The sequence below is a fragment of the Xanthomonas sp. 3498 genome, assembly GCF_014199795.1.
Lineage (GTDB): Bacteria > Pseudomonadota > Gammaproteobacteria > Xanthomonadales > Xanthomonadaceae > Xanthomonas_A > Xanthomonas_A rydalmerensis.
Genome location: NZ_JACHOH010000004.1, coordinates 171,483 through 226,637 on the forward strand (window position 1 = coordinate 171,483; position 55,155 = coordinate 226,637).

Here is a 55,155-nt window from a genome sequence, read left to right on the forward strand (position 1 = left end):
CATTGTAGGACCTGCCCCGGTGCGGCGGCGCTGGACACCGACCCCGCCGGCGCATTACCCTTGGTTCCATTGCACGCGGCCGGATGCAGCGGCCCGTCGGTGATCGGCGACCCCAAGCCCCTTCCGACGACCGATTCGCTGCCTGACACCGCCCGCGCAGACGTCCTCCTCTGTAGTTCCCGCCGCCACGACACGCGTGGCGTGCGTCGTGTGTCTTGTTGAAGTACCGAGCGCGTTGCGGGGACGACGCGCCATTGAACCGCAGCACTGCCGGCAAGGAGCCGCGCCGGGTCGCGCCTGCCCGGCCCTTCGCTACCGCAACACCAATGTCCAACCGATGACCTCCGAACTCGCGCTCGACGCGAACCCGCCAATCCAGACGACCCCGCCACAGCAGCAGGAAATGCCGCTGGCGGTCGTGCATGGGCAACCGGTACTGCAGATCCCGCAGGATCTGTATATTCCGCCGGATGCGCTGGAAGTCATCCTGGACGCGTTCGAAGGCCCGCTGGACCTGCTGCTGTACCTGATCCGCCGGCAGAACCTGGACATCCTGGACATCCCCGTCGCCGAGATCACCCGGCAGTACGTGGACTACATCAACGTGATGCAGGAGCTGCGCTTCGAGCTGGCGGCCGAATACCTGGTGATGGCCGCGATCCTGGCCGAGATCAAGTCGCGGATGCTGCTGCCGCGGCCGCCGGCCGAAGACGGCGAGGAAACGGACCCGCGCGCCGAACTGGTCCGCCGCTTGCAGGAGTACGAACGTTTCAAGCAGGCTGCCGAGGACATCGACGCGCTGCCGCGGCAGGACCGCGACACCACCCCGGCACACGCCCACGTGCCGGACCGGGCCGCGGTCAAGCTGCCGCCGCCGGTGGAGCTGAAGGAAATGCTGCTGGCGCTGTACGACGTGCTCAAGCGCGCCGAACTGTTCAGCGGCCACGCCATCAAGCGCGAGGCGCTGAGCGTGCGCCAGCGCATGGGCGATGTGCTGGGCCGTCTGGACGACGGCAAGTTCCACCGTTTCGAATCGCTGTTCAGTGCCGAGGAAGGCAAGCTGGGCGTGCTGGTCACCTTCCTGGCGCTGCTGGAACTGGCCAAGGAGCAGTTGCTGGACATCGTCCAGGAGCCGCTGGCGCACGTCCCCGCTGATGCCGCCGAGCGACCGCCGCTGCCGCCGATCTACGTCAAGTCGCTGGCGCTGGGCAACACCAACGCACCGCTGCAGTTCAACAGCGAGTTCGACGACAGCGACGCCGCCGACGCCACCACCTGAGTCCACCGAGAACCCGTCCACGCATGGATCAAGCGCTGATCAACCGCATCGTCGAGGCCGCCCTGCTCGCCGCCAACCAGCCGTTGCCGCTGGCGCAGTTGCACGGCCTGTTCCCGGAGGAGGAACCCGCGCCGCCGGGCAGCATCGAGCGCGCGCTGGAACTGCTGCGCGAGGCCTGCGAGGGCCGCGGCGTGGAACTGGTCGAAGTGGCCTCCGGGTTCCGCTACCAGGTGCGCAGCGACGTGCACGCCTGGGTGGCGCGGCTGTGGACCGAGCGCAAGACCCGCTACACCCGCGCCACGCTGGAGACCCTGGCGCTGATCGCCTACCGGCAGCCGATCACCCGCGGCGAGATCGAGCAGGTGCGCGGCGTGGCGGTCAGCAGCAACATCATCCAGGCGCTGGAAGAGCGCGAATGGATCCGCGTGGTCGGGCACCGCGACGTGCCGGGCAAGCCGGCGCTGTTCGGCACCACCAAGACCTTCCTGGACTATTTCGGGCTCAAGCGCCTGGACGAACTGCCGCCGCTGTCCGAACTCAAGGACATCGGCGAACTGGAACCGCAGCTGCCGCTGGACCGCGACGCGCTGCCGGTCGGCGACATGGCCCAGGCCGATGCCGCCCCGGGCGAGGCCGCCGACCAGGGCGACCAGGGCGACACCACGCCGCAGGCCGCGGCCGCCGGCGAATCCGCCGCGCCCAGCGCGACGGCGCAGGCAGACGCGGCCGCAGACGCCGATGACGATGCCGACGTAGCAGCAGACGCAAGCGACACCGCAACACCGCACACCCCCGCGACCGACGACGCCGACGCGCCGCCGGCCACGGATCCCACGACCGCCCCGACGGGCGAACCCGAAGCCGCGCCGGGAGAGCGCGCGGCGGATGCGAACGAAGCCGAAGACAACGCCGTCGCGACGACGACCGTGGCTGTTGACGATGCCGATTCCGAACCACAGGCCGACGCGCAACGCGCCGGCCGGAGCCAAGTAAATGAGTGACACCTCCCGCAAGCTGTCGTTGAACAAGCTCTCGCTCAAGCGCGATGCCGCTGCCGGCGAGCAGCCGAAACTGGAAGAACGCCTGCACAAGGTCCTGGCCCAGGCCGGGCTGGGGTCGCGCCGGGCGCTGGAACAGCGCATCGCCGACGGCCTGGTCAAGGTCAACGGCGAGGTCGCGCAGACCGGCATGTCGATCCGCAGCGGCGACAAGATCGAGCTGGACGGCCGCAGCTTCGTCGCCAGCGCGCTGACCGAGCCTTCGCGCGTGCTGATCTACAACAAGCCCGAAGGCGAAGTGACCACGCGCGAAGATCCCGAAGGCCGCCCGACCATCTTCGAGGCGCTGCCGGCGCTGAAGGGCGCGCGCTGGATCGCGATCGGCCGCCTGGACATCAACACCACCGGCCTGCTGCTGCTTACCACCGACGGCGAGCTGGCCAACGCGATGATGCACCCCTCCTACGAGATCGAGCGCGAGTACGTGGTGCGCGTGCGCGCCCCGGAAGGCGAAGAGACGGTGCCCGACAGCATGATCGAGAGGCTCTCGCGCGGCGTGCTGCTGGAGGACGGCGGCGCCAAGTTCGACGAGATCGAACGCATCGGCGGCACCGACTCGCACGACTGGTTCCGGGTGGTGGTCAAGGAAGGCCGCAACCGCGAAGTGCGGCGCCTGTGGGAATCGCAGGGCTGCCAGGTCAGCCGGCTCAAGCGCACCCGCTACGGCAAGATCGCGCTGCCGCGCGAGCTGCTGCGCGGGCACTCGATGGAACTGGCGCAGGACAAGGTCGAGGCGCTGCGCGCCGAGCTGAAGCTGGAGGAAGGCACCCCGTCGGCGCTGACCCTGCAGCCGGTGATCGGCCAGCGCAAGGCGGCCAAGGCCACCGTGCAGGTCGGTCGCGGCGGCAACGCCTACGTCAACGGCCACAACACCGCCGACGAAGGCCGCGAGCTGCGCCGCTTCGACAATTTCCGCGAGGACCGCGGCCGCGGCCGCGGCGGCAAGAAGCCGCACGGCGGCCTGACCGTGAGCGGCGAAATGGCCGCCAAGCAGGCGCAGAAGCCGTTCAAGCAGCGCACGCCGAAGGGCCCCAAGCCGCTGCCGGACGGCAACCCGGCCGCGTTCCGCACCTGGTACGTGCCCGATGGCGTGAGCACCGGCCCGACCGGCCACCGCAACGCCGGTCCCGGCGCTCGCGGCCAGGGCCAGGGTCAGGGCCAGGGGCGTCCTTACGCCAAGCCGCGTCCGGCCGGTGCCGGTGCGGGCGCCGGGGCCGGCCAGGGCCGCGGTCAGGGCCAAGGCCAGGGGCAGCGCAAGGCGCACCCGTACGGGCATCCGGCCAATGCGCCGAGCTTCCCGTCCGATCACGCCAACCCCGGCTTCAGTCCCTACGGCGCCGCGCCGCGCGCAGCGCGCCCGGCCGGCGGCCAGAAGCGCGGCCCGGGTCCGGGCGGACGCCCCGGCGGCGGCAACCGCCCGGCTGGCGGTCGTCCGCCGGGCGGCGGCGGCCGTCCCGGCGGCGGCGGCAACCGCGGCGGTTCGCGCGGCGGCTGAGTGACGGTGCCGGCGCGGCGCGCGTCGGCCTGCCCCGCTCCCGACAAGGGCGTCTGCGCAAGCGGCGCCCTTTTTCGTTGGGCGCTAGCGCCAGCGGAAATGGAGCAGGCCGCTGGACGCCGGCGTCCGCGTCACCTACGTGAGACGGTCCGTATCGCGGCCGCCCGCTCGCTCAAGCATCGGCAGGATCGTTCCTGCAGTCCGCAAACCCGTCGGGCACCTGCCTGGCAATCCAGTTGCCATGAGCAGACTTCGCGACGAGCAGCGCCGAGGTTGCGTTGTAGCTCGGGGCGCTTGTGTCGCCGGGCCTGGCCAGCCCGTTGTCATGGAAACACAGGCGTACGGACGTGGGGTCGGCAGATAGCACCTCGAAGCGCATCATCCAGCCTTTGTCGGCCTGGAGCAGGCGGGCGCCATTGGCGGTTTTTGTGACGTCCACGAAGCCATAGTCCGCGAACGTCGTCTTCCCCGGCATGCGACGGGGACCGACCGAGTTGGGAAAAGAGGTCAGGTCCAGGTGCTGGATGACCGCATCCCTGACGCCTGCCTCCTGCGAGGCGGCCAGGGACGGAGCACCGACCCCAAGCGCGACCAGGCCAACCAGCATTCCGGCATTCATGGGACGATCTCGCGCACAGAGGGAGGACCGCGATGATAGGCAGCGCGAAGCCCCACGCTCAATGGCGATGGCCGTGGCGGCTACCGCCCACGCGGCGCTCGATGGCGTCCTCGCTGGTGAGCGACATGCATGTGGCGACACCAGCGCGCGCAGTAGTGTGCCGTTCGCCCTGCGCGGACGAAGCCGATATCCTGGCGCATCCGGCGGCCACCGCTGTTGGCCGCTCTTACCAACCAGGAATCCCGATGACACGGAAGATGAAGATCGCCCTGCCGCTGCTGATCGCCGGCGTGCTGAGCCTCGCCGCCTGCCAGAAGGCGCAGCAGAAGGCCCAGGAAGAAATCGCCGCGGCGCAGAACCCCTACCCTGCCAGTTCGCCGCTGCACGCGCCGTTCGATCGCATGCTGCGCAAGCTGGCCAACGATCCGCGCTACGTGGCGCTGCTCAAGCAGAGCGGCCCGCAGGCGCAGCAGGCCGGCTTCCAGCTGGCGCAGAACGGCATCGCGCGGCTGGACCACGCGACGCTGGAACAGCGCCTGCAGATCCTCTCCCAGGTCAGCGAAAAGGTCGATGTGTCGCAATGCGCCGTGTTGGCCCGCGGCGGCAATCCCAACGACGCGCAGGCGCTGAGCGCGGCGATGCTGTCGGGACTGGAAAAGCTGCCGCAGGCGCAGATCGACCGCTGGTTCGACGTCTCGTTGAAGGCCACCGACGCGGAGTTGAACAAGACCCCGGCGCAGCCGGTAACCCAGCAGCAGATCCAGGCGGCGATGGGCACGCTGGTCAAGTCGCTGCCCGCCGACCAGCAGCAGCGCCTGATGCGGGTGTTGCCGGAGATCGCCAAGGCCAGCGACGAGGACGCCTGTTGGACCGCGCGCACCCTGTACCGCCAGGCATTGGCGACCCCGGAGCCGGTGCGCGGCCAGTTGGCCTGGGTGTTCGCGCAGCAGTAAGCACAGAGCAGACACCAAGCGCGTCCTGGCGCAGGGCGCGCTTGGTCGGGTCGCCTTGCATCTCCAGCGCGTGGCCGACTTGCGGTGGATGGCCGCGAAAAACCAGTGACGCAAAAAAGAATCCAGGCGCACTGCGCCTGGATTCGATTCGTTGCGTCGTAACCGCCCCGCCTGCGCCGCAGCGCAGGCAGGAGGCGGTGCCTTACTTGCGGCGCTCGATCACGAAGTTGCCGACGTTGACGCCCAGATCGACGCCTTCGCCCGTGCCAGCCAGGGCCAGCGAGATATCGCCCTTGGTGACGACCTGCGCGGTGCTGGACTTCACCAGGCCCGCGTGTGCTTCGGCGGCGGCATAGGTTCCGAACAGGTCGTTGAGGCTGTAAGCGCCGCTGAAGGTGCCGCGGCCGCCGACGATCTTGGACTTGCCGACCGTCAGGCCACCGCCCTTGCTGCTGATCTTGACCGGAATCACCGCGCCGTCGTTGCAGGTGATGGTACCGGTGCCCTTGGCGGTCTTGTAGAGCACCGACCAGCCCGACAGGTTGAAGGAGAGTTTGCAATCGATGTTGCCGGCGGCCTGGGCCTGCGGCGCGAGGGCGGCCGCGCCCAGCAGTGCGAGCAGAGAAAGCGACTTGATCATGTGAGCATTACCGGTGGGTGGACTGGCCGCGAGAGTAGCAACGGGGTTGTCGTGGCCGCGACAAGGTAACGGGGGCCCCGCGCGTGCGTTCAGCAGGCATTTCCACTTGCGGCGGGCAAGGCCAGCCGCGGATGCGAGGGCAACTCCCATGACGGAGTCGACCGTGGCTCGGTAGCAGACGTCGCTCCCTCGACCCAGACTTCATGGCGCCTCGCAGCGCCGGCTTTCGTCGCGATCAAGCCGGAGGCCGCTTGTCGCGTAGGAGCGGCTTCAGCCGCGACGGGCTTTCCCGAGAACGCCTCGGTCGCGGCTGAAGCCGCTCCTACGAGGACACTTTCATCGCTATCGGAGGTGTCGTCCAACCACGACCGGGGTGTTTCCGGCGAACCGAGTCGCGGCCCAAGCCACTCCTCTCCCGCTAATCGTCCAGGCTGAAGGCGTCCGCATCGAGCATGGCCGGGAAGCGCGCGCGGTGCGCGGCCAGCGCGGCGGCGGAGATGGTGGTGGTGGCCACCTGCTCGCGCTCGCGGATCTCCAGCTGCGGCTGGCCGAGGAAATCGATCACCGCGCTGTCGCCGGCATAGTGCAACTCGTTGCCGTCCACGCCGACGCGGTTGACCGCGGCCACGAAGCACAGGTTCTCGATCGCGCGCGCGCGCAGCAGCGTGCGCCAGGCGTAGGCGCGCGCCGACGGCCAGTTGGCGACGAACAGCTGCAGGTCGAAATCCAGCTGGCCGGGGCGCTCGACATCGTAGCGGTTGCGGCAGAACACCGGAAAGCGCAGGTCGTAGCAGACCTGCGGATTGATCCGCCAGCCTTTCCACTCCACGCACAGGCGTTCGCGCCCGGCGGCATAGCGCAGATGTTCGTTGCCGTAGCGGAACAGGTGGCGCTTGTCGTAGTGCTGCAGCGCGCCGTCCGGCGTGGCCCACAGCAGCCGGTTGAACACCTTGGCCTCGCCGTCGGCGCCGGGCACGCGCAACTGCACGCTGCCGGTCACCGCCGCGCCCAGTCGCGCCGCCTGCTCGCGGATCCAGGCCACGGTCGGCCCGTTCATGTCCTCGGCCTGCGCCAGCGCATCGTTGGAGAAGCCGCTGGTGAAGGTCTCTGGCAGGATCACCAGGTCGGTGACGCCGGCCAGCGGCGCCAGCAATTCGGCGTAATGCACGCGGTTGCCGGCCGGATCGTGCCAGCGGGTGTCGCCCTGGACCAATGAAATCCTCAGATCCTGTGCCACCTGTGTCATCCCCAACGTACTCCGATGCAGATCGTGCCGACCAGGCACAGCAGCCCAAGTGTAGGCGTTACCCATGGCAGGTGGCGGACCAGGCGGTTGGCGAGCGTGCCCCGCTCCTGCGGCGTCAGGAGGCCGAGATAGCGGTCCACGTAGGCCTGCCGCCGGAACGGCACCACCCCGAAATCCATCCCGACACGCTGACCACGATCAGCCAATCCAGTCAGCACATGCCCGTAGAACAGCGCGCCGTCGACCACCGCGCAGACCGCCGCCAACCCGAACGTGACCCCGAAATAGATCCCAGCGACCGACATACCCTACCCCGCCCAGTAACCGGCTTCCACGAATCCCGATTCCCCATTCCCGAATCCCGGTGCTTACGCGCGCTACAGCGCGCGAAGCCGCTCGATCGCCGCATCCAGCGTCGCCTCGTTCTTGGCGAAGCACAGCCGCGCCAGGCGCTGCCCTTGCGGCGGGTCCTGGTAGAACGGCGACAGCGGGATCGCCGCCACGCCCTTCTCGATGGTCAGCCACTTCACGAACTCGGTATCGGGCAGGTCGCTGACTGCCGAATAGTCCACCAGCTGGAAATAGCCGCCCGGGACCGGCAGCGGCGTCAGCCGGGTGCCTAGCAACTGCGCACGGAAGCGGTCGCGCTTGGCCTGGTAGAACGCGCCGAGCTGTTCGTCGTGCTCGGGCTCCTCGCGGATCATCGCGGCGAAGGCGTGCTGGGCCGGGCCGAAGCTGGTGAAGGTGTTGTACTGGTGGACCTTGCGGAACTCGGCGCTGAGCGCCGGCGGCGCGATCGCGTAGCCGATCTTCCAGCCGGTGCAGTGATAGGTCTTGCCGAAGCTGGAGACGACGAAAGCGCGCTCGCGCAGCTCCGGCCAGCGCAGCACCGATTCGTGGCGGCGGCCGTCGAACACGATGTGCTCGTAGACCTCGTCGGAGATCAGGAAGATGTCGCTGCCACGCAGCAGCTCGGCCACCGCCTGCAGGTCGTCGGCGCCGAACATCGCGCCGGACGGGTTGTGCGGGCTGTTGAGCATCAGCAGGCGGGTGCGCGGGGTGATCGCCGCGCGCACGCGCTCCCAGTCCACCGCGAACGTGTGCGGATCCAGCGGCACGTGCACCGCACGCGCGCCGGCCAGGTCGATCGCCGGTTCGTAGCTGTCGTAGGCCGGATCCAGCACGATCACTTCCTCGCCCGGGCGCACCACGGCGTGGATGGCGTTGAACAGCGCCTCGGTGGCACCGCTGGTGACGGTGACCTCGGTGTCGGCATCGACCTGGGCGCCGTAGCAGCGCAGCGCCTTCTCGGCGATCGCCTGGCGCAGCGCCGGCACGCCGGTCATCGGCGGGTACTGATTGTGGCCGTCGCGCATGGCGCGGGCCAGTGCCTCGATCAGCCGCGGCGGCACCGGGAAATCGGGAAAGCCCTGGCCCAGGTTGACCGCGCCGTGCTCGGCGGCCAGTTGCGACATCACGGTGAAGATGGTGGTGCCCACCTTGGGCAGCTTGGTCTGCGGATGCATGCGGGGGATCTGCGGGCAGCGGGAAAACGCCGAGTGTACGCAAAGCCGCTTGCCGGCGATGCGCCATCGCCTGGCCGCCGCCACGGGGCAATGTGCGCATCGCCGCGTGTGCCGCCGCCGGCATCCGCCGGACGCCCGCATGCCGATACAATGCGCGCCTTCCCTTGCCGCCCGCCGCCGCGCCATCCGCCGCGGCCTTCGCCGATGACCGATCCGCTGTACACCCCGCCGCCGCTGCTGGCCGCGCACGGGCTCACGTTTGCCCGCGACGACGCAGCGGTGTTCGGTCCGCTGGACTTCCACCTGGATGCCGGCGAGGCGCTGCTGGTGCAGGGCGACAACGGCGCCGGCAAGACCACCCTGCTGCGGGTGCTGGTCGGCCTGCTGCGTGCCGAGGCCGGGCGCATCGAGATCGACGGCCACCCGGTGCGGCGCGGCGACCGCGCCCGCTTCATGGCCTACCTGGGCCACCTGGGCGCGCTGAAGGCCGACCTGAGCACCCTAGAGAACCTGCACTACCTGTGCGGCCTGCAGGGGCGCCGCGCCAAGCAGATGCCCGGCAGCGCGCTGGCCATCGTCGGCCTGGCCGGCTACGAGGACACCCTGGTGCGGCAGTTGTCCGCCGGGCAGAAGAAGCGCCTGGCGCTGGCGCGGATGTGGCTGTCGCCGGCGCCGCTGTGGCTGCTCGACGAGCCCTACGCCAACCTCGACCTGGACGGCATCACCCTGGTCAACCGCATGATCGCCGCGCACCTGCGCAGCGGCGGCGCGGCCCTGGTCACCACCCATGGCGCCTATGCCGCGCCACCGGTGCGTACCCGCATGCTGAGCTTGAGCGGAGTCGCCGCATGAGCCTGGCCACGCCCGTTCCCTCCCTTTGGCAGGCCACCCGCGCACTGCTGGTGCGCGACCTGCGCCTGCTGTGGCGCCGCCGCGGCGACGCGCTGCAGCCGGCGCTGTTCGCCCTGCTGATCGTGGCCCTGTTCGCGCTGGCGCTGGGCAACCAGCCGCGCCTGCTCGGCGAGGTGGCCGGCGCCGCGCTGTGGCTGGCGGTGCTGCTGGCCGGTCTGCTGGCACTGGACAGCCTGTTCCGCAGCGATGCCGAGGACGGCTCGCTGGAGCAGTGGCTGCTGGCGCCGGTGCCGCTGGCCTGGCTGGTACTGGTGCGGGTGCTGCTGCACTGGGTCACCACCGCGTTGCCGCTGATCGTGGCCGCGCCGCTGCTCGGCGAATTGCTGCACCTGCCGCATGACCGCATGCCGGTGCTGCTGGCATCGTTGGCGCTGGGGACCCCGCTGCTGAGCCTGCTCGGCGCGGTGGTCGCGGCGCTGACGGTGGGCATGAAGCGCGCCGGCATCCTGGTCGCGCTGCTGGCGTTGCCGCTGTACGTGCCGGTGCTGGTGTTCGGCGCCGGCAGCGTGGCGGCGGCGGCGCAGGGCCTGGACCCGGCCGGCGGCCTGCTGTTGCTGGCCGCGGGTCTGGTGGCGGGCCTGGTGCTGGCGCCGCTGGCGGCGGCCGCGGCGATCCGCATCTCGCTGAGCTGAGCCGTTGGCGCAGCGCCGGCGCGGCGGCGGCCGTACCATGCAAGCGCAGTGCTCCATCGCCGTTCCGTCGTTGTCGCATCGAAGCCCGCCTCCCGCCAGCTAGAATCGTCCGCATGGTCTCTCTCGTCCGCTGGTTCCACCAACTCGGTTCGCCGCCGACCTTCGATCGCTTCGCTGCGCGCTGGACCCCGTGGTGTTACCTGGCGGCGCTGCTGCTGGCCGGCGTGGGCATCTGGCAGGCGCTGTTCGTGGTGCCGGCCGACCGCCTGCAGAGCGACGCCTTCCGCATCCTCTACATCCATGTGCCCAGCGCCTGGATGAGCCTGTTCGTGTTCGGCCTGATGGCCGTCTACGCGGCCATCGCCCAGGTGTGGCGGATCAAGCTGTGCGAGATCCTGGCGATGGCCTGCGCGCCGATCGGCGCCGTCTTCACCCTGATCACCCTGCTGACCGGCAGCATCTGGGGCAAGCCGATGTGGGGCGCCTGGTGGGACTGGGACCCGCGCCTGACCACCGAGCTGATCCTGCTGTTCCTGTACATCGGCGTGATGGGCCTGTACCTGGCGATCGAGGACCGGCGCACCGCCGCGCGTGCGGCCGGGCTGCTGGCCATCGTCGGTGTGGTGCTGCTGCCGGTGATCCGCTATTCGGTGGTGTGGTGGAACTCGCTGCACCAGGGCCAGACCATCCGCCTGTTCGGCCAGTCCAGCATGGACCCGAGCATGCTGCCGCCGCTGTGGTTGATGGTGGCCGCGACCAAGTTCTGGTTCGCCGGCTCGCTGCTGGCGCGCGCGCGCGCCGACAACCTGCGCCGCGAGGCCGGCAAGGACTGGGTGACGCAACTGGCGGAGGCGCGCGGATGAACTACCTGCCGTATGTGGTCGGTGCCTATGCGGTGTTCGCCGGCGTGCTGCTCGCGGATTTCGTGCTGGCGCGGCTGCAGGTGCGCGCTGCGCTGCGGGCGGCGCGGCTGCGCGCGCAACGCAAGCGCCAGGCCAAGGCCGAACCGGCGCCGCCGCTGGAGCTGAGCCGATGAACCCGCAGCGCAAGCGCCGCCTGCTGTGGCTGATGCTGCTGGTGCTGGCCGCCGGCCTGACCACCACGCTGGTGGCGATGGCCCTGCAGCGCAATACCGCCTACCTGTACACCCCGGCCGAAGTGCTGGCCGGCAAGACCGGCGCGCACGCGCGCTTCCGCCTCGGCGGCATGGTCGAGAAAGGCTCGTTCCAGCGCGCCCCGGGTTCGCTGCAGTCGCACTTCCGCGTGACCGACGGCGATGCGCAACTGACCGTGCGTTACGACCGGATCCTGCCCGACCTGTTCCGCGAGGGCCAGGCGGTGGTGGCCACCGGCAGCATGCGCGACGGCGTGTTCGTCGCCGAGGACGTGCTGGCCAAGCACGACGAGACCTACATGCCGAAGGAGCTGGCGGACAAGATGGGGGATGCGCATCGGAAGCATGACGTGGGGACGATGCAGTGATGGCGCGGAGAGGTCGGGACTCGGGACCCGGGACCCGGGACCGGGAAAAGCGGTTGCACAACGTCTGCAGCTTGGCTGCGCATTTCCGCATCGAAACTGGTTTTCTCTGCTTTGCCCGGCTCCCGGCTTCTCCCGCGACCACACCACAGCAGTCGCATATGCGCTCTTCCGGGCCCCGGGTCCCGGGTCACGGGTCCCGGCCGCGCCATGCTGCCTGAGGTCGGCCAACTCCTGCTGATCCTCGCCCTGCTCACTGCCGTGCTGCAGGCGGCGCTGCCGCTGGCCGGCGCGCAGCGCGGGGATGCGCGCTGGATGGGTGTGGCGCGGCCGGCGGCGTTCGCGCAGCTGGCGCTGGTCGCCGGCGCCTTCGCGATCCTCACCCACGCCTTCGTGACCCAGGATTTCTCGGTGGCCTATGTCGCCGAAAACTCCAACTCGCTGCTGCCGCTGGTGTACCGCTACTCCGCGGTGTGGGGCGCGCACGAGGGTTCGTTGCTGCTGTGGACGCTGATCCTGGCGCTGTGGACCGGCGCGGTGGCGCTGTATTCGCGGCGCCTGCCGGCGCAGGTGGTGGCGCGGGTGATCGGCACCCTCGCGCTGGTGAGCGTGGGCTTCCTGGCGTTCCTGCTGTTCACCTCCAACCCGTTCGCGCGGCTGCTGCCCGCGCCGCTGGAAGGGCGCGATCTCAATCCGCTGCTGCAGGACCCCGGCCTGGTAATCCATCCGCCGCTGCTGTACGCCGGCTACGTCGGCTTCGCGGTGCCGTTTGCGTTCGCCATTGCCGCGCTGCTGGACGGCCAGGTGGACGCGCGCTGGCTGCGCTGGACGCGGCCGTGGACCAACGTGGCCTGGGGCTTTCTGACCATCGGCATCGCGCTCGGCAGCTGGTGGGCGTACTACGAACTGGGCTGGGGCGGCTGGTGGTTCTGGGACCCGGTGGAGAACGCCAGCTTCATGCCGTGGCTGGCCGGTGCGGCGTTGCTGCATTCGCAGGCGGTCACCGAGAAGCGCGGCAGCTTCGGCGCCTGGACCCTGCTGCTGGCGATCGCCGCATTCTCGCTGTCGCTGCTGGGCACCTTCCTGGTCCGCTCCGGCGTGCTGACCAGCGTGCACTCCTTCGCCGCCGATCCCACCCGCGGCCTGTTCATTCTGGTGTTCCTGAGCCTGCTGTGCGGCAGCGCGCTGCTGCTGTACGCACTGCGCGGCGGCCGCGTGGCGGCGTCGGCCGACGAGGCGCGGCAACGCTTCGCGCCGGCCTCGCGCGAGACCCTGCTGCTGGCCAACAACCTGCTGCTGACCTGCGCCTGCGCGATGGTGCTGCTGGGCACGCTGTATCCGCTGCTGGCCGATGCGCTGGACCTGGGCAAGCTGTCGGTGGGACCGCCCTACTTCGGCACCTTGTTCATCGTGCTGATGGCGCCGCTGGTGGCGCTGCTGCCGTTCGGCCCGCTGACCCGCTGGCAGCGCGAACAGGCGTCGCGGCCGCTGGCACTGCTGGCACCGTGGGCGGGCCTGGCCCTGCTGGCCGGCGCGATCGGCTTTTTCCTGGCACCGCAGGGCGCGTGGAAGACCGCCGCCGGCGTCGCCGCCGCGACCTGGGTGCTGCTGGGCACCGCGCGCTTCGTATGGAGCCGTCGACAGCTCAAGGGCAGCCGCTTCACCGCCGAGATGCTGGGCATGACCCTGGCCCACACCGGCATCGCCGTGTTCCTGGCCGGCGCGCTGCTGGTCGAGGCGCTGGAACAGCAGCGCGAAGTGGCGCTGGCGCCCGGACAGCACCTGGACCTGGGCCGCTACCGCTTCGAGCTGCAGGGCCTGGACGAGCGCAAGGGCCCCAACTACGTGGCCGAACGCGCGCACGTGCAGGTGCTGCGCGACGATCGCCCGCTGGCGCTGCTGCACCCGGAAAAGCGCCTGTACGCCAGCGGCGGCCAGAACATGACCGAGGCCGGGATCCACCCCGGCCTGTTCGGCGACGTCTACGTCGCCCTGGGCGAGCCGCTGGGCGGCAATGCCTGGGCGATGCGCGTGCACGTCAAACCCTTCGTGCGCTGGATCTGGCTTGGCGCGGCGCTGATGGCGCTGGGCGGTTTCGTCACCGCCGCCGACCGGCGCTTCCGTCGTTCTCCGGAGACCCCCTGATGTCCGCTCCCGCTCCACGTCGCCTGCCATTGCCCGCCATCCTGCTGGGCGCCCTGTTCTTCCTCGGCCTGCTGGCGTTGATGGTGTATGCGGTGCAGCGCTCCGGCAGCGCCGATCGCGACGCGCTGCCGTCGGCCCTGATCGGCAAGCCGGCACCGGCGTTCGAACTGCCGCTGCTGCACGACGCCTCGATCCGCGTGCGCAGCAGCGAGTTGCGCGGCGCGCCGTACGTGCTCAACGTGTGGGGCAGCTGGTGCCCGGCCTGCCGCGAGGAACACCCGGTGCTGACCCGCTTCGCGCTGAGCAAGCGCGTGCGGGTGATCGGCTACGACTGGAAGGACAGCCGCGAGGACGCGCTGCGCTGGCTGGAACAGCTCGGCAATCCGTTCCTGGCGGTGCTGTTCGATCCCGAGGGACGCACGGCGATCGACTGGGGCGTGGCCGCGGCACCGGAGACCTTCCTGGTCGATGCGCGCGGCGTGGTGCGTTGGAAGCACGCCGGCCCGCTGACCGACCAGATCATCCGCGACGAACTGCTGCCGGCCTTGCAGCAGGCCGAGCGCGACGCGCCGCCGACGCGGGCGCAGGGCAAGGCCACGCCATGAGCCACGGCCGGCGTGCGCTGCGGCTGGGCCTGCTGGCGCTGCTGGCGTGGTCCACGCTGGCCGGCGCCGAACCGGTGTCCGATCCGACCCCGCTGGCCTACCGCTCCGCCGCCGAGGAAGCGCGCTTCCATGCGCTGACCGCCGAACTGCGCTGCGTGCAATGCCAGAACCAGTCGCTGGCCGATTCGCATGCGCAGATCGCCATGGACCTGCGCCGCGAAGTGCTGGAGCTCATGCACCAGGGCAAGTCGGATGCGCAGATCAAGCAGTTCCTGGTCGATCGCTACGGCGAGTTCGTGCTGTACCGGCCGCAGCTGGAAGCGCGGACCTGGCTGCTGTGGTTCGGCCCCTTGCTGCTGTTGGCCGGCGGCGCGGTGGTGCTGATCCGGATGGTGCGCCGGCGCGCGCCGGCGGCGACCGCGCTGCCGCTGCAGGACGAACAGGAGTGGTGAGGCGATGCTGAGTTGGGGCATGTCGGCCGCGGCGGTGGCGCTGGCGGCGCTGGTGTTCGCGGTGGTGCTGTGGCCGCTGCGCAGCGGCGGGCGCAAGGGCGCGGTGCTGGCCGTGGCGGTACTGGCGCTGGGCGTGGCGACCGCAGCGCTGTACGCCCTGGTCGGCACTCCGCGTGCCTTGCAGGCACAGAACCGCGAGGCGCCGCGCACGCTGGAGGACGGCGTCAAGCAACTGCAGGCGGCGCTGGCCAAGGATCCGAACCGGGCCGACGGCTGGGCCCTGCTCGGCCGCAGCCAGCTGTCGCTGGGGCACGCCAGCGAGGCCGCGGCCGCCTTCGCACGCGCCGTGCAATTGGCGCCGGAGCAGGCGCCCTTGCTGATCGAAGCGGCCGAGGCGCGTGCGCTGGCCAACCCGCAACGGCAGTTCGACGACCAGGCGCTGGCCTGGCTGCAGCATGCCCTGCAACTGGCACCAGGCAGCGAACGCGGCGCCTGGTTCCTGGGCATCGCCCAGCGCCAGCGCGGCCAGGACGCCGCCGCAGCCGCCACCTGGGAAGCGCTGTTGCCGCGCGTAAACGCGGCCACCGCCGCGGCGCTGCGGCCGCAGATCGATGCGGCCCGCACCGCGGCCGGTCTGCCGGCCTTGCCCGCCGCCGGCAGCGCGGCCGCCCCGGCGCAGGATGCGAAGGCCCCGGCCAGCAGCGGCCTGACCGTGGCGGTGTCGCTGGATCCGGCGTTCGCCGCCCGCGTACGCCTGCGCGGCGACGCCAGCGTCTTCGTGATCGCGCGCGTGCCGGGCGGCCCACCAATGCCGGTGGCGGTGCAGAAGCATCCGCTGCAGGCACTGCCGTTGCGGTTAACGCTGAGCGATGCGGACAGCCCGATGCCGACGCAGAAACTCTCGCAGCTGCAGCAGGTGCAGGTGGTGGCGCGGCTGTCGGCCAGCGGCAATGCGATGCGCCAGGAGGGCGATCTGGAATCGGCGCCGGTGACGGTGACCCTGCCGGCGACCACGCCGGTGGAGCTGGTGATCGGCAAGCCGTAGCGCAAGCATTCGTGCAGGCGCGACCATGCCTGATCGGGAACGTCCGGTCGCGACCAGGGCGAGACGCCAACAAGGATGCGAAACGTCGTTGTAGGAGCGGCTTCAGCCGCGACAGGCATCCCGGTAAAGCGCGTCGCGGCAGCAGCGTGTCGGACCGGATCGCTGTGGGAGCGCATGATCAGACGCGCAGCAGATCCGGCCCTGCGTCACTAACGGACGCCATGGCGGCCCGATACGCTGCATCTCGCACCGCGCACACGCCGGATGCGCGATGGCGCAGCTAGAATCGGCGCATGACCGAATTCATCCCGCCTGGCAGCCGCTTCCTCGCCCTGCCCTCGCCGTTCCCGATGAAACGTGGCGGCCAGTTGCGTGGCGCGCGGGTCGCCTACGAGACCTGGGGCACGCTGTCGGCCGCGCGCGACAACGCGCTCCTGATCGTCACCGGGCTGTCGCCCGACGCGCATGCCGCGGCGAATGCCGACGATCCCACGCCGGGCTGGTGGGAAGGCATGCTCGGCCCGGGCAAGCCGATCGACACCCAGCGCTGGTTCGTGATCTGCGTGAACTCGCTGGGCAGTTGCAAGGGGTCGACCGGCCCTGCGTCGCCGCATCCTGACGACGGCCAGCCGTATCGCCTGCGCTTCCCGGAGCTGTCGATCGAGGACGGCGCCGATGCCGCCGCGCAGGTGGTGCGGGCGCTGGGCATCGCGCAACTGGCCTGCGTGATCGGCAACTCCATGGGCGGCATGACCGCCCTGGCGCTGCTGCACCGGCATCCTGGCCTGGCGCGCAGCCACGTCAACATTTCCGGCAGCGCGCAGGCGCTGCCGTTCTCGATCGCGATCCGCTCGCTGCAGCGCGAAGCGATCCGCCTGGATCCGAACTGGAACGGCGGCGACTACGACGAGTCAACCTATCCCGAGTCCGGCATGCGCATGGCGCGCAAGCTGGGCGTGATCACCTACCGTTCGGCGCTGGAATGGGACGGCCGCTTCGGCCGCGTGCGGCTGGATTCGGACCAGACCGACGACGATCCGTTCGGCCTGGAATTCCAGGTGGAAAGCTACCTGGAAGGCCACGCACGCCGCTTCGTGCGCCGCTTCGACCCGAACTGCTATCTGTACCTGAGCCGCTCGATGGACTGGTTCGACCTGGCCGAGCCTGCCGGCGGCGACGTGCTCGCCGGTCTCGCCACGATCCGCGTCGAGCGCGCGCTGGCGATCGGCGCCAACACCGATATCCTGTTCCCGGTGCAGCAGCAGCAACAGATCGCCGACGGCCTGCGCGCCGGCGGCGCTCAGGCGCAGTTCCTGGGGCTGGATTCGCCGCAGGGGCACGACGCGTTCCTGGTGGATTTCGCGCGGTTCGGGCCGGCAGTGCGGGAGTTTCTGGACGCGCTGTAGCGATTGAGGGCCCTGTTTTGGCCATGGGCAGGAGGATACCGTTCCGCTCGCCGATGGTTACGCACCAGGTCGATCTGGGCTGGACCGACGGCATGTATCCAGAAGGTTTTGCCCCCCCACTCGTCGCGACTGAAGTCGCTCCCACAATGGCCTCCTGCGACATGGAGGCAGGCACCTGCCCGTTGTGCGAGGGACTTCAGTCCCGACTGCACGAACCATCAGCCTGCTAAGACCGGATCGCTCCCATACAAACGCGTGATTCCGCATCGCGCGTCGCGATTGAAGCCGCTCCTACAGAGCGCTGCGCAGCAGCGCTATGGCTCGACCTGCAGCCGTCCGTCCTGCAACCGATAGCGCAGATGCACCACGCCCTCGGGCAGCGCATCGTGGCTGATCAGCAGCAGGCTGCGCTGACCCAGCGCGTGTGCCAGGTCGCGCAGGAGCGCCTGCGCAGTGTCGACGTCCAGGCCTTCGGTGGGTTCGTCCAGCACCAGCAGTGGCGCTTCGCGCAGCAGTGCACGGGCCAGGGCCAGGCGCCGCGCCTGACCCGCGGACATGGTCGCGCCGTTCTCGCCGAGCCAGGCGTTGAGGCCGCCGACTTCGTGCAGCCAGGGATCGAGGCGCACGTCGGCGAGCACGCGCTGCAGCCGCGCATCGTCGGCCGTGGGATCGCCCAGGCGCAAGTTGTCGCGCACGCTGCCGGCAAACACCGGCGCGCCCTGCGGCAGCCAGGCGATACGGCGGTGCCACTGCGCCTCGGCCACCTCGTGCAGGTCGACGCCGGCATAGCGGATGCTGCCCTGCTGCGGGTCCCACAAGCGCAGCAGCAACGCCGACAGGGTGGTCTTGCCGCTGCCGCTGTCGCCGGAGATGGCGATGCGCTCGCCCGGCGCGATGCGCAGGGAAACACCGTCGAGCACGCGCCGGGTCTCGCCCGGCCAGGCGAACACCAAGTCGTCGAACTGCACCTCACCCGTGGCCGGCAACGCCTGCGGATGCGCCGGGTCGACCACCGGCGGCGCCTGCCCGGCGATCGCCTGCAGGCGCCGCGCGGCGACACGACCGGACTGCAGCGCCTGCCAGGCCAGACCGGCGCCGGCCCAGACCTCGAGCAGGGCCACGCTGAGGAACACCAGGCCGGCGGCCTGTTCGGCGCTGATCGCATCGGCGCGGGCTGCACCCAGCGCCACCCACAGCATCGCCAGCAGGCCCAGCGCCGCGCACAGCGCGTGCAAGGCATTGCCGCCGATCAGCCGTTGCCGCTGGCGCCGGTCCTCGGCACGCACCGCCTGCGCGCTGGCATCCACGCGCGCGATCCAGGCGGCCTGCGCCTCGAGCGCGGCCAGGTCGGCGGCACCCTCCAGGCCTTCATAGGCCAGCGTGCGCAAGGCTTCGCGCTGCTGCGCGCGCGCGCGTTCGCGGGCTTCGCCGCCGCGCGCCACCACCCACGGCACGCCGAGCCCGATCGCCAGCGCCAGCGCGGTCAGCACCAGCGCCGCCGGCCAGTGGATCGCCGCCGCCGCGGCGATGCCGATCGCGCCGACGCCGAGCAGTGCGGCCAGCGGCGCCAGCGCACGCACCACCAGGCCGTCGACCTCGCCGATGTCCGACATCAGCCGCGCCAGCAATTCGCCGGTGCGGCTGGCGCCGAGCCGTGCCGGCGCCAGCGGCAGCGCGCGGCGGAAGAACCACACGCGCAGGTCGCGGGCGATGCGCAGGGTGGCGTCGTGCCCGACCAGCTTTTCGCCATAGCGCGAGGCGATGCGCGCGAAGGTCAGCGCGCGGATGCCGGCCGACGGCGAGAAGAAGTTGAAGCAGCTGCCCATGCCGACCGCACCAGCCAGCGCCGCGGCGGTGAGGAAGCCACCGGACAGGCCGAGCAGCCCGACCCCGGCCAGCATCGTGCACAGCACCAGCAGTGCGGTCAGCAGCAGGCGGCCGAGATGGCGGCCGAACACGCCACGCAAGGTGTCGCGGGTGTCGCCGCTCATGGCAGCGTCTCCTGGGTTGCGGCGGACGCATTGCGTGCGGGCAGCCGCAGCACGGCATCGGCCCAGCGCATCGCCGCCTCGCTGTGGGTGGCGACGATGACGCTGCGGCCGCGGGCGAAGTCCGCCAGCGTGCGCAGCAGGTCCGCTTCGGTGTCCGCGTCCAGGAACGCGGTCGGTTCGTCCAGCAACAGCAGTTCCGGATCGCGCAGCAACAGACGGGCCAGGCCGATGCGCCGCGCCTCGCCGCCGGACAGGCCGAAGCCGCGCTCGCCGATCGGCGTGTCCAGCCCCTGCGGCAGGCGTGCGGCGAAACGCAGCACCTGTGCAGCATCGGCCGCCGCGCGCACTTGCGCATCGCTGGCCTGCGGATCGGCCAGACGCAGGTTGTCGGCGATGCTGCCGTGGAACAGATACGGCCGCTGGCCGGCGTAGCCGATGCGCAGCCCCGCACGCAACTGCATGGCACCGGCACGCGGCGGCAGCCATCCGGCCAGCGCCTCCAGCAACGTGCTCTTGCCGCTACCGCTGGGCCCGACCAGGGCCAAGCGCTGGCCGGCATGCAATTCGAAATCCAGGCCCTGCACCGCATCGCAGCGCGCACCCAGCGGCCGCAGGTACAGCGCGCGTGCGCGCAGCAATGGCTCCTCCGCACGCAGCGCGCCCGCTGCCTGCACGGAAAACGTCGCTGCAGTGGTCTCGGTCTCGATCGACGTCACGGCAGCGACATCGTTCGACACGGCGGTGCCCTCGTCGCGCGCGACCGGCGCATTCACGGCCTGCGGCAGGCCTTCCAGCAGGCGCTCCACCTCCGCCGCCGCGGCCAGCGCATTGGCGCGGTCGTGGTAGTGCGCGGCCAGGCGCCGCAGCGGCGCGTAGAACTCCGGCGCCAGCAGCAGGCAGAACACACCGGTGCCCAGGGTCGGCACGCTGGCGTGCAGGGCGATCATGCCGAGATAGCTCAGGCCCAGGTACAGCGCGACGATGGCGACGCTGACCGAGGCGAAGAACTCCAGCACGGTGGACGACAGGAACGCGATGCGCAGCACTTTCAGCGTGCGCTCGCGCACACCCTCGGCGGCAGCGGCAATCCCGCGCAGCTCGTCGTCGCCGCGTCCGTACAGGCGCAACAGGCCCAGGCCCTTGAGCCGATCGGCGAAGTGCCCGCCCATCCGTGCCAGCTCGCGCAACTGACGGCGGCCGGCGGCTTCGGCGCCCCAGCCCACCAGCATCATGAAGATCGGCACCAGCGGCGCGGTGAACAGCAGGATCAGGCCGACCACCCAGTCGCTCCACGCCACTGCCAGCACGATCAGCAGCGGCACCACGCTCACTTCCCAGCGCGCGGGCCGGTAGCCGGCGTAGTAGCCGTCCAGCGCATCGCCATGCGCCAGCAGCAGCTCGCCCAGTTCGCCGTTGCGCTGTCCGCGCAGCCACAGCGGCCCGCGCTGCAGCAGTTGCCGATACACGCGCCGGCGCAGCTCGAGTTTCGCCGCATCGGCGACATCGCCGGCGGCACGCTGCGCGGCGGCGCCGAGCCCGGCGCGCAGGACCAACACCAGCGCCAGCAGGCCGAAGGCCGGCAGCGCCTGCGCCAGCTCGCGGCGCTCCACCAGCAGCGCCTGCACCAGCCAGGCAATGGCCCCGGCCTGCACGATCAGCAGCGCGCCGGACACGCTGATGGCGGCTGCGGCCAGGCGCTGGCGGCCGCGCGCGGCCGCGGCCAGGGCATCCAGCCAACGCATGCGCTGCTGCCGCTGCTGCGTTGTGTCGGCGGACGGCTCGGCGGAATCGGTCAAAACGGGCTCGGCACGGCGAACGAAGCCATCAGTTTAGCGGGGAAGGCACTTCCGGGCTGGAACCGCCGTGGCCGCCACGATGCCGGGCCTTCCCGTGGCGCACATTGATCTGAATCAAGGTCGAACGCGCCGGCGCGGCGGAAGATCGCCTCCAATCTCCCGCCACTCGGCCACCCAGATGCACATCTTCCACGAGGTAGCACAGCCATGATCGACACCACTGTCGTAGAGCTGTCGCGGCTGCAGTTCGCCATGACCGCCATGTACCACTTCCTGTTCGTTCCGCTCACCCTGGGCCTGTCCTTCATGATCGCGATCATGGAGAGCGTGTACGTCATGACCCGCAAGGACGTGTGGCGGCGTATGACCCTGTTCTGGGGCGTGCTGTTCGGCATCAACTTCGCGATGGGCGTGGCCACCGGCATCGTCATGGAGTTCCAGTTCGGCATGAACTGGTCCTACTACAGCCACTACGTCGGCGACATCTTCGGCGCGCCGCTGGCGATCGAAGGGTTGATGGCGTTCTTCCTGGAAGCGACCTTCATCGGCCTGTTCTTCTTCGGCTGGAGCAAGCTCACGCCGGTCAAGCACCTGATGGTGACCTGGCTGATGGCGCTGGGCACCAATCTGTCGGCGGTGTGGATCCTGATCGCCAACGGCTGGATGCAGAACCCGACCGGCGCGGTGTTCAACCCGGACACCATGCGCATGGAAGTGGTCGACTTCATGGCGGTGGTGTTCAATCCGGTGGCGCAGGCCAAGTTCGTGCACACGGTCAGCGCCGGCTACGTCACCGGCGCGGTGTTCGTGATGTCGATCAGCGCGCTGTACCTGCTGCGCGGCAAGCATCGCGACTTGGCCCGGCGCTCGTTCGCGGTGGCCGCCGCGTTCGGCCTGGCCTCCTCGCTGTCGGTGGTGGTGCTGGGCGACGAGAGCGGCTACGCCGCCAACGAACACCAGAAGATGAAGCTGGCCGCGATCGAGGCCATGTGGGAAACCGAGCAGGCGCCGGCCGACTTCACCGCCTTCGGCATCCCCAACCAGGCCACCGGCAGGAACGACTACGCGATCAAGGTGCCGTACCTGATGGGCCTGATCGCCACGCGCTCGTTGAACACGCCGGTGCCCGGCATCCTGGAGCTGGTCAAGCGCGCCGAGCACCGCGTGCGCGGCGGGCAGATCGCCTACGGCGCGCTGCAGCGGCTCAAGGCCAACCGCAACGACGTCGAGGCGCGCGCGGTGTTCGACAAGCACTGGCAGGACCTCGGCCACGGACTGCTGCTCAAGCGCTACCGCGAGGACATCCTCAACGCCACGCCGGAGGAGATCGCCAAGGCCGCGCTGGATACGGTGCCGCGGGTGCTGCCGCTGTTCTGGACGTTCCGGGTGATGGCCGGCCTGGGCTTCTACCTGATCGCCTTCTTCGCCGCCGCGCTGTGGTTCTCGTGCAAGCACAACTTCGAGGACAAGCGCTGGTTCCTGAAGCTGGCGGTGTGGACCCTGCCGGCGCCGTGGATCGCGATCGAGTGCGGCTGGTTCGTGGCCGAGTACGGCCGCCAGCCGTGGGCGGTGGAAGGCGTGCTGCCGACGTTCTATGCCGCCTCCGGCCTGGCCCTGCACGACATCCTGATCACCCTGGGCGGCTTCGTGGCCATCTACACCACGCTGCTGATCATCGAGATCAAGCTGATGCTCAAGGCGATCCGCAAGGGGCCGGACGCGCTGCCCGCCCTGCTGCAGCCCGCCCCACGCCCCGTTACCCCGATCGCCGCACCTGCGGCCGCCGGCCACCTCTGACCCCGGCAGGAGACACACCATGGACTTCATTGCATTGGACTACACCACGCTGCGCGTGATCTGGTGGCTGCTGCTGGGCATCCTGCTGATCGGCTTCGCGGTGATGGACGGATTCGACCTGGGCGTCGGCGCGCTGCTGCCGTTCGTAGCGAAGAACGACGCCGAACGCCGGCTGGTGGTCAACACCATCGGCCCGGTCTGGGAAGGCAACCAGGTCTGGCTGGTGCTCGGCGGCGGCGCCATTTTCGCCGCTTGGCCGCCGCTGTATGCGGTCAGCTTCTCCGGCTTCTACCTGGCCATGTTCGTGATCCTGTTCGCGCTGATCCTGCGCCCGGTCGGGTTCAAGTTCCGCGGCAAGCTGCCCAGCCAGCGCTGGCGTAACAGTTGGGACTGGGCGCTGTTCGTCGGCGGCTTCATCCCGGCGCTGATCATGGGCGTGGCGGTGGGCAACGTCGTGCTCGGCGTGCCGTTCCACTTCGACGACACCCTGCGGGTGTTCTACACCGGCAGCTTCTTCGGGCTGCTGATGCCGTTCGCCCTGCTGGCCGGCCTGCTCAGCGTGAGCATGCTGGTGGCGCACGGCGCGGCGATGCTGGTGCTGAAGACCGACGGCCCGGTGGCCGAGCGCGCGGCGCGCTACGGCAGCGTCGCCGCACTGGTGGCCTGTGCGCTGTTCGCCGGCGCCGGAGTGTGGGTGGCCACCGGCCTGCCCGGCTACGCGGTCACCTCGCAGGTGGTCACCGACGGCGCCACCAACCCGCTACTGAAAACCGCCGTGCTCGGCGAGGTCGGCGGCTGGATGCACAACTACCAGCGCATGCCGCTGACCGCCCTGGCCCCGGCCGCCGGCCTGCTCGGCCTGCTGCTCAGCGCGGTGCTGCTGCGCAAGCGCCGCGGCGGCCTGGCCTTCATCGCCTCCGGCGCGGCCATCGCCGGCATCATCCTGACCGTGGGCTTTGCGCTCTTCCCGTTCCTGCTGCCGTCCTCCAGCCAGCCGGGCTCCAGCCTGACCGTGTGGGACGCCTCCAGCAGCCACCTGACCCTGTGGATCATGCTGCTGGCCACCGTGGTGTTCCTGCCGATCATCCTCGGCTACACCACCTGGGTGTACCGCGTGCTGAAGGGCAAGGTCACCGCCGCCTCCCTGGACGACAACCCCAACGCGTACTGACGCGCCCCGCTGCAAGGAGAAACGATCATGTGGTATTTCGCCTGGATTCTCGGTGTCGGCCTGGCCTCCACCGCCGCCATCCTCAACGGCATGTGGTTCGAGGCGCGCGAGCGCAACGCGGCGGATGCCGCCGACGCGACGGACTGAAATTTTTTTGCAAAGGCGCTTGCCGAATGCGGAAGACCTCCGTATCATGTGCGGCTCCTTCGGGGTGTAGCTCAGTCTGGTAGAGCGCTACGTTCGGGACGTAGAGGTCGCAGGTTCGAATCCTGTCTCCCCGACCAGTTTCAAGGTCACAAAAAGCCTGGAAAACCATCGTTTTCCGGGTTTTTTTGTGTCTGCAATTTGGCGCCGCCACGCAGCACGGCAATCGCCCGCCGCTTTACCCTCTCGAGGCAGCCAGACCTTGACGCCCGGGCCCGGCTTCTCGCCACAATGGCAACGGGGACCGGCACATTCATCACGACCTCTGCCTTCGGCAATGACATGCACCGGAGGCGAGATGGCGGACATGTCCGTTTCGACGTTCACGACTCAGGCAAACGGACACGACACCATGAAACTGCAAGCCACGCTCTGCCTCTCACTGATTGCCTTCTACTGCGCACCGGCAGCCGCGGTGACCGAAACCGACAAGCTGGTGGACCGCCTCGGCGTACAGGGCGTACAGGGCGGCGCCACCGCCTACTTCAGCGTCAAAGAGGCGCTCTCCACCACCTGCAAGTTCGACATCGTCTATTTCAACCTCGGCGACGAGTTCGGCAAGGCCGCCTATGCGAGCCTGCTCGCCGCGCAGACCGCGGGCAAGAAGCTTTCGCGCATCGAGTACTCGCAATCCGCTCCGGGCGAGGCCTGCACGCTCTCGCTGGTCGAATCGCACAGCTAAACAAGCGTCCGCGGCACGCCGAATGTCACACGCCAGCGCACCACGCGCCGGCGTGCGCCTCGCTCAGTACACCGGCAGGCTGATGAAACTGGCCTGCTGCGACGTGTGCAAGATCCGCTGCGTCGCCTTCTGGTAATCGCCGGGCTTGGCGAAGTAGATGTTGGGCACGTAGGTCTGCGGGTTGCGGTCGTACAGCGGGAACAAGCTGGACTGCACCTGCACCATGATCCGGTGGCCGCGCTCGAAGGTGTGGTTGGCGGTGGGCAGGCCGAACCGGAACGACGGATGGCGCCGCGGCAATCGGCAAGCCGGCCAGCAGGACCAGCCAGCGCAACAACCGCTGCCACGAGCGGCGGCCACCACGGCGGGCGGATGGCAGCGATACGCGCATGGCGTGGCCGGTGTCCAGTCGCGGCCTCATCGGCATGCTCGAACGCTACGCCGATGGTGCAGGTCGAGCGGCGGACGCACGCGATGCCAGCCCGATCAACGCCGCCGCGAACAGCAGCAGCGCCGCGCTCGCCACGAAGGTCGCCGCATAGCTGTGGCGATCGAACAGCATGCCGCCGACGGTCGAGCCCAGCGCGATGGCCAATTGGATCACCGCCACCATCAGGCCGCCACCGGCCTCGGCGCTCCCGGGCATCGCGCGCGCGATCCAACTCCACCAGCCCACCGGCGCGGCGGTCGCCAGCAATCCCCACAGTGCCAGCAAGACCGCCACGGCGGCGACACGCGTACCGAACGGAATCAGGGCCAGGGCGACCGCCGCCATCAGCAGCGGAATCGCGATCAGGGTGCGATACAGGCTGCGCTGCAGCGCGGCGCCGACCAGCAGGGTGCCGAGCAGACCGGCCACGCCGATCCCCAGCAGGAGCCACGACAACACCGGCACCTTGGCCAGCGTCACCGTTTCCAGGAACGGGCGCACGTAGGTGAACAACGCGAACTGGCCCATGAAGAAGGCGGCGCAGGCCGCCATGCCCAACGCGACCGCGCGCTGCCGGAGCAGGCCGAACACGTTGCCGGCCCCTGCCCCGCGCGCCGCGCTCATGGCCGGCAGGCTGGCCCACTGCCAGGCGAACGCCAGCACGGCCACCGGCACCAGGCGCAGGAACGCGCCGCGCCAGCCGATCACCCCGCCCAGGTAGCTGCCGAGCGGCGCGGCGATCACCGTGGCCAGGGCGTTGCCGCCATTGAAGATGGCCAGGGCGCGCGGCACCTGGGCCGGCGGCACCAGGCACATCGCGGTCGCGGCCGACAGCGACCAGAAGCCGCCGATCACCACGCCGATGAGCGCCCGCCCGGCCATGTAGGCCGCATAGTTCGGGGCCAACGCGACCACCGCGCCGGACACCGCTATCAGCCCGGTCAGCGCCAGCAACAGGCGCTTGCGGTCCATGGCCCCGGCCAGGGCGGGAATGGACAGGCTGGCGAGCACCGCGAACGCGCCGGAGAGGGCGAGGCCGTAACCGGCCAGGCCCTGGCTGACGCGCAGCTCGGCGGCCATCGGAGTCAGCAGGCTGACCGGCATGAATTCCGACGCGATCAGCGCGAACACGCACAGCGTCATCGCGTACACGCCGCCCCAATGGGCGCGCTGTGGGGCGGCGGCGGCCTGCCCGCGCCCCGCTTCCGCCGGCAGCGCCGCGCTCACCGCCCCGCTCCGTGGCGGCCGCAGCGCGCGAGGTGTTCGTGTGCGATCGGCCGCGTGCGATGGCACCCGCGCCTGCCCATGCGCACGCTCATGGCGCCCCCAGGGTGTGCCGGAAGAACGAGGCCAGCTTGTCGAATGGGATCAGGTCGGTCCGGTCGTACAGGTCCACGTGGCCCGCGCCCTTCACCCAGTACAACTCCTTCGGCTGGCCCGCCTGGCGGAAGGCCTCTTCGCTGAATTCCTTCGAGTGCGCCTGGTCGCCGGCGATGAACAGCATCGGCCGCGGCGCGATGGTCGCGATGTCGTTGAACGGATAGAAGTTCATGAACTTGACGTTGCTGCTCAAGGTCGGGTGCGTGGTGAGCGCGGGCGAGGAACCGGCCGGAGTGAACTGGCCGCGCGCGGTGCGGTAGAAGTCGTAGAACTCGCGCTGGATGGGAGGGGTCTGCGCATCGAGCACGTGCACCGTGCCGCCGGTGTACTCGGTCTTGCCGCCGCCGAATTCCACGTCGCGCTGCCGCGCCGCGGCCGCGATGATCTGTTTGCGCTGCTCGACGGTCTGCGCGTGGTTGAGCCCATCGCGGTTGGCCGCCCCCATGTCGTACATGCTCACGGTGGCGATGGCCTTCATGCGCGGGTCGATCTTGGCCGCACTGATGACGAAGCTGCCGCTGCCGCAGATGCCGAGCACGCCGATGCGCTCGCGGTCCACGAACGCCCGGCTGCCCAGGTAGTCCACCGCCGCGCTGAACGCCTCGGCATACAGATCCGGCGCCACCGCATTGCGCGGCTGGCCCTCGCTCTCGCCCCAGAACGACTGGTCGATCGCCAGGGTGACGAAGCCCTGTTCGGCCAGCTTCTGCGCATACAGGTTGGAGCTCTGCTCCTTCACTGCGCCCATCGGGTGCCCGACCACGATGGCCGGATAGCGGACACCGGCCTTGCGCTGCCTGGGCAGGAACAGGTTGCCCACGATCGTCATTCGGTACTGGTTGCGGAAGGAAACCTTTTCCATGGCGACGGCGTCGCTCTTGTAGAAGTTGTTCGCGCCATTGGTCATGTCTTGCCCCATCGCGGTGGAGGTGCCGGCCGCCAGGGCCAGGATCAGCAGCAGTCGTTGCATCGGTCTTCTCCCGGTCAGGCGGCCAAGGTGGCGTTGTCGATGACGAATCGGTATTTCACGTCGCCTTGCAGCATCCGTTCGTAGGCGGCGTTGATCTGCTCGGCGCGGATCAACTCGATGTCGGCGACGATGCCGTGCTCGGCGCAGAAATCCAGCATCTCCTGGGTCTCGGCAATGCCGCCGATCATCGAGCCGGCCAGGGTGCGACGCCGCATGATCAGGCTGAACACCGCCGGCGACGGATGCGGGCTGGCCGGCGCACCGACCAGCACCATTGCGCCGTCGCGCTTGAGCAGGCCCAGGAACGCGTCCAGGTCGTGCGGCGCGGCGACCGTGTCCACGATCAGGTCGATGCTCCCGGCATGCGCCGCCATTTCCTGCGCGTTGCGCGACACCACCACCGCGTCGGCGCCCAGTGCCAGGGCAGCCTCGCGCTTGGCCTCGGCGGTGGTGAACGCGACGACGCGCGCGCCCATCGCATGGGCCAGTTTCACGCCGACGTGGCCGAGCCCGCCGATGCCGACGACGCCCACCGTCTTGCCGGGACCGGCACCCCAGTGGCGCAGCGGCGAATAGGTGGTGATGCCCGCGCACAGCAGCGGCGCCACCGCCGCCAGTTGCCCTGCCGGGTGGCTGATTCTCAGCACGTAGCGCTGGTGGACCACGATCTGCTGCGAATAGCCGCCAAGGGTGTGGCCGGGCGCATCGGCGCTCGGGAAGTTGTAGGTGCCGACCATGCCGTCGCAGTAGTTCTCCAGTCCGCCCTCGCACTCCGCGCAGTGCCTGCAGCTGTCCACGATGCAGCCGACGCCGACCAGGTCGCCCGGACGCATGCCGACGACATGCGCACCGACCGCCGCGACGCGGCCCACGATCTCGTGTCCCGGCACGCACGGGAAGCGCGTACCGGCCCATTCGCCGCGGGCCTGGTGCAGGTCGGAATGGCAGATGCCGCAGTAGGCGATGTCGATGCGCACGTCGTCCGGGCCGAGCGTGCGGCGCACGATCCGCATGGGTTCGAGGGGCTGGTCGCCGGCGTGGGCGCCATAGGCGTTGACGAACATGGCGGGATTCCGGTGGAGGGGAGGATGGCCATTGTCGGCATCGCTGATCCGCCTGATAAGATGATGAATCCTTTCCTTCCCTATTAGCCAAGCTAATCAATCGACCTGTCAGACTGGGCCATGGCACGACGCAATCTCAACGACCTGCTGGCCTTCGTCACCGTCGCCCGCGAAGGCAGCTTCACCCGCGCCGGCGCCGCGTTGGGGGTCACCCAGTCGGCGCTCAGCCAGGCGATCAAGGCGCTGGAAACGCGGCTGCAGATCCGCCTGCTCACCCGCACCACGCGCAGCGTTTCGCCCACCGCGGCGGGCCAGCGTCTGTTGCAGGCCATCGGCAACCGCTTCGACGAGATCGAGTCGGAACTGGACGCGCTGACCGCGCTGCGCGACAAGCCCGCCGGCGTGGTCCGCATCACCAGCGGCGACCACATCCTGCACACCACCCTGCTGCCCAAGCTGACCCCGGTGCTGCAGCGCTATCCGGACGTGCAGATCGAGTTCGACGTCAGCTACGGTTTCCGCGACATTGTCGCCGACCGTTTCGACGCGGGCGTGCGCCTGGGCGAGAGCGTGGACAAGGACATGATCGCGATGCCGATCGGCCCGCCGCTGCGCATGGCCGCCGCGGCGGCGCCGGCCTACTTCCAGCAGCGCCCGCTGCCCAAGGTGCCGGGCGACCTGACCCAACACCGCTGCATCAACATCCGCTTCCCCACCCATGGCGGCCTCTACGTGTGGGAGTTCGAGCGGCGCAACCGGCAGGTGAACGTGCGGGTCGAAGGCCAGGTGACGTTCAGCACCTCGCCGCCGATCGTGCGCGCCGCGCTCGACGGACTCGGCATCGCGTTCCTGCCCGAGCAGGAATTCGCGCCCCATCTCGAGGACGGTCGCCTGGTGCGGGTGCTGGAGGACTGGTGCCCGCCATTCTCCGGCTACCATCTCTACTACCCCAGCCGCCGCCAGCACTCGCCGGCGTTCTCGCTGGTGCTCGACGCACTGCGCCTTTGAGTGCGCCGCGCGGCCGCGGCAACCGCGCCGGCCAGCGAGTGCGGCGCGCGGCGCGCGTCGCGCGCCGTGTCCGGCGTGGCCGCACGCACGTTCGCTAGCGGCGCTCAGCGCACCGGCAGCTCGATGTAGCTGGCCTGCTGCGGCGTGTGCCAGATCCGCTGCGTCGCCTTCTGGTAATCGCCCGGCTTGGCGAAGTAGATGTTGGGCACGTAGGTCTGCGGGTTGCGGTCGTACAGCGGGAACAGCGTGGACTGCACCTGCACCATGATCCGGTGGCCGCGCTCGAAGGTGTGGTTGGCGGTGGGCAGGCCGAAGCGGTAGGCCAGCGGCTGGTTCGGGGTCAGCGGCGCCGGATGCTCGAAGCTTTCGCAGTAGCGGCCGCGGAAGATCGCCAGCGACACCGGCAGCTCGTAGCCGCCCAGCTTCGGCTCGGACGCCATCTGGTCCGGATACACGTCGATCAGCTTCACCACCCAGTCGCTGTCGCTGCCGCTGGTGGAGGCCTGCAGGTGCACCTGCGGCGCACCGGCGATGCGCAGCGGCGCCCGCAGCGGTTCGCTGACGAAGGTCAGCACGTCCGGGCGGCCGTCGACGAAGCGCTGGTCGTGCACCAGCCAGGTGGTCCACATGTCGCGGTCGCCGAACACCACCGGGCGCGGCACGAACGGCACCGGCTTGGCCGGGTCGGAGACGTACTCGGTGTACTCGCCCTGCCCGGCCTTGGGCGCTTCGAACGAAACGCGGCCGCCGGCCTCCAGGTACAGCGGCTTGCTCTGCGCCGGGCAGCCCTGCGCGCAGCTCAGCGGCCAGCGCTGCAGGCGGTCCCAGTGGTTGGCGCCGGTGTCGTAGATCAGCACCGGCGGCGTGTCGGCCTTGGGCGCGCCGTCGACCAGGTACTGGTCGAAGAACGGCTTGAGCACGTCGCGGCGGAACTGCAGCGCGGTGTCGCCGTCGAACTGCAGCGCGCCCAACGAGGCGCCCTCGTAGTTGACCTGGCTGTGCCGCCACGGCCCCATCACCAGGTAGTTCCTGTCGTTGCCGGTGTCGCGCGGCTCCATCGCCTCGTAGCTGTGGATCGCGCCCCACATGTCTTCCTGGTCCCACAGCCCCTGCAGCCACATCGTCGGCACCTTCAGCGGGGTGCGCGCCATCACCTTGTCCAGCGCCTGCTCCTGCCAGAACGCATCGTAGGCCGGGTGCTCGGTGAGCTTGCGCCACCACGGCAGTTGCTCCAGCCCGGCGGCCTTGGCGTAGTCGCCGGCCGAACCGGCGCGCAGGAAGTTGCTGTAATCGTCGTAGCCGTGGCGCGGAATGCCCTCGCCTTTGCCACGCTTGGTCATCTGGCCGGTGAAGTAGTCCAGGTTGACCTGGCGGAAGGCGCCGTAGTTGAGCCAGTCGTCGCCCATCCAGCCGTCGATCATCGGGCTTTCCGGCGCGGCCACCTTCAGCGCCGGATGCGGATCGGCCAGCGCCATCACCACGGTGAAGCCCTCGTAGGACGAGCCGATCATGCCGACCTTGCCGTTGGATTCGGGCACGTGCTTGACCAGCCAGTCGATGGTGTCCCAGGCGTCGGTGGCGTGATCGACCTTGGTCGGGTTGAGCGGCCCGCGCAGCGGCCGGGTCACCACGTAGTCGCCCTCCGAACCGTACTTGCCGCGGATGTCCTGGAACACGCGGATGTAGCCGCCGTCGACGAACACTTCGTCGCCCTGCGGCAACAGGTCGCGCATGTGCGGCGAGGCCAGCCGGCTGGCGCGGCCGCTGGCGTCGTAGGGCGTGCGGGTCAGCAGGATCGGCGCGCCGTGCGCGTCCTTGGGCAGCACGATCACCGTGTGCAGCTTGACCCCGTCGCGCATCGGGATCATCACCTCGCGCTTGACGTAGTCGTTGGCCGCGGTCGGTGCGACGAACGGCTTGCCGGTGATGTCCGGCGTCATCGGCGCGGTCTGGGCGACTGCGGCGCCGGCGGTGGCGAGGGCGACGGCAGCGGCGAGCAGGCAGGGAGCGAGGCGGCGCATGGGCGTTGGATCCCGAGAGGAGGCGAATCCGCGACGCTAGGCGACGGCGCGTTGCTCGGCAAGTGACAAAGGCTGGGTCGCCGATCCCCGCCGCTGATACCGCGGTGTGCGAGCGCACAGGCACGCTATCCCGATCAGCACAGGTTGCCACCCTGCTTCACCGCCACCAGCAGGACGCCGATCCCTCACATGCCAGGCAGCTCAGGCGCCCGCCCAACCAATGTGCGGCGGCGCCTCAGTGCCGGACCTGGCCTTCGCCGCGCACCACGAAGCGCTCCACGGTCAACGCTTCCAGGCCCATCGGGCCGTAGGCGTGCAGGCGCGTGGTGGAAATGCCGATCTCCGCGCCCAGGCCGAGTTCGCCGCCATCGGAGAAGCGCGAGGAGGCGTTGACCATCACCACGGCCGCGCGCAGCGCCTGCACGAAGGCCTCGGCGTTGGCCGCGTCCTCGGTGGCGATGACCTCGGTGTGGTCCGAGCCGTAGCGGCGGATGTGCGCGATCGCCGCGTCCAGGTCCGGCACCACCGCGATCGCCAGGATCAGGTCCAGGTATTCGGCGGCGTAGTCGTCGTCGCTGGCGCTGTCGATGTCTGGCAGCAGTGCGCGGGTGGCGGCATCGCCGCGCAGGGCGACACCGCGCTGGCGCAGCGCCTGCGCCGCCAGCGGCAGGAAGCGCGCGGCCACGTCGGCGTGCACCAGCAGCGTCTCCAGGGAATTGCAGGCGGCAGGCCGCGTGGTCTTGCCGTCGACCAGCAGCTTCACCGCCAGCTCCAGGTTCGCCGACGCATCCACGAACAGATGGCACACGCCCTTGTAGTGCTTGATCACCGGCACCCGCGCATGTTCGGCGACGAAGCGGATCAGGCCCTCGCCGCCGCGCGGGATCGCCAGGTCGACGATGTCGTTGAGTTGCAGCAGTTCCAGCATGGTCTCGCGGCGCAGGTCTTCGACCAGGGTCAGCGCGGCCTCGCCGATGCCGGCCTCGCGCAGCGCCCGGCGCAGCGCCGCGGCGATGGCGGTGTTGGAATGGATCGCCTCGGAACCGCCGCGCAGGATCACCCCGTTGCCGGCCTTGATGCACAGCGCCGCGGCGTCGGCGGTGACGTTGGGGCGCGCCTCGTAGATCATCGCCACCACACCCAGCGGCACGCGGATCTTCTGCACGCGGATGCCGTTGGGGCGCACGTCGTCGCGGGTGACCTGCCCCACCGGATCGGGCAAGGCCGCCACCTCGCGCAGCGCCGCGGCGATGCCGTCCAGGCGCTTGCGGTCCAGCGCCAGCCGATCGAGCATCGCACTGCCGACGTCCTTGGCCCGCGCCGCCTCCAGGTCCTGTGCATTGGCGACGAGGATCGCCTCCGCATCCGCTTCCAGCGCCGCCGCCATCGCCTCCAGCAAGGCCTGCTTGGCCGACGAGGACAACTGCGCCAGCGCTTGCGCGGCATCGCGGCATTGCAGGGCCTGGGTGCGGATGGAGGTCATTGGGGGCTCCGGTGGCTAGGATTCAGGATTCAGGATTCAGGATTCAGGATTCGGGATTCGGGATTCGGGAAGGCTACGCGCTGCGCCGGCGGATGAAAGGCGGCGAGCGCGAGGCGCAACATCGCATGCGCGCGCATTGCAGCGGGATCGGCGGCGCCGTCGCGGCCACCGTGGGGCGGGCGCGCTTACGCCGATTCCCCATTCCCGACTCCCGATTCCCGCACCACCACCAGATCATCGCGGTGAATCACGTTCTCGCCGTAGTTGTAGCCCAGGATCGCCTCGATGTCGCGCGAGTGGCGGCCAGCGATGCGGCGGATGTCCACCGCCGCGTACTGGCTGACGCCGCGCGCCAGGCAGCGCTCGCCGGCCGCGTCGCGCAGCCGCACCTCGACCATGTCGCCGCGGCGGAACTCGCCCACGGCGCCGGCCACGCCACCCGGCAGCAGCGAGGCGCCCTTGTCGAGCAGCGCGGCCGCGGCGCCGGCATCGACCAGGATCGCGCCCGGTTCCACCGGCACGTGGCGCAGCCAGTACTTGCGCGCGGCGATGCGGGTGCGCGCGGCATGGATGCGGGTGCCGCGCAGGCGGTCCTGGGCCAGGCCGCGCACCACCTCGGCGCTGCGGCCATTGAACAGATAGGTCTCGATGCCGGCAGCGCCGGCCTTGGCCGCGGCCTCCAGCTTGGTGCGCATGCCGCCGGTGCCCACGCCGCTGCCGCTGCCGCCCGCCATCGCCAGCACCGCCGCGCTCAGTTCCTGCACCTCGTGCAGCGGCTGCGCCTGCGGGTCGTGGCGCGGGTCGGCGGTGTACAGGCCGTCGATGTCGGTGGCGATGAACAGCGCATCGGCGTCGACCAGGGCGGCGACGATCGCGGCAAGATTGTCGTTGTCGCCGAGCTTGAGTTCGTCCACCGAGACGGTGTCGTTCTCGTTGACTACCGGCAGTGCGCCCAGCCGCAACAGTTCGCCCAGGGTGGCGCGTGCGTTGAGGTAGCGGCGGCGGTTGCGCAGGTCGTCGTGGGTCAGCAGCACCTGTGCCACCGGCCGTTCGAAGAAGCGCTGCCACAGCGCGATCAGCTGCGCCTGGCCGAGCGCGGCCAGCGCCTGCCGCGCAGCCAGCGCCGCGCCGGCTTCGGCGGCCTTGGGCACGATGGCGCGGCCGGCGGCGACCGCGCCGGAGGACACGATCACCAGTTCACGCCCGGCCGCCAGGTTGGCCGAGACGAACTGCGCCAGGCCTAGTGCAAAGCGTGGCGTGAGGCCGCCGCCGTCGGCGGCCAGCAGGCTGCTGCCGACCTTGAGCACCGCGCGCCGCCAGGGCGGCAGCGCTTGCTCGACGAAGGGCGTGGCGGCGGCGGTCGGTGCGGTCATTGGGCGCTCGCTCGGCTCAGTGCGCGTTCCAGGCGTACACGGTCAGCTCGGACGCGGCCTGGAGCGCCAGCGGATCCTCGGCGACGATGGCCTGCGCCTGCGCCAGGCTGTCCACGTTCTTGAGCACATAGGCGCCACCGCTGCCGTCGCCGAAGCCACCACTGCGCTCCAGCAGCCCGCGCTCGCGCAGCGCGGCCAGGAAGTCGCGATGCGGCTGGATCACCGACTCCGGAAACGCCGGCTTGCGCATCGCCATCACCAGGTACAACGTCATTGCCTTCTCCTGCATGCGAGGCGCGGCATGGCATGCGCCTCCGGTAAAAGTTCGACGACCGCGCGCTACGTCAGCGCAGCGCCGGCCCTGCCTCCGCACGGGCGCCGAGGCCGGGAAACAGCCGCAACAGCCGTCGCAGGTTGTCCTGCGGGGCGACATCGCCGGCCTCGTCCATCCAGCGCTCGTCCGCCTCCGGATGCGGCCCGGCCAGCACCACCGTGCCGCGGCCATGGCGATAACGCGCGATCGCCACGTCGCCGTTGCCGTACTGGGCGATCGGCACGAAGCCGTCCGCCGCGCTGCCGGTGAGGAACGGGCCGTCCTGATAGTAGACGCGCTGCCAGGTTCCGTCCCAGCGGATGGCGATGGTGTGGTCGCCTTCGTCGTCGATGCCCGAGCGCGGACGCCCGACTTCCGACTGCAGCGCCACATCGACCAGGCCGATGCCGTCGCGGTCGGCCAGGTACGCCCCCATGCACAGGCCCAGGAAACCCTTGCCGCTGCTGACGAAGTCGCGCAGGGCATCGGCGCCATCGTCGCCGAGGGCGGCGTACGCGGCCGGGATGTCCTGGCCGCCGCCGGGCTGGATGTACAGATCGACGTCGCGCAGCGTGGCGGGGGTCACGTGCAGCGGTTCGCGCTCGCCGACGTAGACGATCGTCAGCGGCAGCCCGGTCGCGCGCAACGCATCCACCACCATTTCAGAGCAGCCGCGGCAGCCGGCCGCACCGCGGTAGACCGCCACCTTCGGCGCCGCACCGACCGCCGCGCTGGCCGGGGCCGCGGGCAGCGCCAGCAGCCCCGCGGCGAGCAGCGCCAAGGCGATGGTCCGCAGGCCGCCCGCCCTGCCCGGCCACGCGGGCGATGCGATCGCCGTGCGCCAGCCTGTGGGATGGCCAAGCAGGCTCATCCCAGCGTGTCCCAGCGCGCGCGCAGCGCCTGCAACTGCAGATCGGCGGCTGCACCGGGCGACACCCGCGCCGCCAGGCTGCCTTCCGGCGTACGCCCCTGCCCCGCGCTGTCGGCCGACGCGGCGGCGGCCTGGTAGGCCTCGCGGAACGGCACGCCGGCCACCGCGGCTTCCACCGCCACGTCGGTGGCGTACATGCCCGAATCGATCGCCGCGCGCAGCCTGTCCTCGCGCCACTCCAGGTTGGCCAGCAGCGCCGGCAGCAGCTCCAGCGCGGCCAGGCCGCGACCGAAGCCGTGGAAGATCGCGCCCTTGCTGCTCTGCAGGTCGCGGTGATAGCCCGACGGCAGCGACAGCAGTTGTTCGATCTCGGTGCGCGCGGCGGCCACGCTGGCGTGGGTGGCGCGCATCAGTTCGATCACGTCCGGGTTGCGCTTGTTGGGCATGATCGAGCTGCCGGTGGTGTACTGCGCCGGCAGCGCCACGAAGCCGAACTCGCCGCTGGTGAACAACGACAGATCCCAGGCCAGGCGGCGCAGGTCCAGGGTCGCACTGCCCAGCGCTTCCAGCGCGGCCATCTCGAACTTGCCGCGCGACAGCTGCGCATAGATCGGGCTGACCTGCAGGCGCGCGAAGCCCAGCGCAGCGGTGGTGTGGGCGCGGTCCAGCGGCAGGTTGACGCCATAGCCGGCGGCGGTGCCCAGCGGATTGCAGTCGACCAGGCGCAGGGTGTCGCGGGCACGCAGCGCATCGTCGATGAAGGCCTCGGCCCAGCCCGCCCACCACATGCCGGCCGAGGACACCACGGCGCGCTGGATGTGGGTGTAGCCGGGCACCGGCAGGTCGCGCTCGGCCTGCGCGCGGTCCAGTGCCACCTTGGCGATCTCCGCGCTCAGTTGCGCCAGCCGCGCCAGCTTGTCCTTCAGCCACAGCCGGGTGGCGACCAGGATCTGGTCGTTGCGGCTGCGTCCGGTGTGGATCTTGCGCCCGGCATCGCCCAGGCGCTCGGTCAGCCGGGCCTCGATCGCCGAGTGGCCGTCCTCGAAGCGCGCATCCAGCACGAACGCGCCACTGCGGAAATCCTCGGCCAGCACCGCCAGCTCGCGCTGCAGCCCGGCCAGTTCGTCGGCCGAGAGAATGCCGATGCGCTGCAGGCCTTCTGCGTGCGCGCCGCTGGCGGCGATGTCGTGCAGGAAGAACTCGCGGTCCAGCAGCACGTCGTCGCCGGCCAGGAACGCCTGGATCTGCGTGTCGACGGCGACGCCGGGTTTTTGCCAAAGCAGATTGGTCATTGGGAAGCCGGGAATGGGGATTGGGGAATTGGGATTCGGAAAGCGGCGCGCTGCGTCCGTTGGGGATGCGGCGCTGATTGTGGGTGTCCTACTCCGGCGTGTGTATCGGCGGGATCGACGTCAACTCGTCCACGCCCAGCGCCAGGTTGAGGTTCTGCATCGCCTGCGTCGCCGCGCCCTTGAGCAGGTTGTCCAGGGTCGCCACCAGCACCAGGCGCTTGTTGCCCGGGGCCAGGGTGAAGCCGCCGAGCTGCACGCCGTGGCGGCCGGCGATGCGGCTCACCCAGGGCGCCTCGTCGATCACCTCGATCAGCGACTCATCGGCATAGCGGGCGCGATACAGCTGCTGCACGGCCTCCAGCTTCAGCGGCTGCTGCAGCCACAGGTTCACGGTCATGGTGATGCCGCGGAAATGCGGCGCCACGTGCGGCATGAACTCCACCGGCACGCCCAACTGTGCGGACACCTCGCGCTCGTGCATGTGGTCGGTCAGCGCGTACGGCATCAGGTTGTCGTGCAGCAGCGCCGGATTGTTCTTGTCCGACGGCGTGGTGCCGGCGCCGGAATAGCCCGACACGCCGAAGCACTGCGGCGGCCCGGCGAGCTGCTCGCGCAGCGGCGCGATCGCCAGCTGCATCGCGGTGGCGTAGCAGCCTGGGTTGCTGATGCGGCGCTGCCCGGCGTAGCGCGCGCGGGTCAGTTCCGGCAGGCCGTAGTACCAGGCCGGGTCGAAGCGGTAGTCGGCGGACAGATCGACCACGATGGGATCGGCCGCGCCGGCGGCGACCGCCGCGTCCAACGCCGCCACGTAGGGCGCGGCCTTGCCGTTGGGCAGCGCCAGCACCACCACGTCGGCGCGCTTGGCCGCCACCGCATCGGGATCGAGGTTCTCGTAGCGCAGTTCGCCCTGGTAGGTGTCGTGGTGCGCATCGACGCGCTGCCCGTCCAGCTCGCGCGAGGACAGGAAGGCCAGGCGCAGTTGCGGATGCGCGGCGATCAGGCGGATCAACTCGGCGCCGGTGTGGCCGCGGGCGCCGACGATGCCGATGGAATAGATGGGAGTGCTCATGCGTGCGAATCCAGGCGGAACTGCAGGTGGCGTTTCACCCCGGCCCATTCCGTATCGATGATGGAGAAGATGACGGTGTCGCGCGGGGTGCCGTCGGCGTGGCGCTTGTGGTTGCGCAGCACGCCGTCCTGCTTGGCCCCCAGCCGCGCGATCGCGGTGCGCGAGGCGTGGTTGAACCAGCTGGTCTCGAACACCACGCTGAGGCAGCCGAGCGTGTCGAAGGCGTGGCCAAGCAGCAGCAGCTTGGCCTCGGTGTTCAGGCCGCTGCGCTGCACTCGCGGCGCGTACCAGGTGTAGCCGATCGACAGGGTCGGCACCTGCGGATCCAGGCCGTAGAAGCGCGTGCTGCCGACGATCTCGCCCTGCGCATCGCGCACCACGAACGGCAGCACCCGACCCAATGCCTGCACCTCCAACGCGGCGGCGACATAGGCGTCCACGCGTTCCGGCGCCGGCACGTTGGTGTACCACAGCGCGTCCAGGCCGCTGCCGCGCAGCGCGGCGCGCAGGCCCTCGACATGCGCCGCCTGCAGCGGCTCCAGGCTGACGTGGCGCCCGCGCAGCGTCGGCACGTGGCGCCAGGATTCGGGAAGCACGGGATCGATGCCGGACATGGGGTAAGTCCTAGATGATGGGGCCGCTCAACCCTGCAGGGTCGGCGTGCGCGTGGCGCAATGCGCCACGCAGTGCTGGATCTGCTCGAAGGTGTCCAACCCGTACCAGAACACCTTCCACTTCTCCTGCTTGAAGCAGCCGTCGGACTCGGCGTAGTAGAAGATGTTGACCTGGTTGTTGTGGCGCGAACGCCAGAACAGCTGCGGCGTTTCTTCGCGCATCACGTTCCACACCGCGCGGCCCAGGCCCTCGCCCTGCGCGTCGTCGAGCACCGCGAACTTGTCCAGGTAGGTGTAGCCGCCCTCGTCGGTCAGGATCACCGCAGTGCGGTAGTTCTCGCTGACGTAGGCGCGCAGCAGCTTGGTGGTGTCGAAATAGTCCGGCACCAGGGTACGGCCGAAGCTGGATTCGATCAGGGTCTTCAGCCGCGGCAGGTCCAGCTCGCTCCACGCCGTGGCGCGCAGCACCTTCTCGCCACGCCGCACCAGGGTGCCCGAGCCCTTATGGGTGAACAGTTCCTTGGCCAGGTCGGCCGGGCGCGTGATCGACACCGACGACTCCAGCGGCAGCCGGTCCAGCAGATCCTTGATCTGCTCGATCTTCACCTTCATGCCGCCATGGATCCACGGCTGCGCGATCAGGTGGTCGTACTCGGTGGACAGGTTGATCGAATCGATCACCGTGCCGCGCTCGTCGAGCAGGCCGCCGGTGCCGGTGAGGAAGATGATCTTGTACGGCTGCAGCTCCTGCACCAATTCGTTGGCGGCGAAATCGGCGTTGATGTTGAGGATCTGCCCGCTGGGGGTCTCGCCCAGGCTGGTGATGACCGGGATGGAGCCGGCCTGCAGGCTGGCCTCGATCGGCGCCAGGTTCACCGCGGTGACTTCGCCGACCAGCCCGTAGGTGTCGCGATCCAGGTACTGCGCCTCGAACACGCCGCCGGTGATCGAAGTGGCGCGCGCGCCGTTCTGCTGCAGCGCCTCGACCAGCTTGAGGTTGGAGGCCTGGAACACCCGGCGCACGATCGCCAGCGCTTCCGGCGAGGTCACCCGCAGGCCGTTGACGGTCTGCTTGTCGATGCCGGCGGCGGACAACTCCGCGTCCAGCTGCGGGCCGGCGCCGTGCAGCACGATCGGGGTCAAGCCCACTTCCTGCAGGAACGACAGCGAAGAGGTCAGCGCCTCCAGGTCGTCGCGCAGCACCGCGCCACCGACCTTGACCACGGCGAAGCGCTTGGCGTCCAGTTGCGAGAAGCGCTTGAGGTACTGGCTGATCTCCTTCGCGCTGGCCATGCTCGAGAGCAGGCGCACGATGGTCTGGCGGGTTTGGCGGTTGGCGTGCATGGCGGGGGGCGGTGTCCGAAGGAATCCAGGGTGAACGCGATCGCGGGATCGGTCCGGGCGACGTGGGAAAGGCGCGCGGCTCAGCGCGCGCCGTTGATGATGCGGTGCACCGAGTCGGCGTAGCGCTGCAGTTGCTCCAGCGTCACGAATTCGTCGGCGGTATGCGCCTGGGCGATGTCGCCCGGGCCGTAGACCAGCGCGGTGTAGCCGCCGGCGGAGAACAGCGAGGCCTCGGTCCAGAAGTCCACCGCGTTGCCGATCGGCAGCTCCAGCGCATCGGCGACGTCGCGCGCGGCCAGGCGCTTGTCCTCGGCGCGCGCGCCATTCCAGTCAGAAGCCGCGCCCGACGGCAGGCTGGGACCACGGAACGTCTCTTCGAAGTGCGCCGCGGCCGGCTCGGCGAAACCGGCGAAGGTCGCCAGCAAGGCGTCCACGTCCATCGACGGCAGCGGCCGGAAACCGAAGCGCAGTTCCGCCGACGGCGCGATCATGTTGGCCTTGATCCCGCCCTCGACACGGCCGATGTTGAAGCGCAGCCCGGTCAACCCGCCGAAACGCGCGTGCGCCAGCGACTCCACATGGTCCAGCGCACGGCCGCCCCAGCGCATCGCCTGATGCAGCGCGCTGGCTGCGGCGTCCTGCTTGCCCGAGGCGTGGCCGGCGCGGCCAGCGAAGCGCATCAGCACCGAACTGATGCCACGATGCGCAAGCACTGCCTCGCTCATGGTCGGCTCGGCCACCAGCACCGCCTCGTAGGCGATGCCGCGGGCCAGGAACGCGGCGATGCAGCGCGGGTCGTTGGCTTCCTCGTCGCTGGAGAACAGAAACGCGGCATCGCCGTCGCCGGCATTGGCCGCGGCCAGCAGCGCCGCCGCCGCGCCCTTGATGTCGCACACGCCCAATCCGACCACGCGATCGTCCAGGCGCCGCATCACGTGCGGATCGGCGCTCCAGTGCGGCGAATCCGGCACCGTGTCCAGATGCACGTTGAACAGGTACCTGGGCGTGCCGCGCACCGCGTACAGGCTGACCGCGCCGGCGCCGTGGTCGATCACCTCCACCGCGAAGCCGGGCAGCTGCGCACGGAGGTAGTCGAAGATGCCATCGGTACCGATCGCCCGCGGCGGATTGCGGGTGTCGAAGGACACCAGCGCCTGCAGGTGATCGAGCGTGGAGGTGAGCAGATCGGTCATGGTGGGTCAGGCCGCCGTGGTGCTGGTGCGGTAGAGGTCGGGATAGGCGATTTCCATCAACGACTGCGGCCGCGCCGGCGCGGCGAAGCCGTATTGGGCGTAGAGCGCATGCGCATCGGAGGTGGCGAGCATGAAGCGGCGCAGGCCCTGCAACTGCGGGTGGGCCATGATCGCGGCGACCAGTTGCTTGCCGTAGCCGCGGCCACGGTAGGCGTCGAGCACGAACACGTCGGCCAGATAGGCAAACGTCGCCCCGTCGGTGATCGCTCGGGCGAACGCCACCTGCCCTGCACCCTCGACATAGCCGCCGAAGCACAACGAACCTGCGATCGCCCGCTGCACCGTGTTCAGCGGGATGCCCAGGCACCAATAGGCCTGCTCGCTGAGGAAGCGATGGATCAGCGGCAGATCCAGTTCCTGCTTGTCGGTGCTGATGCGTAGTGCGTGCATGGGTTCCATCGCAGTGGCCCCCTTCTCCCACCGGGAGAAGGTGCCCCCGAAGGGGGCGGATGAGGGTAAGGGCGAAGCCTGGCGAATCGCGCCAGCGAGGTAAAGGGACAGGCGCAACGCGCAGCCGACGATTGCGAGGCTTCGCTCGTACCCTCACCCCAACCCCTCTCCCGAGGGGAGAGGGGCTTTTCAAAGCGTCAGCGATTGACCTGGGCGTACAGCGTGGAGCTCATCCCGAACAACTTGATGAAGCCCTCGGCCTCGGCCACGCCCCAGTCCGCCGACTGCGCGTAGGTGGCGCCCTTGGCGTTGAGCAGGTGCGGCGACTTCACCGCCACCGCGTCGACACGACCGCCACGGGTCTCCAGCGTCACTTCGCCGTTGACCATCGCCTGCGACGACTTCAGGAAGGCTTCCAGGTCGGTCTTCAGCGGGTCGTGGTAGAAGCCCTCGTAGACCAGCTCCACCCACTTGCGCGCCACGTCCGGCTTGAAGCGGTTCTGCTGCTTGGTCAGCACCGCGTCCTCCAGCGCGCGGTGCGCGGCCAGCAGCGCCACCAGGCCCGGCGCCTCGAACACGATGCGGCCCTTCAGGCCGATCACGGTGTCGCCGGTGTACACGCCGCGGCCCACGCCGTAGGGCGCGAACAGCTTGTTGAGCTTGGCCAGGATCTGTTCGCCCGGCAGCGCCTTGCCGTCGAGTTCGACCGCCTCGCCCTGCACGAACTTCAGCTTCACCGTCAGCGGCTCGGTCGGCCACGCGCTGCGCGGCGCGCACCAGCCGCGGGCGCCCTCGCCCGGCGCTTCCCAGCGATCGATCTCGCCGCCGGACATGGTCAGGCCGAGCAGGTTCTCGTTGATGGTGTAGGCCTGCTGCTTGGCACGCACGCCGAAGCCGCGCTCTTCCAGGTACTTCTGCTCGTAAGCGCGGGTCTGGGTGTGTTCCTTCTGGATTTCGCGGATCGGCGCGACGATCTCGTAGTCGCCCAGCGCCTTGACCGCCAGGTCGAAGCGCACCTGGTCGTTGCCCATGCCGGTACAGCCGTGGGCGATGACCTTGGTGCCCAGTTCCTCGGCGCGCTTGAGCGCGGCATCGACGATCAGGTAGCGGTCCGACACCAGCAGCGGATACTGGCCCTGGTAGCCCTCGCCGGCCCACACGAACGGCTTGACGAAGCCGGCCCAGATCGCCGGGCCGCCGTCGACGGTGACGTGGCTGGCCGCCCCCAGCTCCGCGGCGCGCTTCTCGATGAAGTCGCGCTCCTCGGCGTCCACGCCGCCGGTGTCGGCGAACACGGTGTGCACCGCATAGCCCTTGGCCTGCAGGTAGGGAATGCAGAAGCTGGTGTCGAGGCCGCCGGAAAAGGCGAGGACGATGTCCTTGGTGCCGGGAGTCGGGATTGGGGAGTCGGGATTGGTGGAAGCGGGGTGCTGCGACATGGGGGCGTCTCTCTGCGGTTGACTAAATTAAGAGCAGGAAGGGAGTCGCCGTTGCGACTCCCCAATCCCGAATCACGAATCCCGGCGGCCCTGGCCGGCCAGCGCCGCCATGATCGCCTTCTGCACATGCAGACGGTTCTCGGCCTCGTCGATGGCGATGCAGTTGGGCGAATCCATCACCGCGTCGGTGGCCTTGACGTTGCGGCGCAGCGGCAGGCAGTGCGAGAACACGCCGTTGTTGGTCAGGGCCATCTTGCGCTCGTCGACGATGAAGTGCTGGTACTGGTCGCGGATCGGCTTCTCCGGACCCCAGTTGCCGAAGAACGGCAGCGCGCCCCAGCTCTTGGCGTAGACCACGTCGGCGCCGGCGTAGGCGCTGTCGATGTCGTGGCTGACGATCAGCGAACCGCCGCTCTCTTCCACGTTCTGCGCGGCCCAGCCCATGTAGCGCTCGTCGAGCACGTAGTCCGGGGTCGGGCACAGCAGGGTCACGTCCATGCCCAGGCGGGTGGCGATGGTCAGCGCGGAATTGGCCACCGCGGTGTTCAGCGGCTTGGGATGGTAGGTCCAGGTCAGCACGTACTTCTTGCCGCGCAGGTCGCGGGTACCGAAGTGTTCCTGCAGCGCCAGCGCGTGCGCCAGCTCCTGGCACGGATGGGTGATGGTCTCCATGTTGATCACCGGCACCGGCGAGTACTTGGCGAAGCTCTTCAACACCAGATCTTCGCGGTCCTTGGCCCAGTCGACGAACTTCGGGAACGCGCGCACGCCGATCAGGTCGACGTACCGGCCCAGCACCCGCGCCACCTCGGCGATGTGCTCTTCGGTGTCGCCGTCCATCACCGTGCCCAGGTCGAACTCGATCGGCCATGCGTCCTTGCCCGGCTGCAGCACCACCGCGTGGCCACCCAGCTGGAACGCGCCCAGCTCGAAGCTGGTGCGGGTACGCATGGACGGATTGAAGAACACCAGTGCGATCGACTTGCCCTTCAGCTCGCTGCCGAGGCGGTTACGCTTGAACAGCGCCGCCTGGGTCAGCAGCGCGTCCAGTTCGGCGCGGCTCCAGTCCTGGGTGTTCAAGAAGTGCTTCAGAGACATCGGTCGATCCTTTGCAGCGGTGGGGACGCGGGACGCGCGGGGGGTCTACAGCCTGGTTCTTTACGGGTGAAACTTTTCCGGCCGATGAAAACGAAAAAACCCAGCCTCGGGCTGGGTTTTCAGAACGAACGGCACGACGCTCCGGTTACCCAGCGAGAATGTGGGATTCCGGTCGACGCGCGCGCGACGTCATGCCCGAGGCCATGCGTGCGGCGCTGAGATCGTGCTGGGGCAGGTTCGCTTTCATCGGCGCGCATCCTCGCACGCGCACGCCACAGGCGCAAGCGCGCGCGGCGCTCAGCGCGGCGGCACCACCACCGCGTCGGGCACGTACGGCGCCACCGAGACGCGGATGCGCAGCCGGTTGCCCGGATCCTCGGGCAGCCGCGAGCGGTACTTGGTGCCCTTGTAGACATAGTCCACGTCGTAGGCGATGGGCCGGCGGAACTCGCGGCCGACCTCGACCATCCGGCAGTTGCGTCCGCCCGCCGGTGCCGCAGCCGGCGCGGCCGCCTGCTGTGCCGGTTCCTCGTGGCGGCGGCTGAAGATGTCCTTCACCGAATCCATCAGCCGGTTCAAGCGGCTGTCGTCCTCGGCCGGCTTGGGCGCCGGCGCCGCCGGGGCCGGCGCGGGGGCCGGATCGCATTGCTGCTCGGTACGGGTGGCGCGCAGGGTCTGGTAGACCGGCTCCACGTTCAGCACCTGGGCGTAGTCCAGCTTGACGTTCTCGATCACCACCACCCGGTTGCGCGCCTCGGAGTCCTGCGCCCAGGCCGGCGCGACGGCGCAGGCAAGGATGCCGACCAGCGGCAACAACGGGATCGGACGCATCGGCAGCAGGCTTCGCAAGGGCAGACCTCTGAGTGTAGGCATGGCGGCTTGCGTCGGGCTGAACGCAAGCCGACGGCCGTGCACCGACCTCGTCGAGGGCATGCCACCCCATCCCCGAGTCCGCCGCGCCGGGCTTGGCAGGCGCGCGGCCGGCATGGTGTGGTGCAACGCCTGAGCGGTCGTCAGTTCATGCCGCGCGGTGCCAGGCTGCGGCTGCCAGTCCAACCCGGAGCGCCGCGGTGGCGCGCGCCATGGCCGCGTCATCGCGCACGCGTGCACAGACGGCTGCTTCTTCCGGTTTCCTTGCCATCGGCACGCACACCTGCCGCCCGGTGCGCCCGGGGGGCGGATGACCCGCCTCGGGGCCGCTGCCGGTAGAATCGAGCGGTTTCCCCACCGCCGATGCCGATGAGCCTGCGCCTGCACAACAACCTGACCCGCCGGGTCGATGCCTTCGAACCGCTCGATCCGGTGGCTGGACCGACGCTCTACGTCTGCGGCCCCACCGTCTACAACTTCGCGCATATCGGCAATGCCCGCGGCCCGGTGGTGTTCGACGTGCTGGCGGCGCTGCTGCGGCGCCGCTACGGCAAGCTGCGCTACGCCCGCAACATCACCGACGTGGACGACAAGATCAACGCCGCCGCGCAGGCGCAAGGCGTGCCGATCTCCACCATCACCGACCGCTTCGCCGCCATCTACCGGCAGGACATGGCCGCGCTGGGGGTGACCCCGCCGGACATCGAGCCGGCGGCGACCGCGCACATCCCGCACATCGTGGCGATGATCGAGCGGCTGATCGCCGGCGGCCATGCCTATGCCGCCGAGGGCCACGTGCTGTTCGCGGTGGCCAGCTTCGCCGACTACGGCAAGCTGTCGCGGCGCGACCCGGAGGAGATGCTGGCCGGCGCCCGTGTCGAGGTGGCCCCGTACAAGCGCGACCCGGGCGACTTCGTGCTGTGGAAGCCTTCCAGCGATGACCTGCCGGGCTGGGACTCGCCGTGGGGACGCGGCCGCCCCGGCTGGCACATCGAATGCTCGGCGATGGCCGCCGCGCACCTGGGCGAGACCATCGACATCCATGCCGGCGGCGTCGACCTGCAGTTTCCGCACCACGAGAACGAGATCGCGCAGAGCGAGTGCGCCCACGGTGGCGCCACCTTCGCCCGCGTCTGGCTGCACAACGGCATGCTGACCTTCAGCGGCGCCAAGATGAGCAAGTCGCTGGGCAACATCGAGACGGTGCACGACCTGATCGCCCGGCATCGGCCCGAAGCGCTGCGCTGCGCACTGCTGAGCGCGCACTACCGGCAGCCGCTGGACTGGTCGGACGCCCTGATCCAGGCCCAGGTCGCCCGGCTCGACGGCCTGTACGGGACGCTGCGCGACCTGCAGGCCATCGACGCCGAGGCTGTCATTCCGGCCGAGATCGAGCAGGCCCTCGACGACGACCTCAACACGCCGCTGGCGCTGTCGGTACTGTCGAGCCTGGCGACACAGGCGCGGCAGGCGCTGCGCGATGCGGCGCCGGCCGGCGGCCCCGATCCCGCCGATGCCGCGCAACGTGCGGACACGCTGCGCCAGGCCAAGAGCCGACTGCTCGGCGCCGGCCTGGCCCTGGGCCTGCTGCAGCAGGATCCGCAGGTCTGGTTCCAGGGTGCCGGCAGCGACGACGACGCCCGCATCCAGGCGCTGATCGACGCACGCAGCGACGCCAAGAAAGCCCGCGACTTCGCCCGCGCCGACGCCATCCGCCAGGAACTGGCCGACGCCGGCATTGTCCTGGAGGACACGCCCCAGGGCGTACGCTGGAAGCGTGGGTAACCGCGCCCTCGTAAAAGAAGGGAGCACGGCTATTCCCTTCTCCCTCCGGGAGAAGGTGGCGCGCAGCGCCGGATGAGGGTACGGCGCGAAGCGACTCGCATAGACAGTTCGCGAGGCTGCGCCCGTACCCTCACCCCAACCCCTCTCCCGGAGGGAGAGGGGCTTTACATCGCTTGATCTTGGATTGCTGATGACCGACACCGACTTCCCGCTCGAACCCACGCCCGCCGAGGCCCAGGCCGCCATCGCCGAGGAATTCGGCTTCTTCGGCGACTGGTCCGAGCGCTACCAGTACCTGATCGACCTGGGACGCAAGCTGCCTGCCTTCCCCGAGCACTGGAAGACCGAGGAGCATCGCCTGCACGGCTGCCAGTCGATGGTGTGGATCGTGCCCGAGGGCAATGCCGAGCGCCTGGTGTTCCATGCGATCAGCGACTCGGCGATCGTCTCCGGGCTGATCTACCTGGCACTACGGGTCTACTCCGGACGCAGCGCCGCGGACATCCTCGCCACCGCGCCGGATTTCGTCGCCGCCATCGGCCTGGGCAAGCATCTGTCGCCGACCCGCAGCAACGGCCTGGCCGCGCTGCTGGCCTTCATCCAGGACACTGCGCGCGCCCAGCAGGCATGAGCGCGCCCCTGCCCACCCCGCAGACCCTGCGCACGCTGCTGGCGCACCCAGGCTTCGCCCTGGTGCTGGCCTATCGCATCCTGGCGATGCTGTCCTACCAGATCGTCGCGGTCACGGTCGGCTGGCACATCTACGAGATCACCCGCGATCCGTTCTCGCTTGGCCTGATCGGGCTGGCCGAGATCCTGCCGTTCTTCTGCATCGCCCCGTTCGCCGGCTACCTGGTCGACCACCTGCCGCGACGCTACCTCGGCATGCTCGCCAGCGTCGGCCTGATCGCCACCGCCGCGGTGCTGCTGGCGGTGAGCCGCGGCTGGCTGTCCGCGCAGGGGGTGTGGCCGATCTATGCGGCGATCGCGCTGACCGGCGCCGCGCGCGCGTTCCTGTCGCCCGTGTACAACGCCCTGTTCGCCCGCGTCCTGCCCCGCGAGGCCTATGCGCGCGGCGCCAGCGTCGGCAGCGTCGCGTTCCAGGCCGGCATGGTGATCGGCCCGGCGTTGGGCGGCCTGCTGGTCGGCTGGGGCGGCAAGAGCCTGGCCTACGGCACCGCCATCGGCGCCTCCACCGCGGCGCTGGCCGCGCTGTGGCTGCTGCGCGTCGCCGAGCCGGTGCACGAAGGCCCGCGCGCACCGATCTTCCGCAGCATCGCCGAAGGCGCGCAGTTCGTGTTCTCCAACCAGATCATGCTCGGCGCGATGGCCCTGGACATGTTCTCGGTGCTGCTCGGCGGCGCGGTCTCGATGCTGCCGGCCTTCATCCACGACATCCTGCACTACGGCCCCGAGGGCCTGGGCATCCTGCGCGGCGCACCGGCACTGGGCTCGATCCTGGTGGGCGTGTGGCTGGCGCGGCACCCGCTGCAGCGCAATGCCGGACGCGTACTGCTGCTGGCAGTGGCCGGCTTCGGCCTGTGCACCATCGCCTTCGGCCTGTCGCGCCATTTCTGGCTGTCGGCGGCGATCCTGCTGGCCTACGGCATGTGCGACGGCGTCTCGGTGATCGTGCGCTCGACCATCCTGCAGCTGGCCACGCCGGACGCGATGCGCGGCCGCGTGTCTTCGATCAATGGCATCTTCATCGGCTCGTCAAACGAACTGGGCGCGTTCTACGACGGCGTGATGGCGCGGCTGATCGGGCTGGTGCCGGCGGTGGTCCTGGGCGGCTGCGTGACCCTGGGCGTGGTCGGCGTTACCAGTTGGAAGGCGCCCAAACTGCGCAATCTGGATCTGCGCGACCTGCAATAGGCTCTGCGGACGGCGTACCTACGTCGTCGCCGAGTGCGCGCAGTGACGGCCCCGCCCCACCGCGCTTCGCGCACGGCGGTATTGCTGCCTGCACTCCGCCCAACCTCTTTCGGCTCGCTGCAACGACCGCGCTCAGTGCGCGGCCGCCACGGCATGCGCCTGCGCCTCGTCGTCGGCCCAGGCATGCGCGCAATCCGGCACGCCGGCCGGCTGCGGCAGACCGCCCCGCCCCGCCAGGAACCGGCAGGTGGCGGCGAACACCGCCGGCACCGCACGCGAGCGGATCGGCGAGGCCAGCACGTGGTTGTCCGCCCCGGGAAAATCCACCGCCTGGCGCAAGGCCGGTGGTGTCCCCAGCTCCTTGAACATCGCCTGCAGTGCCGCCACCGATACCGTGCGGTCCTGGTGCTGCGGATCGCGGTAGTAGTAGCCGAGGAACACCGGCACATGGATCCGCGCATAGGTCGCCGGCTGCATGCCGCCGCGGGTCAGCGCGGCCAGCGCGCGATAGCCGTCCAGGTGGGTGGCATCGGCCCAGTAGGCGCTGTCGACCGGATAGCGCAGGATCGGATCGCCGCCGTTGTGCGTCCACGCCAGCAACTGCGCGCCCCACGGCCACAGCATCGGCTGCAACTGATCGCCGTACTCGCGCACCAGCGGCGACCACAACACCAGCGCCCGCACCTGCCGCGGATTCGCCGCCACCGCCTGCAGCGCCAACGCACCGCCCATCGAATTGCCGATCACCACCACCCGGTCGCCCAATACCCGGGTCACCGCCAGCGCCTCGGCGGCGCCGGCGAGCAAGCGCCCGGCATCGACGCCGCGTAGCGCATCGGCCGCGACCAGCCCGTGCCCGGGCAGGCGCGGCAGATACAGATTGCAGCCGAAGCTGCGCGCCAGCCGCACATGCGTGGGTGCGCCCTCGCCCTGGCTGGCGGTGAAGCCATGCAGATAGACCATGGCGCAGGCGCGTCGCCCCGGATGCGCCGGATCGGCCCACACGATGCGCGCCTGGTTATCCGGACGCACCCCGGGCGTGGTGCGCTCGCGCGCATCGATCCAGGCCTGCAGCGCCAGCGGATCCTGCGGTACCGCCGGCGCCGCCACCTGCGGCAGGGCCACACTGACCCGCGGCCCCAGCGCAATGACCGCCAGCAATAACAAGGCGATCAAGATGGGCAAACGCCAACGACGACGTCTGCGCATGTCTAGGCCGGCCAATTCGGCATTGCGGCTCAAGGACGGCACTCCGTTCTCGATCCAACCCTGGATACGACATGGAAATAATTTTCAAGCAACGACATGGATTGTCAGAGGTGACATGGCGACATACCACGCATTTCATTATGCGACACCGCCATGACAGGCACATTTAAAGCCTTCGACCGGCACCGAAGAAACCGCAACTTGAGCGAAAGCCGCAACGTTTCCAGGCTGGATCCGCGCTTTTCATCGCCATCCTGAGAGCGCACTTTGCAGAAAAGACAGAAAACAAAAAAGGAAAGGAAGACGAAAGAAGCACTGGAGATTATCTTCAGCGATAAAGCTCAAACCGCTTTTTGAAATGGGTGCGCGTCGAGCGCAGCCCCCCATATGAAACACGGATGGAATCAACCGAATGGAACGTTCGCTTTCCCGGGACGAGGCAGTGGACGCCCGAAGCCAGGCGTGGCTGGGAACGTTACGACTGGCAACGCCGCTCTCGACCCAGGCCTGGACCTGCGTCGCACTCGACATCGCCGCCGTTGTGATGTCGCTGCAGGCACTCCCTCCCATCCTCTCCCGGGCCGGCGCCGCCAGCCCGACACACAACCCCCTATCGGAGCTCTGCGCATGAAGTCCTTCTGGTTACCAAGTATCGGCATGGCATTGGCGTTCGCCATTGCCGTGCCAGGATCCTTGCAGGCGAAGCAAGCCCCTTCCCCTGCAGACGGCGAACAGGCGATCGCCTATGTGCTGAAGAACGACATCGTGCTATCGAGGCTATTCGGGGGCTGCCCTGCACTGAAATTTGCACGCACCGGCGCCGATGGCGCCAAGTCCTTCCTGATCGAAGGCAACTGCGACATCAAGAACAACCCGGAGGAAGATGCGGACTGTCCCGCCTATCACGTCCGTGCGACCGGGACGATCGACTCGCCGTCGCATTGGACGGTACGTCGCCAGGAACTGACCTTGGTGTGCTCCAGCGAGGGAGCAACGACGACGCGACGGATGTAACCGCCGCGCAGGTGCCTACGACGCCGGCGCAACACGCGGTGGCGAGAATGCAATCTTCGTGATGATCGCCACCATCACCGCCCATTCGGGCCTGAACCCGTCCGCTCAATGGGGCTCATTGAGCAGCGACCAGCACGACGCGTTCATCACCGCCTACGGGCACCGCGAAGGCTGGCACGGCAACCAACTCACCCTGTGGCGGGGACGGGAGCGCTCCCGTCTTCGCCACACATGACCCGTTACGGAGATTGCTCATGGCACCCCGGCTTCTTTCGCTGTGCGGCCTGCTCGCTCTCGGTCTAGCCTTCTCGCGGGTCCATGCCGCCGGCCGCGATGCGGCGGCCTGCACGCACGCGCTGCATCAGGTTTTTGCAGGCACCAGCAGCGCCGCCACCCTGCCCCCCTCATGCACACGTCTCGGCCCGGTCGCGCTCGGCATGCGCAGGCAACAGGTCCTGGCCGCGCTGGGCCAGCCGGACATCACCCGCCGCGATACGGCGCATCCGGACACGCTCAGTGTGGTGTATCTGTATCCGCGCGGATTCGATGCGCAGTTGGCGCAGCAACCGCGGCCAGCCGCCGCCCTCGCCTACAGCCAGCTGGCGGTGCGCTTTCGCCACGACCGGGTGGTCAACGCGATCGCCTCCGCCACCCCCGGCGCGCCATTGCCGTTCGATCTGCTCGGCCAGCCGGTCGGCACGCACGTCGATCGCGTGCTGCAGGCGATCGGCGGCCAGCCGCAATGGAACGCCAGCCGCGACTACGTGCAGTTCGCGGCGATGCCGCTGGGCCTGGAGGTCGATCCGGACACCTCGGCTCTCGTCGGGCTGGACATCGCAGCCACCAAGCAGGACCTGGACAGCTTCGCCCTGCCCGGCTTGCAACTGAGCAAGGAGACGCAAAGCGGGCTGGTCAACGGGGTGCGCTGAAGGGCGCCGCCGCTCATGCTGAGGTATGGCCGCCTCGACGCAGCATCCACGCAGCCGCAGGTGGCCCCAGCAGCAGGATTGGCCCAGGCCGAGCATCGCGCACCGACCCTGCGAGTACCGGCTTCCCGCGGCGGCATCGCGTCCGGGGCATGCGGCACGAGCCGGGGCGTGCAACGCCTGGACCGGCAGTGCCGTAAAACGCAAAGCCCCGCGCGAGCGGGGCCTTGCCTCGACACACCGAAACGGTGAGGACTCAGTCGCCCTGCTGCTTCTGCAGGTGCTCCCAACGCTCCTGCGCATCGATGGTGCGCTCGGCGGTCAGGCGCGCTTCCAGGCGCTCCAGGCCGATCTCTTCGCCGGTGTCCACGCAGTAGCCGTAGTCGCCGGCGTCCAGACGCTTGAGCGTGCTGTCGATCTTGCCGATCAGCTTGCGGTAGCGGTCGCGGGTCCGCAGTTCCAGCGAGTTCTCGGTCTCGCGGGTGGCGCGCTCGGCCTCGTCGCCGATGTCGCGGACTTCGTCGCGCAGGTTCTCGATGGTCTGCTTGGATTCCTCGACCAGGTCGGCGCGCCAGGTGAGCAGACGCTGGCGGAAGTACTCCTGCTGCAGCGCGCTCATGTACTCCTCGTCCGCCGCCGGCTTGTAGCCCTTGGGCAGGATCGGACGGCCGGTGGCCTCGTCGGTCTTGTACTCGACCACCTTGTACTTGGCCGGCTTGGCCGGGGTGTTGGACTTGGCGGTCACGGCCACCGCGACCTTGCCGGTGGGCTTGGCGACCGGGGCCTTCGGGGTGGATTCGGACTTGGTGGGGGTTTTCGCGGAGGATTTCGAAACGGACACGGGATTCTTTTGTGGCGGGGTCGACGACGCGGCGGGCTTGGCGGCAACGGGCTTGGGAGCCGGTGCTGCAGCGGCCGCGGCGGGCTTGACCGGGACAGGCTTGGCCGCAGCCGGCTTGGAGGCCGACTTCGGTACGGAGGTGGCCACCGCAGGTGCGACGGAAGCGGTGGCCGGTTTGGATTTGGCAGGAGCGGCCGCAACCTTGGCGCCAGGCTTGGCCGCGGGCGTCTTCGCTGCCGGCTTGGCGGCGGGCACAGGCTTGGTCGCGACCTTGGCCGGTGCGACTGGCTTGGCGGGCGCCTTCTTGGCCGGGGCCTTCTTGGCAGGAGCGGACTTGGCCGACGCCGCCGCCACGGGCTTGGCCGCCGGCTTCTTGGCCACAGCCTTGCTGGCCGATTTGGCCGGCGCGACCTTGGCTGCCGACTTCGCAGGCGCGGCTTTCTTCAGCGGTTTGCTGGCGGCGGACACCGTCGCTTTCTTGGCGACGGGCTTGGCAGGCTTCTTGGCGGCCTGGACGGCCTTCTTTGCAGGTTTTTTAGCAGCCACGAACGCTCTTCCTTGGTCTTCCCGGGGCCCGGGAAAGCGGGCCTTTATAGCCTACCCTACCCCCCGCGGCAACAACGCGGCGTATACGCCGAGCGACCCGCCTAGTCGAGCACAGTGGCATATCATGGTGGCGTGATCGCCCGCGCTCTCATCGCCTTGCTGCACCTGTACCAGCGCTTCATCAGCCCGCTGCTGGGGCCGCGCTGCCGTTTCGTGCCCAGTTGCTCGGCGTATGCGGTGACCGCCATCGCCCGTTTCGGCGCATTGCGCGGCGGCTGGATGGCCGCCCGCCGCGTCGGCCGCTGCCACCCCTTCCATCCTGGCGGGTTCGACCCGGTGCCCGACCCCACGGCGCCGCCACCCTGCCGCTGCCAAGGAAAACACTGATGTCCGCTTCCACACTGATCGTCAACGCGCGCCTGGTCAACGAAGGCCGCGAAACCCAGGGCGACCTGCGCATCGCCGACGGCCGCATCGCCGCGATCGCCCCGCAGCTGGCCGCGCGCGAGGGCGAGACCGTGGTCGACGCCGCCGGACGCTGGCTGCTGCCCGGCATGATCGACGACCAGGTGCACTTCCGCGAACCCGGCCTGACCCACAAGGGCGACATCGCCAGCGAATCGGCCGCGGCGGTGGCTGGCGGCCTGACCAGCTTCATGGACATGCCCAACACCAATCCGCCCACGCTCGACGCCGCCGCACTGCAGGCCAAGTACGACGCCGCGCACGGCCGCGCCTGGGGCAACTACGGCTTCTACCTGGGCGCCAGCAACGACAACCTGGCCGCGATCCAGACCCTGGACCCGAAGACCGCGCCCGGCATCAAGGTGTTCATGGGCGCCTCCACCGGCAACATGCTGGTCGACAACCCGCAGACCCTGGACGCGATCTTCCGCGACGCGCCGACGCCGATCATCACCCATTGCGAAGACACCCCGACCATCGACGCGACCCTGGCCGCGTTCAAGGAAAAATATGGCGAGGCGCTGACCCCGGACATGCACCCGGACATCCGCTCGCGCGAAGCCTGCCTGAAGTCCTCGCAGTTGGCGGTGTCGCTGGCGAAGAAGCACGGCACCCGCCTGCACGTGCTGCATATCTCCACCGCCGACGAGCTGGCGCTGTTCACGCCCGGCCCGATCCAGGGCAAGCGCATCACCGCCGAAACCTGCATCCACTTCCTGCGCTTCGACCGCGCCGACTACGCCACGCTCGGCAACCTGATCAAGTGCAACCCGGCGATCAAGGACGCCAGCGACCGCGAAGCGCTGATCCGCGCGATCGCCGAGGACGTGATCGACGTGCTCGCCACCGACCACGCGCCGCACACCTGGGAAGAGAAGAGCAAGCCGTATGCGCAGGCCCCGTCCGGCCTGCCGCTGGTGCAGTACGCACTGGTCGCGGCGCTGGAACTGGTCCACGAGGGCCGGCTCAGCGTGGCCCAGGTGGTGCACAAGTTCGCGCATGCGCCGGCGCTGCTGTTCGACGTGCACGAACGCGGCTTCCTGCGCGAGGGTTACCACGCCGACCTGGTGCTGATCGAC

General features: G+C 69.6%; 53 protein-coding genes, 1 tRNA gene and 1 pseudogene (1 of these 55 cut by a window edge). 28 read left to right on the plus strand and 27 right to left on the minus strand.

Annotated features, from left to right (window positions below):
• The first annotated feature begins 337 nt into the window (after positions 1-337).
• From GGR66_RS13485 to GGR66_RS13495, 3 genes are read left to right on the plus strand one after another with little or no spacing between them, the layout of a single operon-like run.
• On the plus strand, positions 338-1,279 hold the full coding sequence (locus tag GGR66_RS13485; protein WP_184448576.1) for a ScpA family protein: 942 nt from the start codon (positions 338-340) through the stop codon (positions 1,277-1,279).
• 23 nt (positions 1,280-1,302) lie between these two features.
• Positions 1,303-2,280, plus strand: coding sequence for an SMC-Scp complex subunit ScpB (scpB, locus tag GGR66_RS13490; RefSeq protein WP_184448577.1), 978 nt, complete (start codon positions 1,303-1,305; stop codon positions 2,278-2,280).
• Positions 2,273-3,832 (plus strand): pseudouridine synthase, encoded by a 1,560-nt coding sequence (locus GGR66_RS13495; protein ID WP_184448578.1) that lies wholly within the window; start codon positions 2,273-2,275, stop codon positions 3,830-3,832. The genes scpB and GGR66_RS13495 overlap by 8 nt, the downstream gene beginning before the upstream one ends.
• A gap of 172 nt (positions 3,833-4,004) precedes the next feature.
• Here the strand turns inward: GGR66_RS13495 and GGR66_RS13500 are convergent, their stop codons facing one another.
• A complete protein-coding gene (locus GGR66_RS13500; RefSeq protein WP_184448579.1) occupies positions 4,005-4,451 on the minus strand; it encodes a pesticin immunity protein in 447 nt (148 codons plus the stop codon).
• Positions 4,452-4,696: 245 nt separating this feature from the next.
• On the opposite strand from GGR66_RS13500, the gene GGR66_RS13505 reads away from it, so the two are divergent.
• The gene (locus tag GGR66_RS13505) at positions 4,697-5,404 is read left to right on the plus strand and encodes a hypothetical protein (protein WP_255421691.1); all 708 of its coding nucleotides are present in this window, start codon (positions 4,697-4,699) and stop codon (positions 5,402-5,404) included.
• Between the two features lie 202 nt (positions 5,405-5,606).
• On the opposite strand, the gene GGR66_RS13510 is transcribed toward GGR66_RS13505, so the two are convergent.
• From GGR66_RS13510 to GGR66_RS13525, 4 genes are all read right to left on the minus strand, one after another.
• Positions 5,607-6,044 carry a hypothetical protein gene (locus GGR66_RS13510; RefSeq protein ID WP_160965231.1) on the minus strand — a complete coding sequence of 146 codons (438 nt, stop codon included), beginning with the start codon at positions 6,042-6,044 and terminating at the stop codon, positions 5,607-5,609.
• 418 nt (positions 6,045-6,462) lie between these two features.
• On the minus strand, positions 6,463-7,290 hold the full coding sequence (locus GGR66_RS13515) for an amidohydrolase (protein WP_184448580.1): 828 nt from the start codon (positions 7,288-7,290) through the stop codon (positions 6,463-6,465).
• Entirely contained in the window at positions 7,287-7,595 is a 309-nt protein-coding gene (locus GGR66_RS13520) for a hypothetical protein (protein ID WP_160965127.1), read from the minus strand. The genes GGR66_RS13515 and GGR66_RS13520 overlap by 4 nt, the downstream gene beginning before the upstream one ends.
• Positions 7,596-7,667: 72 nt before the next feature.
• Positions 7,668-8,816, minus strand: a complete 1,149-nt coding sequence (locus GGR66_RS13525) for a pyridoxal phosphate-dependent aminotransferase (protein ID WP_184448581.1) — start codon at positions 8,814-8,816, stop codon at positions 7,668-7,670.
• Positions 8,817-9,020: 204 nt separating this feature from the next.
• On the opposite strand from GGR66_RS13525, the gene ccmA reads away from it, so the two are divergent.
• The 10 genes from ccmA (at position 9,021) to GGR66_RS13575 (ending at position 17,492) form a co-directional block, all read left to right on the plus strand.
• Positions 9,021-9,668 (plus strand): heme ABC exporter ATP-binding protein CcmA, encoded by a 648-nt coding sequence (gene ccmA / locus GGR66_RS13530; protein WP_160965131.1) that lies wholly within the window; start codon positions 9,021-9,023, stop codon positions 9,666-9,668.
• Positions 9,665-10,360, plus strand: coding sequence for a heme exporter protein CcmB (ccmB, locus tag GGR66_RS13535; protein WP_048488885.1), 696 nt, complete (start codon positions 9,665-9,667; stop codon positions 10,358-10,360). The genes ccmA and ccmB overlap by 4 nt, the downstream gene beginning before the upstream one ends.
• A 113-nt stretch (positions 10,361-10,473) precedes the next feature.
• A complete protein-coding gene (gene ccmC, locus GGR66_RS13540) occupies positions 10,474-11,223 on the plus strand; it encodes a heme ABC transporter permease CcmC (RefSeq protein WP_184448582.1) in 750 nt (249 codons plus the stop codon).
• Positions 11,220-11,396 (plus strand): heme exporter protein CcmD, encoded by a 177-nt coding sequence (ccmD, locus tag GGR66_RS13545; protein ID WP_017915657.1) that lies wholly within the window; start codon positions 11,220-11,222, stop codon positions 11,394-11,396. Before ccmC ends, ccmD begins: the two co-directional genes overlap by 4 nt.
• Positions 11,393-11,842 carry a cytochrome c maturation protein CcmE gene (ccmE, locus tag GGR66_RS13550; RefSeq protein WP_184448583.1) on the plus strand — a complete coding sequence of 150 codons (450 nt, stop codon included), beginning with the start codon at positions 11,393-11,395 and terminating at the stop codon, positions 11,840-11,842. The genes ccmD and ccmE overlap by 4 nt, the downstream gene beginning before the upstream one ends.
• Positions 11,843-12,049: 207 nt before the next feature.
• On the plus strand, positions 12,050-13,984 hold the full coding sequence (locus GGR66_RS13555; protein WP_184448584.1) for a heme lyase CcmF/NrfE family subunit: 1,935 nt from the start codon (positions 12,050-12,052) through the stop codon (positions 13,982-13,984).
• Positions 13,981-14,589, plus strand: coding sequence for a DsbE family thiol:disulfide interchange protein (locus tag GGR66_RS13560; RefSeq protein WP_184448751.1), 609 nt, complete (start codon positions 13,981-13,983; stop codon positions 14,587-14,589). The genes GGR66_RS13555 and GGR66_RS13560 overlap by 4 nt, the downstream gene beginning before the upstream one ends.
• Positions 14,586-15,041, plus strand: coding sequence for a cytochrome c-type biogenesis protein (locus GGR66_RS13565; protein ID WP_160965141.1), 456 nt, complete (start codon positions 14,586-14,588; stop codon positions 15,039-15,041). Before GGR66_RS13560 ends, GGR66_RS13565 begins: the two co-directional genes overlap by 4 nt.
• A gap of 4 nt (positions 15,042-15,045) precedes the next feature.
• Entirely contained in the window at positions 15,046-16,086 is a 1,041-nt protein-coding gene (locus GGR66_RS13570; protein WP_184448585.1) for a cytochrome C biogenesis protein, read from the plus strand.
• Positions 16,087-16,379: 293 nt separating this feature from the next.
• Entirely contained in the window at positions 16,380-17,492 is a 1,113-nt protein-coding gene (locus tag GGR66_RS13575; protein ID WP_184448586.1) for a homoserine O-acetyltransferase, read from the plus strand.
• Between the two features lie 314 nt (positions 17,493-17,806).
• Here the strand turns inward: GGR66_RS13575 and cydC are convergent, their stop codons facing one another.
• Positions 17,807-19,483: a thiol reductant ABC exporter subunit CydC gene (cydC, locus tag GGR66_RS13580; RefSeq protein ID WP_184448587.1), complete on the minus strand. Its 1,677-nt coding sequence runs from the start codon at positions 19,481-19,483 to the stop codon at positions 17,807-17,809.
• On the minus strand, positions 19,480-21,225 hold the full coding sequence (gene cydD, locus GGR66_RS13585) for a thiol reductant ABC exporter subunit CydD (protein WP_255421706.1): 1,746 nt from the start codon (positions 21,223-21,225) through the stop codon (positions 19,480-19,482). Before cydD ends, cydC begins: the two co-directional genes overlap by 4 nt.
• Before the next feature lie 261 nt (positions 21,226-21,486).
• On the opposite strand from cydD, the gene GGR66_RS13590 reads away from it, so the two are divergent.
• From GGR66_RS13590 to GGR66_RS13610, 5 genes are all read left to right on the plus strand, one after another.
• Complete coding sequence (locus GGR66_RS13590) at positions 21,487-23,076, plus strand: cytochrome ubiquinol oxidase subunit I (protein ID WP_184448589.1); 1,590 nt, start codon at positions 21,487-21,489, stop codon at positions 23,074-23,076.
• Positions 23,077-23,095: 19 nt separating this feature from the next.
• The gene (gene cydB, locus GGR66_RS13595; protein ID WP_160965153.1) at positions 23,096-24,247 is read left to right on the plus strand and encodes a cytochrome d ubiquinol oxidase subunit II; all 1,152 of its coding nucleotides are present in this window, start codon (positions 23,096-23,098) and stop codon (positions 24,245-24,247) included.
• A gap of 27 nt (positions 24,248-24,274) precedes the next feature.
• Positions 24,275-24,394 (plus strand): cytochrome bd-I oxidase subunit CydX, encoded by a 120-nt coding sequence (gene cydX, locus GGR66_RS13600; protein WP_160965155.1) that lies wholly within the window; start codon positions 24,275-24,277, stop codon positions 24,392-24,394.
• A gap of 60 nt (positions 24,395-24,454) precedes the next feature.
• Positions 24,455-24,531, plus strand: a tRNA-Pro gene (locus GGR66_RS13605).
• Positions 24,532-24,803: 272 nt separating this feature from the next.
• Entirely contained in the window at positions 24,804-25,133 is a 330-nt protein-coding gene (locus tag GGR66_RS13610; RefSeq protein WP_184448590.1) for a hypothetical protein, read from the plus strand.
• A 63-nt stretch (positions 25,134-25,196) separates the two neighbouring features.
• Here GGR66_RS13610 and GGR66_RS13615 read toward each other — a convergent pair.
• From GGR66_RS13615 to GGR66_RS13630, 4 genes and pseudogenes are all read right to left on the minus strand, one after another.
• Positions 25,197-25,415 (minus strand): annotated as a pseudogene (locus GGR66_RS13615) (CocE/NonD family hydrolase C-terminal non-catalytic domain-containing protein); the annotation flags it as partial.
• Between the two features lie 154 nt (positions 25,416-25,569).
• The gene (locus GGR66_RS13620) at positions 25,570-26,790 is read right to left on the minus strand and encodes an MFS transporter (RefSeq protein ID WP_326521010.1); all 1,221 of its coding nucleotides are present in this window, start codon (positions 26,788-26,790) and stop codon (positions 25,570-25,572) included.
• 88 nt (positions 26,791-26,878) lie between these two features.
• A complete protein-coding gene (locus GGR66_RS13625; RefSeq protein WP_184448591.1) occupies positions 26,879-27,913 on the minus strand; it encodes an alpha/beta hydrolase in 1,035 nt (344 codons plus the stop codon).
• A 14-nt stretch (positions 27,914-27,927) separates the two neighbouring features.
• Complete coding sequence (locus GGR66_RS13630) at positions 27,928-28,977, minus strand: NAD(P)-dependent alcohol dehydrogenase (protein WP_184448592.1); 1,050 nt, start codon at positions 28,975-28,977, stop codon at positions 27,928-27,930.
• Positions 28,978-29,097: 120 nt separating this feature from the next.
• Here GGR66_RS13630 and GGR66_RS13635 point away from each other — a divergent pair, with 120 nt between their 5' ends.
• Positions 29,098-29,985 carry a LysR family transcriptional regulator gene (locus GGR66_RS13635; RefSeq protein WP_184448593.1) on the plus strand — a complete coding sequence of 296 codons (888 nt, stop codon included), beginning with the start codon at positions 29,098-29,100 and terminating at the stop codon, positions 29,983-29,985.
• Between the two features lie 104 nt (positions 29,986-30,089).
• On the opposite strand, the gene GGR66_RS13640 is transcribed toward GGR66_RS13635, so the two are convergent.
• From GGR66_RS13640 to GGR66_RS13705, 14 genes are all read right to left on the minus strand, one after another.
• A complete protein-coding gene (locus tag GGR66_RS13640; RefSeq protein WP_184448594.1) occupies positions 30,090-32,006 on the minus strand; it encodes a CocE/NonD family hydrolase in 1,917 nt (638 codons plus the stop codon).
• A 235-nt stretch (positions 32,007-32,241) separates the two neighbouring features.
• On the minus strand, positions 32,242-33,489 hold the full coding sequence (locus GGR66_RS13645) for a glutamate-5-semialdehyde dehydrogenase (RefSeq protein ID WP_184448595.1): 1,248 nt from the start codon (positions 33,487-33,489) through the stop codon (positions 32,242-32,244).
• Between the two features lie 185 nt (positions 33,490-33,674).
• Positions 33,675-34,862, minus strand: coding sequence for a glutamate 5-kinase (gene proB, locus GGR66_RS13650; RefSeq protein ID WP_184448596.1), 1,188 nt, complete (start codon positions 34,860-34,862; stop codon positions 33,675-33,677).
• 16 nt (positions 34,863-34,878) lie between these two features.
• A complete protein-coding gene (locus tag GGR66_RS13655) occupies positions 34,879-35,136 on the minus strand; it encodes a YciI family protein (protein ID WP_160965169.1) in 258 nt (85 codons plus the stop codon).
• 70 nt (positions 35,137-35,206) lie between these two features.
• On the minus strand, positions 35,207-35,956 hold the full coding sequence (locus tag GGR66_RS13660; protein WP_237475231.1) for a BPL-N domain-containing protein: 750 nt from the start codon (positions 35,954-35,956) through the stop codon (positions 35,207-35,209).
• Positions 35,957-36,042: 86 nt separating this feature from the next.
• Positions 36,043-37,338: an argininosuccinate lyase gene (gene argH, locus GGR66_RS13665; protein ID WP_184448597.1), complete on the minus strand. Its 1,296-nt coding sequence runs from the start codon at positions 37,336-37,338 to the stop codon at positions 36,043-36,045.
• A gap of 88 nt (positions 37,339-37,426) precedes the next feature.
• Entirely contained in the window at positions 37,427-38,407 is a 981-nt protein-coding gene (gene argC / locus GGR66_RS13670) for an N-acetyl-gamma-glutamyl-phosphate reductase (RefSeq protein ID WP_184448598.1), read from the minus strand.
• A complete protein-coding gene (locus GGR66_RS13675; protein WP_160965175.1) occupies positions 38,404-39,021 on the minus strand; it encodes a GNAT family protein in 618 nt (205 codons plus the stop codon). The genes argC and GGR66_RS13675 overlap by 4 nt, the downstream gene beginning before the upstream one ends.
• A gap of 27 nt (positions 39,022-39,048) precedes the next feature.
• Positions 39,049-40,365, minus strand: a complete 1,317-nt coding sequence (locus tag GGR66_RS13680) for an acetylglutamate kinase (protein ID WP_184448599.1) — start codon at positions 40,363-40,365, stop codon at positions 39,049-39,051.
• An 80-nt stretch (positions 40,366-40,445) separates the two neighbouring features.
• On the minus strand, positions 40,446-41,558 hold the full coding sequence (locus tag GGR66_RS13685; RefSeq protein ID WP_184448600.1) for an acetylornithine deacetylase: 1,113 nt from the start codon (positions 41,556-41,558) through the stop codon (positions 40,446-40,448).
• A gap of 6 nt (positions 41,559-41,564) precedes the next feature.
• Positions 41,565-42,017, minus strand: coding sequence for a GNAT family N-acetyltransferase (locus GGR66_RS13690; RefSeq protein ID WP_184448601.1), 453 nt, complete (start codon positions 42,015-42,017; stop codon positions 41,565-41,567).
• A gap of 188 nt (positions 42,018-42,205) precedes the next feature.
• Positions 42,206-43,447, minus strand: coding sequence for an argininosuccinate synthase (locus GGR66_RS13695; protein WP_184448602.1), 1,242 nt, complete (start codon positions 43,445-43,447; stop codon positions 42,206-42,208).
• 72 nt (positions 43,448-43,519) lie between these two features.
• Complete coding sequence (locus tag GGR66_RS13700; RefSeq protein WP_184448603.1) at positions 43,520-44,545, minus strand: N-acetylornithine carbamoyltransferase; 1,026 nt, start codon at positions 44,543-44,545, stop codon at positions 43,520-43,522.
• A 297-nt stretch (positions 44,546-44,842) separates the two neighbouring features.
• Positions 44,843-45,376 (minus strand): hypothetical protein, encoded by a 534-nt coding sequence (locus GGR66_RS13705; RefSeq protein WP_184448753.1) that lies wholly within the window; start codon positions 45,374-45,376, stop codon positions 44,843-44,845.
• A 408-nt stretch (positions 45,377-45,784) separates the two neighbouring features.
• Here GGR66_RS13705 and cysS point away from each other — a divergent pair, with 408 nt between their 5' ends.
• The 3 genes from cysS to GGR66_RS13720 all read left to right on the plus strand — a co-directional run bounded on the left by cysS (position 45,785) and on the right by GGR66_RS13720 (position 49,075).
• Entirely contained in the window at positions 45,785-47,200 is a 1,416-nt protein-coding gene (gene cysS / locus GGR66_RS13710; protein WP_160965189.1) for a cysteine--tRNA ligase, read from the plus strand.
• A gap of 190 nt (positions 47,201-47,390) precedes the next feature.
• A complete protein-coding gene (locus GGR66_RS13715) occupies positions 47,391-47,831 on the plus strand; it encodes a SufE family protein (RefSeq protein ID WP_160970330.1) in 441 nt (146 codons plus the stop codon).
• Entirely contained in the window at positions 47,828-49,075 is a 1,248-nt protein-coding gene (locus GGR66_RS13720) for an MFS transporter (RefSeq protein ID WP_167087590.1), read from the plus strand. Before GGR66_RS13715 ends, GGR66_RS13720 begins: the two co-directional genes overlap by 4 nt.
• Before the next feature lie 132 nt (positions 49,076-49,207).
• On the opposite strand, the gene GGR66_RS13725 is transcribed toward GGR66_RS13720, so the two are convergent.
• A complete protein-coding gene (locus tag GGR66_RS13725; RefSeq protein ID WP_184448604.1) occupies positions 49,208-50,284 on the minus strand; it encodes an alpha/beta hydrolase in 1,077 nt (358 codons plus the stop codon).
• Positions 50,285-50,911: 627 nt separating this feature from the next.
• Here GGR66_RS13725 and GGR66_RS13730 point away from each other — a divergent pair.
• The 3 genes from GGR66_RS13730 to bamE all read left to right on the plus strand — a co-directional run bounded on the left by GGR66_RS13730 (position 50,912) and on the right by bamE (position 52,227).
• Positions 50,912-51,298 carry a hypothetical protein gene (locus GGR66_RS13730; RefSeq protein ID WP_184448605.1) on the plus strand — a complete coding sequence of 129 codons (387 nt, stop codon included), beginning with the start codon at positions 50,912-50,914 and terminating at the stop codon, positions 51,296-51,298.
• A gap of 61 nt (positions 51,299-51,359) precedes the next feature.
• Positions 51,360-51,533, plus strand: a complete 174-nt coding sequence (locus GGR66_RS13735) for a hypothetical protein (protein WP_255421692.1) — start codon at positions 51,360-51,362, stop codon at positions 51,531-51,533.
• Positions 51,534-51,552: 19 nt separating this feature from the next.
• The gene (gene bamE, locus GGR66_RS13740) at positions 51,553-52,227 is read left to right on the plus strand and encodes an outer membrane protein assembly factor BamE (RefSeq protein WP_184448606.1); all 675 of its coding nucleotides are present in this window, start codon (positions 51,553-51,555) and stop codon (positions 52,225-52,227) included.
• A gap of 253 nt (positions 52,228-52,480) precedes the next feature.
• Here the strand turns inward: bamE and dksA are convergent, their stop codons facing one another.
• Positions 52,481-53,611 (minus strand): RNA polymerase-binding protein DksA, encoded by a 1,131-nt coding sequence (gene dksA, locus GGR66_RS13745; RefSeq protein WP_184448607.1) that lies wholly within the window; start codon positions 53,609-53,611, stop codon positions 52,481-52,483.
• Positions 53,612-53,725: 114 nt separating this feature from the next.
• On the opposite strand from dksA, the gene yidD reads away from it, so the two are divergent.
• Together yidD and GGR66_RS13755 are read left to right on the plus strand one after the other, a co-directional pair.
• On the plus strand, positions 53,726-53,998 hold the full coding sequence (gene yidD / locus GGR66_RS13750; protein ID WP_184448608.1) for a membrane protein insertion efficiency factor YidD: 273 nt from the start codon (positions 53,726-53,728) through the stop codon (positions 53,996-53,998).
• Positions 53,998-55,155, plus strand: partial view of a dihydroorotase gene (locus tag GGR66_RS13755; protein WP_184448609.1) — the 5' portion only. 177 nt of this gene lie beyond the right edge of the window; the window shows 1,158 of its 1,335 coding nt (coding positions 1-1,158); it begins with the start codon at positions 53,998-54,000; the stop codon falls past the right edge of the window. The genes yidD and GGR66_RS13755 overlap by 1 nt, the downstream gene beginning before the upstream one ends.

What these genes read in the sequence shown, in the direction of transcription:
- GGR66_RS13485 (WP_184448576.1), top strand. Translation starts at nt 338, where the DNA reads ATGACCTCCGAACTCGCGCTCGACGCGAACCCGCCAATCCAGACGACC.
- scpB (WP_184448577.1), top strand. Translation starts at nt 1,303, where the DNA reads ATGGATCAAGCGCTGATCAACCGCATCGTCGAGGCCGCCCTGCTCGCC.
- GGR66_RS13495 (WP_184448578.1), top strand. Translation starts at nt 2,273, where the DNA reads ATGAGTGACACCTCCCGCAAGCTGTCGTTGAACAAGCTCTCGCTCAAG.
- GGR66_RS13500 (WP_184448579.1), bottom strand. Translation starts at nt 4,451, where the DNA reads ATGAATGCCGGAATGCTGGTTGGCCTGGTCGCGCTTGGGGTCGGTGCT.
- GGR66_RS13505 (WP_255421691.1), top strand. Translation starts at nt 4,697, where the DNA reads ATGACACGGAAGATGAAGATCGCCCTGCCGCTGCTGATCGCCGGCGTG.
- GGR66_RS13510 (WP_160965231.1), bottom strand. Translation starts at nt 6,044, where the DNA reads ATGATCAAGTCGCTTTCTCTGCTCGCACTGCTGGGCGCGGCCGCCCTC.
- GGR66_RS13515 (WP_184448580.1), bottom strand. Translation starts at nt 7,290, where the DNA reads ATGACACAGGTGGCACAGGATCTGAGGATTTCATTGGTCCAGGGCGAC.
- GGR66_RS13520 (WP_160965127.1), bottom strand. Translation starts at nt 7,595, where the DNA reads ATGTCGGTCGCTGGGATCTATTTCGGGGTCACGTTCGGGTTGGCGGCG.
- GGR66_RS13525 (WP_184448581.1), bottom strand. Translation starts at nt 8,816, where the DNA reads ATGCATCCGCAGACCAAGCTGCCCAAGGTGGGCACCACCATCTTCACC.
- ccmA (WP_160965131.1), top strand. Translation starts at nt 9,021, where the DNA reads ATGACCGATCCGCTGTACACCCCGCCGCCGCTGCTGGCCGCGCACGGG.
- ccmB (WP_048488885.1), top strand. Translation starts at nt 9,665, where the DNA reads ATGAGCCTGGCCACGCCCGTTCCCTCCCTTTGGCAGGCCACCCGCGCA.
- ccmC (WP_184448582.1), top strand. Translation starts at nt 10,474, where the DNA reads ATGGTCTCTCTCGTCCGCTGGTTCCACCAACTCGGTTCGCCGCCGACC.
- ccmD (WP_017915657.1), top strand. Translation starts at nt 11,220, where the DNA reads ATGAACTACCTGCCGTATGTGGTCGGTGCCTATGCGGTGTTCGCCGGC.
- ccmE (WP_184448583.1), top strand. Translation starts at nt 11,393, where the DNA reads ATGAACCCGCAGCGCAAGCGCCGCCTGCTGTGGCTGATGCTGCTGGTG.
- GGR66_RS13555 (WP_184448584.1), top strand. Translation starts at nt 12,050, where the DNA reads ATGCTGCCTGAGGTCGGCCAACTCCTGCTGATCCTCGCCCTGCTCACT.
- GGR66_RS13565 (WP_160965141.1), top strand. Translation starts at nt 14,586, where the DNA reads ATGAGCCACGGCCGGCGTGCGCTGCGGCTGGGCCTGCTGGCGCTGCTG.
- GGR66_RS13570 (WP_184448585.1), top strand. Translation starts at nt 15,046, where the DNA reads ATGCTGAGTTGGGGCATGTCGGCCGCGGCGGTGGCGCTGGCGGCGCTG.
- GGR66_RS13575 (WP_184448586.1), top strand. Translation starts at nt 16,380, where the DNA reads ATGACCGAATTCATCCCGCCTGGCAGCCGCTTCCTCGCCCTGCCCTCG.
- cydC (WP_184448587.1), bottom strand. Translation starts at nt 19,483, where the DNA reads ATGAGCGGCGACACCCGCGACACCTTGCGTGGCGTGTTCGGCCGCCAT.
- cydD (WP_255421706.1), bottom strand. Translation starts at nt 21,225, where the DNA reads ATGCGTTGGCTGGATGCCCTGGCCGCGGCCGCGCGCGGCCGCCAGCGC.
- GGR66_RS13590 (WP_184448589.1), top strand. Translation starts at nt 21,487, where the DNA reads ATGATCGACACCACTGTCGTAGAGCTGTCGCGGCTGCAGTTCGCCATG.
- cydB (WP_160965153.1), top strand. Translation starts at nt 23,096, where the DNA reads ATGGACTTCATTGCATTGGACTACACCACGCTGCGCGTGATCTGGTGG.
- cydX (WP_160965155.1), top strand. Translation starts at nt 24,275, where the DNA reads ATGTGGTATTTCGCCTGGATTCTCGGTGTCGGCCTGGCCTCCACCGCC.
- GGR66_RS13610 (WP_184448590.1), top strand. Translation starts at nt 24,804, where the DNA reads ATGAAACTGCAAGCCACGCTCTGCCTCTCACTGATTGCCTTCTACTGC.
- GGR66_RS13625 (WP_184448591.1), bottom strand. Translation starts at nt 27,913, where the DNA reads ATGCAACGACTGCTGCTGATCCTGGCCCTGGCGGCCGGCACCTCCACC.
- GGR66_RS13630 (WP_184448592.1), bottom strand. Translation starts at nt 28,977, where the DNA reads ATGTTCGTCAACGCCTATGGCGCCCACGCCGGCGACCAGCCCCTCGAA.
- GGR66_RS13635 (WP_184448593.1), top strand. Translation starts at nt 29,098, where the DNA reads ATGGCACGACGCAATCTCAACGACCTGCTGGCCTTCGTCACCGTCGCC.
- GGR66_RS13640 (WP_184448594.1), bottom strand. Translation starts at nt 32,006, where the DNA reads ATGCGCCGCCTCGCTCCCTGCCTGCTCGCCGCTGCCGTCGCCCTCGCC.
- GGR66_RS13645 (WP_184448595.1), bottom strand. Translation starts at nt 33,489, where the DNA reads ATGACCTCCATCCGCACCCAGGCCCTGCAATGCCGCGATGCCGCGCAA.
- proB (WP_184448596.1), bottom strand. Translation starts at nt 34,862, where the DNA reads ATGACCGCACCGACCGCCGCCGCCACGCCCTTCGTCGAGCAAGCGCTG.
- GGR66_RS13655 (WP_160965169.1), bottom strand. Translation starts at nt 35,136, where the DNA reads ATGACGTTGTACCTGGTGATGGCGATGCGCAAGCCGGCGTTTCCGGAG.
- argH (WP_184448597.1), bottom strand. Translation starts at nt 37,338, where the DNA reads ATGACCAATCTGCTTTGGCAAAAACCCGGCGTCGCCGTCGACACGCAG.
- argC (WP_184448598.1), bottom strand. Translation starts at nt 38,407, where the DNA reads ATGAGCACTCCCATCTATTCCATCGGCATCGTCGGCGCCCGCGGCCAC.
- GGR66_RS13675 (WP_160965175.1), bottom strand. Translation starts at nt 39,021, where the DNA reads ATGTCCGGCATCGATCCCGTGCTTCCCGAATCCTGGCGCCACGTGCCG.
- GGR66_RS13680 (WP_184448599.1), bottom strand. Translation starts at nt 40,365, where the DNA reads ATGCACGCCAACCGCCAAACCCGCCAGACCATCGTGCGCCTGCTCTCG.
- GGR66_RS13685 (WP_184448600.1), bottom strand. Translation starts at nt 41,558, where the DNA reads ATGACCGATCTGCTCACCTCCACGCTCGATCACCTGCAGGCGCTGGTG.
- GGR66_RS13690 (WP_184448601.1), bottom strand. Translation starts at nt 42,017, where the DNA reads ATGGAACCCATGCACGCACTACGCATCAGCACCGACAAGCAGGAACTG.
- GGR66_RS13695 (WP_184448602.1), bottom strand. Translation starts at nt 43,447, where the DNA reads ATGTCGCAGCACCCCGCTTCCACCAATCCCGACTCCCCAATCCCGACT.
- GGR66_RS13700 (WP_184448603.1), bottom strand. Translation starts at nt 44,545, where the DNA reads ATGTCTCTGAAGCACTTCTTGAACACCCAGGACTGGAGCCGCGCCGAA.
- GGR66_RS13705 (WP_184448753.1), bottom strand. Translation starts at nt 45,376, where the DNA reads ATGCGTCCGATCCCGTTGTTGCCGCTGGTCGGCATCCTTGCCTGCGCC.
- cysS (WP_160965189.1), top strand. Translation starts at nt 45,785, where the DNA reads ATGAGCCTGCGCCTGCACAACAACCTGACCCGCCGGGTCGATGCCTTC.
- GGR66_RS13715 (WP_160970330.1), top strand. Translation starts at nt 47,391, where the DNA reads ATGACCGACACCGACTTCCCGCTCGAACCCACGCCCGCCGAGGCCCAG.
- GGR66_RS13720 (WP_167087590.1), top strand. Translation starts at nt 47,828, where the DNA reads ATGAGCGCGCCCCTGCCCACCCCGCAGACCCTGCGCACGCTGCTGGCG.
- GGR66_RS13725 (WP_184448604.1), bottom strand. Translation starts at nt 50,284, where the DNA reads ATGCGCAGACGTCGTCGTTGGCGTTTGCCCATCTTGATCGCCTTGTTA.
- GGR66_RS13730 (WP_184448605.1), top strand. Translation starts at nt 50,912, where the DNA reads ATGAAGTCCTTCTGGTTACCAAGTATCGGCATGGCATTGGCGTTCGCC.
- GGR66_RS13735 (WP_255421692.1), top strand. Translation starts at nt 51,360, where the DNA reads ATGATCGCCACCATCACCGCCCATTCGGGCCTGAACCCGTCCGCTCAA.
- bamE (WP_184448606.1), top strand. Translation starts at nt 51,553, where the DNA reads ATGGCACCCCGGCTTCTTTCGCTGTGCGGCCTGCTCGCTCTCGGTCTA.